Annotated in this window: 44 protein-coding genes; 26 read left to right on the plus strand and 18 right to left on the minus strand. The window is 65.4% G+C overall.

Features of this window, described 5'->3' with window-relative positions:
• Positions 1 to 121: 121 nt before the first annotated feature.
• Together OC450_RS04285 and OC450_RS04290 are read left to right on the plus strand one after the other, a co-directional pair.
• Positions 122 to 796, plus strand: coding sequence for an HAD family hydrolase (locus OC450_RS04285; RefSeq protein WP_211386980.1), 675 nt, complete (start codon positions 122 to 124; stop codon positions 794 to 796).
• A gap of 91 nt (positions 797 to 887) precedes the next feature.
• On the plus strand, positions 888 to 1,736 hold the full coding sequence (locus OC450_RS04290) for a DeoR/GlpR family DNA-binding transcription regulator (protein WP_211386979.1): 849 nt from the start codon (positions 888 to 890) through the stop codon (positions 1,734 to 1,736).
• Positions 1,737 to 1,738: 2 nt separating this feature from the next.
• Here the strand turns inward: OC450_RS04290 and OC450_RS04295 are convergent, their stop codons facing one another.
• Together OC450_RS04295 and OC450_RS04300 are read right to left on the minus strand one after the other, a co-directional pair.
• Complete coding sequence (locus OC450_RS04295; protein ID WP_256807887.1) at positions 1,739 to 2,164, minus strand: type II toxin-antitoxin system VapC family toxin; 426 nt, start codon at positions 2,162 to 2,164, stop codon at positions 1,739 to 1,741.
• Positions 2,161 to 2,442: a type II toxin-antitoxin system Phd/YefM family antitoxin gene (locus OC450_RS04300; protein WP_256807888.1), complete on the minus strand. Its 282-nt coding sequence runs from the start codon at positions 2,440 to 2,442 to the stop codon at positions 2,161 to 2,163. Before OC450_RS04300 ends, OC450_RS04295 begins: the two co-directional genes overlap by 4 nt.
• 232 nt (positions 2,443 to 2,674) lie before the next feature.
• Between OC450_RS04300 and glpD the strand changes: the two genes are divergently transcribed.
• From glpD to OC450_RS04335, 7 genes are all read left to right on the plus strand, one after another.
• Positions 2,675 to 4,225: a glycerol-3-phosphate dehydrogenase gene (gene glpD, locus OC450_RS04305; RefSeq protein WP_211386976.1), complete on the plus strand. Its 1,551-nt coding sequence runs from the start codon at positions 2,675 to 2,677 to the stop codon at positions 4,223 to 4,225.
• Positions 4,222 to 5,298, plus strand: coding sequence for an ABC transporter ATP-binding protein (locus tag OC450_RS04310; protein ID WP_211386975.1), 1,077 nt, complete (start codon positions 4,222 to 4,224; stop codon positions 5,296 to 5,298). The genes glpD and OC450_RS04310 overlap by 4 nt, the downstream gene beginning before the upstream one ends.
• A 12-nt stretch (positions 5,299 to 5,310) precedes the next feature.
• Entirely contained in the window at positions 5,311 to 6,396 is a 1,086-nt protein-coding gene (locus OC450_RS04315; RefSeq protein WP_211386974.1) for an ABC transporter ATP-binding protein, read from the plus strand.
• Positions 6,396 to 7,298, plus strand: a complete 903-nt coding sequence (locus OC450_RS04320; protein ID WP_211386973.1) for a carbohydrate ABC transporter permease — start codon at positions 6,396 to 6,398, stop codon at positions 7,296 to 7,298. Before OC450_RS04315 ends, OC450_RS04320 begins: the two co-directional genes overlap by 1 nt.
• Positions 7,298 to 8,104, plus strand: a complete 807-nt coding sequence (locus tag OC450_RS04325) for a carbohydrate ABC transporter permease (protein WP_007606994.1) — start codon at positions 7,298 to 7,300, stop codon at positions 8,102 to 8,104. The genes OC450_RS04320 and OC450_RS04325 overlap by 1 nt, the downstream gene beginning before the upstream one ends.
• Positions 8,105 to 8,113: 9 nt before the next feature.
• Positions 8,114 to 8,443 (plus strand): DUF2160 domain-containing protein, encoded by a 330-nt coding sequence (locus OC450_RS04330; RefSeq protein WP_211386972.1) that lies wholly within the window; start codon positions 8,114 to 8,116, stop codon positions 8,441 to 8,443.
• A gap of 129 nt (positions 8,444 to 8,572) precedes the next feature.
• Positions 8,573 to 10,315 (plus strand): ABC transporter substrate-binding protein, encoded by a 1,743-nt coding sequence (locus OC450_RS04335; protein WP_211387033.1) that lies wholly within the window; start codon positions 8,573 to 8,575, stop codon positions 10,313 to 10,315.
• A gap of 188 nt (positions 10,316 to 10,503) precedes the next feature.
• On the opposite strand, the gene OC450_RS04340 is transcribed toward OC450_RS04335, so the two are convergent.
• From OC450_RS04340 to OC450_RS04360, 5 genes are all read right to left on the minus strand, one after another.
• On the minus strand, positions 10,504 to 11,604 hold the full coding sequence (locus OC450_RS04340) for an alkene reductase (protein WP_256807889.1): 1,101 nt from the start codon (positions 11,602 to 11,604) through the stop codon (positions 10,504 to 10,506).
• A 175-nt stretch (positions 11,605 to 11,779) separates the two neighbouring features.
• Positions 11,780 to 12,283: a DUF1993 family protein gene (locus tag OC450_RS04345; RefSeq protein ID WP_211386970.1), complete on the minus strand. Its 504-nt coding sequence runs from the start codon at positions 12,281 to 12,283 to the stop codon at positions 11,780 to 11,782.
• A 109-nt stretch (positions 12,284 to 12,392) separates the two neighbouring features.
• Positions 12,393 to 13,694, minus strand: a complete 1,302-nt coding sequence (locus OC450_RS04350; protein WP_211386969.1) for a lytic murein transglycosylase — start codon at positions 13,692 to 13,694, stop codon at positions 12,393 to 12,395.
• A gap of 123 nt (positions 13,695 to 13,817) precedes the next feature.
• Positions 13,818 to 15,758 (minus strand): glycosyltransferase, encoded by a 1,941-nt coding sequence (locus OC450_RS04355; RefSeq protein ID WP_211386968.1) that lies wholly within the window; start codon positions 15,756 to 15,758, stop codon positions 13,818 to 13,820.
• A complete protein-coding gene (locus OC450_RS04360) occupies positions 15,755 to 16,912 on the minus strand; it encodes an HlyD family secretion protein (protein WP_249129634.1) in 1,158 nt (385 codons plus the stop codon). Before OC450_RS04360 ends, OC450_RS04355 begins: the two co-directional genes overlap by 4 nt.
• A 494-nt stretch (positions 16,913 to 17,406) precedes the next feature.
• Here OC450_RS04360 and htpX point away from each other — a divergent pair, with 494 nt between their 5' ends.
• The gene (htpX, locus tag OC450_RS04365) at positions 17,407 to 18,363 is read left to right on the plus strand and encodes a zinc metalloprotease HtpX (protein WP_211386966.1); all 957 of its coding nucleotides are present in this window, start codon (positions 17,407 to 17,409) and stop codon (positions 18,361 to 18,363) included.
• A gap of 135 nt (positions 18,364 to 18,498) precedes the next feature.
• On the plus strand, positions 18,499 to 19,140 hold the full coding sequence (locus tag OC450_RS04370) for a tetratricopeptide repeat protein (protein WP_211386965.1): 642 nt from the start codon (positions 18,499 to 18,501) through the stop codon (positions 19,138 to 19,140).
• 65 nt (positions 19,141 to 19,205) lie between these two features.
• On the opposite strand, the gene OC450_RS04375 is transcribed toward OC450_RS04370, so the two are convergent.
• Complete coding sequence (locus OC450_RS04375; RefSeq protein WP_256807893.1) at positions 19,206 to 19,553, minus strand: hypothetical protein; 348 nt, start codon at positions 19,551 to 19,553, stop codon at positions 19,206 to 19,208.
• A 163-nt stretch (positions 19,554 to 19,716) separates the two neighbouring features.
• Positions 19,717 to 20,523: a hypothetical protein gene (locus OC450_RS04380; protein ID WP_211386963.1), complete on the minus strand. Its 807-nt coding sequence runs from the start codon at positions 20,521 to 20,523 to the stop codon at positions 19,717 to 19,719.
• A gap of 229 nt (positions 20,524 to 20,752) precedes the next feature.
• On the opposite strand from OC450_RS04380, the gene OC450_RS04385 reads away from it, so the two are divergent.
• Positions 20,753 to 21,046, plus strand: a complete 294-nt coding sequence (locus OC450_RS04385; RefSeq protein ID WP_211386962.1) for an antibiotic biosynthesis monooxygenase — start codon at positions 20,753 to 20,755, stop codon at positions 21,044 to 21,046.
• 107 nt (positions 21,047 to 21,153) lie between these two features.
• Here the strand turns inward: OC450_RS04385 and OC450_RS04390 are convergent, their stop codons facing one another.
• Positions 21,154 to 22,599, minus strand: a complete 1,446-nt coding sequence (locus tag OC450_RS04390; protein ID WP_211386961.1) for a short-chain fatty acyl-CoA regulator family protein — start codon at positions 22,597 to 22,599, stop codon at positions 21,154 to 21,156.
• 234 nt (positions 22,600 to 22,833) lie between these two features.
• Between OC450_RS04390 and OC450_RS04395 the strand changes: the two genes are divergently transcribed.
• From OC450_RS04395 to OC450_RS04405, 3 genes are all read left to right on the plus strand, one after another.
• Positions 22,834 to 24,468, plus strand: coding sequence for an isocitrate lyase (locus OC450_RS04395; RefSeq protein WP_211386960.1), 1,635 nt, complete (start codon positions 22,834 to 22,836; stop codon positions 24,466 to 24,468).
• Between the two features lie 31 nt (positions 24,469 to 24,499).
• On the plus strand, positions 24,500 to 24,709 hold the full coding sequence (locus OC450_RS04400; RefSeq protein WP_008137787.1) for a hypothetical protein: 210 nt from the start codon (positions 24,500 to 24,502) through the stop codon (positions 24,707 to 24,709).
• Between the two features lie 195 nt (positions 24,710 to 24,904).
• On the plus strand, positions 24,905 to 25,459 hold the full coding sequence (locus OC450_RS04405; protein ID WP_211386959.1) for a hypothetical protein: 555 nt from the start codon (positions 24,905 to 24,907) through the stop codon (positions 25,457 to 25,459).
• Positions 25,460 to 25,484: 25 nt separating this feature from the next.
• Here OC450_RS04405 and OC450_RS04410 read toward each other — a convergent pair whose 3' ends face one another.
• On the minus strand, positions 25,485 to 26,366 hold the full coding sequence (locus OC450_RS04410; RefSeq protein WP_262047257.1) for a metallophosphoesterase family protein: 882 nt from the start codon (positions 26,364 to 26,366) through the stop codon (positions 25,485 to 25,487).
• A gap of 92 nt (positions 26,367 to 26,458) precedes the next feature.
• On the opposite strand from OC450_RS04410, the gene OC450_RS04415 reads away from it, so the two are divergent.
• The 5 genes from OC450_RS04415 to OC450_RS04435 all read left to right on the plus strand — a co-directional run bounded on the left by OC450_RS04415 (position 26,459) and on the right by OC450_RS04435 (position 30,790).
• Positions 26,459 to 26,950 carry an NUDIX domain-containing protein gene (locus OC450_RS04415; RefSeq protein ID WP_256807898.1) on the plus strand — a complete coding sequence of 164 codons (492 nt, stop codon included), beginning with the start codon at positions 26,459 to 26,461 and terminating at the stop codon, positions 26,948 to 26,950.
• Between the two features lie 48 nt (positions 26,951 to 26,998).
• Positions 26,999 to 28,150, plus strand: coding sequence for a hypothetical protein (locus tag OC450_RS04420; RefSeq protein WP_262047258.1), 1,152 nt, complete (start codon positions 26,999 to 27,001; stop codon positions 28,148 to 28,150).
• The gene (locus tag OC450_RS04425; protein WP_211386955.1) at positions 28,147 to 29,082 is read left to right on the plus strand and encodes a glycosyltransferase family 2 protein; all 936 of its coding nucleotides are present in this window, start codon (positions 28,147 to 28,149) and stop codon (positions 29,080 to 29,082) included. Before OC450_RS04420 ends, OC450_RS04425 begins: the two co-directional genes overlap by 4 nt.
• Positions 29,083 to 29,197: 115 nt before the next feature.
• A complete protein-coding gene (locus OC450_RS04430) occupies positions 29,198 to 29,713 on the plus strand; it encodes a GNAT family N-acetyltransferase (protein ID WP_211386954.1) in 516 nt (171 codons plus the stop codon).
• A 387-nt stretch (positions 29,714 to 30,100) separates the two neighbouring features.
• A complete protein-coding gene (locus OC450_RS04435) occupies positions 30,101 to 30,790 on the plus strand; it encodes an alpha/beta fold hydrolase (protein ID WP_262047259.1) in 690 nt (229 codons plus the stop codon).
• A gap of 59 nt (positions 30,791 to 30,849) precedes the next feature.
• On the opposite strand, the gene OC450_RS04440 is transcribed toward OC450_RS04435, so the two are convergent.
• The 6 genes from OC450_RS04440 to OC450_RS04465 form a co-directional block, all read right to left on the minus strand.
• Entirely contained in the window at positions 30,850 to 33,249 is a 2,400-nt protein-coding gene (locus OC450_RS04440) for a TonB-dependent receptor (protein ID WP_262047260.1), read from the minus strand.
• Between the two features lie 148 nt (positions 33,250 to 33,397).
• On the minus strand, positions 33,398 to 33,802 hold the full coding sequence (locus tag OC450_RS04445; protein WP_262047261.1) for a DUF2946 domain-containing protein: 405 nt from the start codon (positions 33,800 to 33,802) through the stop codon (positions 33,398 to 33,400).
• Positions 33,803 to 33,947: 145 nt separating this feature from the next.
• On the minus strand, positions 33,948 to 36,011 hold the full coding sequence (locus OC450_RS04450) for a hypothetical protein (RefSeq protein WP_262047262.1): 2,064 nt from the start codon (positions 36,009 to 36,011) through the stop codon (positions 33,948 to 33,950).
• Between the two features lie 94 nt (positions 36,012 to 36,105).
• The gene (locus OC450_RS04455) at positions 36,106 to 38,919 is read right to left on the minus strand and encodes a DUF4159 domain-containing protein (protein WP_211386949.1); all 2,814 of its coding nucleotides are present in this window, start codon (positions 38,917 to 38,919) and stop codon (positions 36,106 to 36,108) included.
• The gene (locus OC450_RS04460) at positions 38,916 to 39,860 is read right to left on the minus strand and encodes a DUF58 domain-containing protein (RefSeq protein ID WP_262047263.1); all 945 of its coding nucleotides are present in this window, start codon (positions 39,858 to 39,860) and stop codon (positions 38,916 to 38,918) included. Before OC450_RS04460 ends, OC450_RS04455 begins: the two co-directional genes overlap by 4 nt.
• Entirely contained in the window at positions 39,860 to 40,858 is a 999-nt protein-coding gene (locus tag OC450_RS04465) for an AAA family ATPase (RefSeq protein ID WP_211386947.1), read from the minus strand. Before OC450_RS04465 ends, OC450_RS04460 begins: the two co-directional genes overlap by 1 nt.
• A gap of 270 nt (positions 40,859 to 41,128) precedes the next feature.
• On the opposite strand from OC450_RS04465, the gene OC450_RS04470 reads away from it, so the two are divergent.
• The 5 genes from OC450_RS04470 to OC450_RS04490 are packed head-to-tail and all read left to right on the plus strand — an operon-like array spanning position 41,129 to position 44,699.
• Positions 41,129 to 41,740, plus strand: coding sequence for a DUF1285 domain-containing protein (locus tag OC450_RS04470; RefSeq protein ID WP_211386946.1), 612 nt, complete (start codon positions 41,129 to 41,131; stop codon positions 41,738 to 41,740).
• The gene (locus OC450_RS04475; protein ID WP_211386945.1) at positions 41,737 to 42,408 is read left to right on the plus strand and encodes a CoA pyrophosphatase; all 672 of its coding nucleotides are present in this window, start codon (positions 41,737 to 41,739) and stop codon (positions 42,406 to 42,408) included. Before OC450_RS04470 ends, OC450_RS04475 begins: the two co-directional genes overlap by 4 nt.
• Complete coding sequence (locus OC450_RS04480; RefSeq protein WP_211386944.1) at positions 42,405 to 42,668, plus strand: DUF6111 family protein; 264 nt, start codon at positions 42,405 to 42,407, stop codon at positions 42,666 to 42,668. The genes OC450_RS04475 and OC450_RS04480 overlap by 4 nt, the downstream gene beginning before the upstream one ends.
• Positions 42,669 to 42,678: 10 nt before the next feature.
• Positions 42,679 to 43,935 carry a CCA tRNA nucleotidyltransferase gene (locus OC450_RS04485; protein ID WP_211386943.1) on the plus strand — a complete coding sequence of 419 codons (1,257 nt, stop codon included), beginning with the start codon at positions 42,679 to 42,681 and terminating at the stop codon, positions 43,933 to 43,935.
• Positions 43,932 to 44,699, plus strand: coding sequence for a sulfite exporter TauE/SafE family protein (locus OC450_RS04490; protein WP_211386942.1), 768 nt, complete (start codon positions 43,932 to 43,934; stop codon positions 44,697 to 44,699). The genes OC450_RS04485 and OC450_RS04490 overlap by 4 nt, the downstream gene beginning before the upstream one ends.
• A gap of 45 nt (positions 44,700 to 44,744) precedes the next feature.
• Here OC450_RS04490 and OC450_RS04495 read toward each other — a convergent pair whose 3' ends face one another.
• Positions 44,745 to 45,089, minus strand: coding sequence for a nuclear transport factor 2 family protein (locus tag OC450_RS04495; protein ID WP_256807909.1), 345 nt, complete (start codon positions 45,087 to 45,089; stop codon positions 44,745 to 44,747).
• 138 nt (positions 45,090 to 45,227) lie between these two features.
• On the opposite strand from OC450_RS04495, the gene OC450_RS04500 reads away from it, so the two are divergent.
• On the plus strand, positions 45,228 to 47,800 hold a 2,573-nt coding region (locus OC450_RS04500), incomplete at its 3' end, for a response regulator transcription factor (protein ID WP_262047264.1).

A 47,800-nucleotide genomic window follows, 5' to 3' on the forward strand; every position in this document is an offset into this window, starting at 1 on the left:
GCAGCCGCGCGCGACTTTGTCGAGTGTCGCATCGTCGTCATGCGGATGCGTCATTGCGCGACAGAGGCCGTATTGATACGTCTTCCGCATCGATGCGCGGCGCATTTGGGAAAGTACGGACATGATCAACACGTTGGGCAGAGCGTTGCTGTTCGACATCGACGGCACGCTGGCCAACACCGACCCGCTGCACCTGAAGGCCTTCAATCAGGTGCTCGGTCCTCGCGGCCACGTGTTCGATCACGCGCGCTTCTCCAGGGAGCTGCAAGGCTTTGCCAATGCGGCGATCGGCGAGCGCTTTCTGCCCGACGAACCGGTGGAGCAGCGCGTCTTGATCCTCGCTGAAAAGGAGCAGGTTTTCCGCGAGCTCGTCGCCGGCCAGATCGAGCCGCTGCCGGGCCTGATGGCGCTGCTCGACCGAGCCGATATTGCCGGCATTCCCATGGTTGCCGTGACCAACGCCCCGCGGCTCAATGCGGAGCTGCTGTTGTCCGGCCTCGGCATCGCGCACCGCTTCAAGGCGCTCGTGATCGGCGACGAGCTGCCGCACGGCAAACCGCACCCGCTGCCCTATCAGGAAGGGCTGCGCTTTGTCGGCGCCGGCGCGGTCGCCTCGATCGCTTTTGAGGACTCCCGCACCGGCGTGCAATCGGCCACTGCGGCGGGGATACCGACCATCGGCATCCGGACGAGCCTCGGCCATGGCGACCTTGTCGCCGCCGGCGCGGTCGCGTCCGCGAGTGCCTTCGACGATCCGGATCTGCTGGCGCGCCTCGCCGCCGCGATGGCCTGGTGAGTAGCTTCGTCCGTTAACCGTGATCGGCGCGCGCATTGACCGGATGCGCGAACCGCCGCACCATGCAGCTTCCTGATTTGAGGCCATCGCCGTGACCGGACTGACCCATCGCCAAGCCGAAATCCTCAACATCGCGCGGGCCTCGGGCCGCGTCATGGTCGAGGAGCTGGCGCGCCGGTTCGAGGTTTCGGCGCAGACCATTCGCAAGGATCTCAACGATCTCTGCGAGCGCCGCTCGCTGACCCGTATCCATGGCGGCGCCATCATCGCCTCCGGCGTCGAGAATCTCGCCTATGAGGCGCGCCGCTTCGTCGCCGCCGACGAGAAGAAGGCGATCGGGGCCGCGGCGGCGTCGCTGATCCCGAACGGCTGCTCGCTGTTCATCAACATCGGCACCACGACGGAGGAGGTCGCAAGCGCCTTGACCTCGCACGAGGATCTCCTCGTCATCACCAACAACCTCAATGTCGCGATGCTGCTCTACCGCCATCCCCGCATCGAGGTGGTGGTCGCCGGCGGCACGGTGCGGCGCGCCGACGGCGCCGTGGTCGGCTCGACCGCGACGCAGCTGATCGGCCAGTTCAAGGTCGACTACGCCATCATCGGCGCGTCCGCGATCGACGAGGAGGGCGCGCTGCTCGACTTCGACTATCGCGAGGTGCAGGTGGCGCAGGCCATCATCGCCAACGCCCGCAGCGTCATGCTGGTTGCGGACTCGACGAAGCTTCGGCGCAGCGCGCCGGTGCGCATCGCCCATATCAGCCAGATCCAGACCTTCGTCACCGACCAGGAACTGCCCGAGCGCCTCGCCACCATCTGCCACAGCAAGGGCATCGAGGTGATGGCGGCGATGCCGAAGGCAGCGGGGGATATCGATGAGACTCAGGCCGATGCGCAGGATGCAGCACCCGAATCGGCGCCGGTGGTGCGGCTGAGGTAGGACTATGGGTCGTCCCACGGGTTGAGCAGCGTTACGCCGAATGCCGCAAAATCCTTCACATTGCGCGTGACGAGCGTGATGTTGTTTGCGAGCGCGGTGGCGGCGAAGAAGCCATCCATGACGGACAGCGCGATGCCGCTCCTGCGGCTCTGAGCCATCAGGTCTCCCCAGCGCTCGGCCACCGCGCGGTCGATCGGCAGGATGCGATCGGCAAAGCGCTCCGGCAGATCGAGGGCGAGCCAGGCGGCAAGTGCTGCGCGGCGACGGCCGTCCTCCAGCAACGCGATGCCGCGGCGCAGCTCTGCGATCGAAGCCACGCTGATGAACGCACGGTCCTCATCGATCGTATCGAGCCACGCCAAGACTTTAGGCGACGGCGCTGGCCGCTGAACCTCCGACAATACGTTGGTATCGAGCAGCAGGTTCACGGTATCTCGTCGCGCGGCGCGTCGTGCCCGCGTTCAAGTTCGAGGTCGGCGCCGCGCAGCGGCGAAGCCAGCAGGAATTCGGCGAGCGTGCCTTTGCGGGCGGACTTGCGTGCCCATTCCTCGGCGGAAACGATCACGGCATTGGGCTTGCCGTGACGGGTGATGATCTGGGGCCCGCTTTGGGCACGGTCGATCACCTCGGACAGCCGTGCCTTGGCGTTGGCCAGCGTCCAGGTGTCAGTCGGCGGTGCGTCGGGTGATGTGTTGTGGTCGGTCATGACAGATAGAACCAATATGACTATTATAACTATATTTGCCCTAAATGGCTATTCAAGAGTGATATTGCTTCTCGGATTGTGGTCGGACCCTGCTCATTTTTTGCGCCGAACTGCCCAATAAAAAGTTCCGCTTTCGCTTCCATTCGTCTCTCTTTCATCTTGCTTTCGTTTTGCGGTGTGATCTAATCAAAAACGAAAGTATCCACTCGACGGAACGAGTGGTCGCCGGGGGATGCGTCTGTTGGAGCGTATTTTCGACCTCGCCATCATCGGAGGCGGTGTTAACGGCTGCGGCATCGCGCGCGACGCGGTGGGCCGTGGCAACACGGTTTTCCTGTGCGAAATGAACGATCTGGCGAGCGGGACGTCGTCCTGGTCGACCAAGCTGGTGCATGGCGGCCTGCGCTATCTCGAATATTACGAGTTTCGCCTGGTCCGCGAGGCGCTGATCGAGCGCGAGATCCTCTGGGGCATCGCACCCCACATCATCCGCCCCCTGCGTTTCGTTTTGCCGCATCATGCCGGCCTCCGCCCGGCTTGGCTGCTCCGGCTCGGCCTCTTCCTCTATGACCACATCGGTGGCCGTCATCTGTTGCCTGCGACCCGTTCGGTGGATCTGCGGCGCGACGAGGTCGGCCGCCCGCTGATCCCGAATCGCTATACCCGCGCTTTCGAATATTCCGACTGCTTCGTCGATGACGCCCGCCTCGTCGTGCTCAATGCGCGCGATGCCGCCGACAAGGGCGCCGAGATCCGCACCCGCACCCGCGCGACGGATATCAAGCAATCCGACGGCGTCTGGACCGTCAGCATGGTCGACACGCTGACCGGCGCGCGTTCGCAGGTCCAGGCGCGCGCGCTCATCAATGCCGGTGGCCCCTGGGTCGAGGACGTGCTCGGCCGCGGCGCCGGCGTCAATGCGAAGGCCAAGGTGCGGCTGGTGCAGGGTTCGCACATCGTGGTCAAGAAGCTCTACGACCACGATCGCGCCTACATGTTCCAGAACGCCGACGGCCGCATCATCTTCGTGATCCCGTACCAGGACGATTTTACGCTGATCGGCACCACCGACCGCGACTATGACGGCGACCCCGCCAAGGTGAAGGCGACACCCGAGGAGATCCAGTATCTCTGCACGGCGGCGAGCGAATATCTGGCCAAGCCCGTCACCCCCGGCGACGTGGTCTGGACCTATTCCGGCGTGCGTCCGCTCTATGACGATGGCGCCAGCGAGGCCAAGGCCGCTACACGCGATTACGTGTTCGAGCTCGACATGCCCGGCGGCGTGCCGCTGCTCTCGATCTATGGCGGCAAGATCACGACCTATCGCCGCCTCGCCGAGGAAGCGCTGGAGCGGCTCGCGCCTCATCTTCGCAGTGCGAAAGCGCGCGAGGGCTGGACCGGCAAATGGCCGCTCCCCGGCGGCGACATGGGCGTGTCCGATGTCGACGGGCTGATCGCCGAGCTTCAGCGCGGCTATCCGTTCCTCAGCCACGAGCATGCGCGGCGCCTCGCCCGCGCCTACGGTACCCGCGCCGTGAAGCTGCTCGGGGACGCGAAATCCGCCGCCGATCTCGGCCAGGCCTTCGGCGCGACGCTGACCGAACGCGAGGTCCGCTATCTCATGGCCAACGAATGGGCCGTCACCGCCGAGGACGTCGTCTGGCGCCGTTCCAAGCTCGGCCTGCGACTATCTGCCGACGAGATCGCTGCATTGAACGACTGGATTGCATCCCACGCCGTGCCGCAAAGTCCCCTGCTGGAAGCGGGAGGACGCCCATGACCGTGACACTCGATCATGTGACCCGGACCGTCGAGGGGGTCCCGCACATCCGCGACGTCTCGCTGACGCTCGAGAGCGGGACGCTCAACGTGCTGCTCGGGCCGACGCTGTCGGGCAAGACCTCGATCATGCGGCTGCTCGCCGGGCTCGACAAGCCGACCACGGGCAAGCTGCTGGTCAACGGCAAGGACGTCACCGGTGTCGACGTGCGCCAGCGCTCGGTCGCGATGGTCTATCAGCAGTTCATCAATTACCCCTCCCTGAGCGTCTACGAGAACATCGCCTCGCCCTTGCGCGTGCAGGGCAAGCCGCGCGAGGAGATCGAGAAGCGCGTCGCCGAGGCCGCCCGGCTGCTCAGGCTCGAGCCGTTCCTCAAGCGCACGCCGCTTCAGCTTTCCGGCGGCCAGCAGCAGCGCACCGCGATGGCGCGCGCGCTGGTCAAGGGCGCCGATCTCGTGCTGCTCGACGAGCCGCTCGCCAATCTCGACTACAAGCTGCGCGAAGAGCTGCGCACCGAGCTGCCGCGCATCTTCGAGGCCTCGGGCGCGATCTTCGTCTATGCCACCACCGAGCCGACCGAAGCGCTGCTGCTCGGCGGCAACACGGTGTGCATGTGGGAGGGGCAGGCGCTCCAGATCGGCGAGACGCCGAGCGTCTACCGGCGTCCGCAGACCCTGCGTGTCGCGCAGGTGTTTTCCGATCCGCCGCTCAACCTCGTCGGCATCGAGAAGAAGAACGGCTCCGTGCAATATGCGGGAGGCATCGCCGCGCCGGCGTCCGGTCTCTATTCATCGCTGGCCGACGGCGCCTATCGCGTCGGCTTTCGCGCGCATCAGCTTGCGCTCGCCAATGGCGAGACTGACCGCCACGCCTTCCATGCCACGGTGACGGTGACCGAAATCACCGGTTCGGAGAGTTTCGTGCATCTGACCCGCGACGGATCGAACTGGGTTGCGGTGCTGCACGGCGTGCACGAGTTCGAGCCGGGCCAGACCATCGACGCCGTGCTCGATCCCAACGATGTTTTTGTGTTCGACGCGGCCGATCGCCTCGTCGCGGCACCTGGTTCTTGAGGGAGATGCGCCATGGCCCGCATTGACCTCGTCGATCTCGCCCATTCCTACGGCGGCAATGACGCGCCGCAGGAAAGCTTTGCGCTGAAGCCGGTGACCATGACCTGGCGGCAGGGCGGCGCCTATGCGCTGCTCGGGCCGTCCGGCTGCGGCAAGACCACGCTGCTCAACGTCATTTCCGGCATCATCACGCCGTCGCGGGGGAAAATCCTGTTCGACGGCGAGGACATCACACCGCTGTCAACCCAGAAGCGCAACATCGCCCAGGTGTTCCAGTTTCCGGTGATCTACGACACCATGACGGTGGGGCAGAACCTGGCGTTTCCGTTGAAGAACCGCGGCGTGCCGAAGGCCGAGATCGACAAGCGCGTCGCCGAGATCGGCCGGCTGCTCGACCTCGAGCCCTATCTGAATCGCAAGGCGACCCGGCTCACGGCGGATGCCAAGCAAAAGATCTCGCTCGGCCGCGGTCTCGTCCGCTCCGACGTCGCCGCCGTGCTGTTCGACGAGCCGCTGACTGTGATCGACCCCGAGCTGAAATGGCAGCTCCGCTCCAAGCTGAAGGCGCTGCATCGCGAGCTCGACCTCACGATGATCTACGTCACCCACGACCAGACCGAGGCGCTGACCTTCGCCGACACCGTCGTCGTCATGCATGACGGCCGCGTGGTGCAGAGCGGCACGCCGGCCGAGCTGTTCGACAAGCCGGCGCATACCTTCGTCGGCTATTTCATCGGCTCGCCCGGCATGAACATCATTCCGGCCGAGGTGAGGGGCCGCGAGGCCAGGATCGGCGGCCACGTCATCGCGCTGAACCGCAGTTATGACGCTCTACCGGCGGGCGCGAAGATCGAGATCGGCGTGCGCCCCGAATTCGTCGAGGTCGTCGCGCCTGCGCCGGGCCTGCTCACGGCGAAGATCGAGCGCATCGACGATCTCGGCCGCATCCGTTTTGCGCGCGCGCGCCTCGGTGACGCAAAGCTCGCCGCGCGTGCGCCGGCAGGCTTCACCAGCGCGGACGGCACCGCCGGGCTGAAGTTCGATCCGTCATACGTCCACGTCTATGCCGACAGCCTTCTGGTGGAGGGAGCCGCCTGATGGACAAGACCGTCAACCAAAAAGCCTGGTTCCTGGTGCTGCCGGTGTTCCTGGTCGTCGCGTTCTCGGCGGTGCTGCCGCTGATGACGGTCGTGAACTATTCGATGCAGGACACCTTCGGCAACAACCAGTTCTTCTGGAACGGCGTCGGCTGGTTCAAGGAGCTGCTCGATCCCTCGACCGATCTCGGCGGCCGCTTCCTCGCCTCGCTCGGCCGCAATCTGTTCTTCTCGCTGGTGATCCTCGCCATCGAGGTCCCGCTCGGCATCGTCATCGCACTATCGATGCCGCGGCAGGGATGGACGGTGGCGGCCTGTCTCGTGATCCTCGCGCTGCCGCTTTTGATTCCGTGGAACGTGGTCGGCACGATATGGCAGATCTTCGGCCGGCCCGACATCGGCCTGATGGGCTATGTCCTCAACCACATCGGCCTCGACTACAATTATGTCTCCAACGACATCGACGCCTGGGTTACCGTCATCGTGATGGACGTCTGGCACTGGACCAGTCTCGTCGCGCTGCTCTGCTATGCCGGCCTGAAGTCGATTCCCGAAGCCTATTACCAGGCCGCGCAGATCGACGGCGCCTCGCGCTGGGCCGTGTTCAAGGCGATCCAGCTGCCCAAGATGAACCGCGTGCTGCTGATCGCGGTGCTGCTGCGCTTCATGGACAGCTTCATGATCTATACCGAGCCGTTCGTCGTCACAGGCGGCGGCCCGGGCAATTCGACGACCTTCGTGTCGATCGAGCTGGTCAAGATCGCGCTCGGCCAGTTCGACCTCGGCAAGGCCGCCGCGCTGTCGCTGGTCTACAATCTGATCATCCTGATCGTCTGCTGGATCTTCTACACCGTCATGACCAATGCCGGCAGCGATCGGAAACCGCAGGAAGGAGCCGCGTGATGCACTCGATTCCCGGCCGTCGCCTCATCATGGCGCTGTTCCTGATCTTCCTGCTGTTGCCGATCTACTGGCTCGTCAACATGAGCTTCAAGACCAACGCCGAGATCGTCTCGACGATGACGCTGTGGCCGCACGCGCCGACGCTGCAGCACTACAAGCGCATCTTCACCGACGAGAGCTGGTATTCCGGCTACATCAACTCGCTGGAATACGTCGTCCTCAACACCATCATCTCGATCTCGGTGGCGCTGCCGGCGGCCTACGCTTTCTCGCGCTACCGCTTCCTCGGCGACAAGCATCTATTCTTCTGGCTGCTGTCGAACCGGATGGCGCCGGCCGCGGTCTACGCGCTGCCGTTCTTCAACCTCTATTCGGCGATCGGCTTGTTCGATACGCCCTGGGCGGTCGCGCTGGCGCACTGCATCTTCAACGTTCCGCTGGCGGTGTGGATCCTGGAAGGTTTCGTGTCCGGCGTACCGCGCGAGATCGACGAGACCGCCTTCCTCGACGGCTATTCCTTCCCGCGTTTCTTCATCAAGATCCTTGTGCCGCTGATCGCGAGCGGCATCGGCGTCGCCGCCTTCTTCTGCTTCATGTTCTCCTGGGTCGAGCTGCTGCTCGCGCGGACGCTGACGTCGGTGCAGGCCAAGCCGATCGCGGCGATCATGACGCGCACGGTGTCGGCGGCCGGCATGGATTGGGGCCTGCTGGCGGCTGCCGGCGTGCTCACCATCATTCCGGGCGCGCTCGTGATCTGGTTCGTCCGCAATTACATCGCGAGCGGTTTTGCGCTCGGCCGAGTTTAGGAGGCTGCTATGGAATCCATCGCATGGATGGCCTGGACGCTGCCGACCGCGATCTTCTTCGTGGCGCTCGCCAGCACCCTCGCGGTCATGACCTGGCTCGCCGCGGTCTATCCCGAAGCCGAGCGCGTCGGCGTGCTCAGTATTCCGACGACGCGGGGCGACCGCCTGTTCATCTCCCTGATCACGGCGGCCGTCATCCACCTCCTGTGGATCGCCTTCGCCGGCACCGACGCACTCGCCACGCTTCCGATCGGTGAGGAAGGTCTTGAAATTTCGAGCCTGTGGCTCGCAAGCGGAATTTCGCTGGTCACGGCCGTGCTCATTTTCCGCACGGTCTGAAGCTCGCGAAGGGACGGCCAGATCCGGGAGCAACCCGGGCCTGTAGAAAGTTTGTCGCTGCAACGGAGGAACAACATGCGGCAGTTTAGGAGAAGGGAACGTCCATTGACCAAGAGCAGTTTTCTGACGATGTCCAGCGTCGCCGCCATCGTCGCGGTGTCGTTCGCCGTCTCGGCGCCGGTTCGCGCCGCCGACGACGCCGCGATCCAGAAGTGGATCGCGGAATTCCAACCCTCGACGCTGTCGAAGGAGGACCAGAAGAAGGAGCTGGAGTGGTTCGTCAAGGCCGCCGAGCCCTTCAAGGGCATGGAGATCAACGTGGTCTCCGAGACCATTACCACCCACGAATACGAGTCGCAGACGCTGGCCAAGGCGTTCTCCGAGCTCACCGGCATCAAGCTCAAGCACGACATCATCCAGGAAGGTGACGTGGTCGAGAAGCTGCAGACCCAGATGCAGTCCGGCAAGAACGTGTACGACGGCTGGATCAACGATTCCGACCTGATCGGCACGCATTTCCGCTACGGCCAGACCATCGCGCTGTCGGACTACATGACCGGCGAGGGCAAGGACGTCACCGACCCCATGCTCGACGTCAACGACTTCATCGGCAAGTCGTTCGGCACCGCGCCGGACGGCAAGCTCTACCAGCTGCCCGACCAGCAGTTCGCCAACCTCTATTGGTTCCGCTACGACTGGTTCACCAACCCCGACTACAAGGCCAAGTTCAAGGCCAAGTACGGCTACGAGCTCGGCGTTCCCGTGAACTGGTCGGCCTACGAGGACATCGCCGAGTTCTTCACCAACGACATCAAGGAGATCAACGGCGTCAAGGTCTACGGCCATATGGACTATGGCAAGAAGGACCCGTCGCTCGGCTGGCGTTTCACCGACGCCTGGCTGTCGATGGCCGGCAACGGCGACAAGGGCATTCCGAACGGTCTGCCGGTCGACGAGTGGGGCATCCGCATGGAAGGCTGCCGTCCGGTCGGCTCTTCGGTCGAGCGTGGTGGCGACACCAACGGTCCGGCCGCGGTCTACTCGATCACCAAGTATCTGGAGTGGATGAAGAAGTATGCTCCGCCGCAGGCTCAGGGCATGACCTTCTCCGAGTCGGGTCCGGTGCCAGCGCAGGGCAACATCGCCCAGCAGATGTTCTGGTACACCGCCTTCACCGCTGACATGGTGAAGCCCGGCATCGCCGTGATGAACGCGGACGGTACGCCGAAATGGCGTATGGCTCCGTCGCCGCACGGTTCGTACTGGAAGGAAGGCATGAAGCTCGGCTACCAGGACGCCGGCTCGGTGACGCTGCTGAAGTCGACCCCGGCGGATCGCCGCAAGGCGGCCTGGCTCTATCTCCAGTTCATCATCTCCAAGACGGTGTCGCTGAAGAAGAGCCATGTCGGTCTCACGTTCATTCGTGAATCCGACATCTGGGACAAGTCGTTCACGGAGCGTGCGCCGAAGCTCGGCGGCCTGATCGAGTTCTACCGCTCGCCCGCGCGCGTGCAGTGGACCCCGACCGGCAACAACGTGCCCGACTATCCGAAGCTGGCGCAGTTGTGGTGGCAGAACATCGGCGATGCGTCGTCCGGTGCGAAGACGCCGCAAGCCGCGATGGACTCGCTCGCCGCGGCCCAGGACTCCGTGATGGAGCGCCTGGAGAAGTCGGGCGTGCAGGGCGCCTGCGGTCCGAAGCTGCACAAGAAGGAGACGGCCGAGTACTGGTTCGCCAAGGCCCAGAAGGACGGCACGATTGCTCCCCAGCGCAAGCTCGCCAACGAGAAGCCGAAGGGCGAGACGGTCGACTACGACACGCTGATCAAGTCGTGGCCGGCACAGCCCCCGAAGCGCGCCTCGCTGCAATAAGGCACATCACATAACGACGAAAGGCCGGGAGCGATCCCGGCCTTTTTCTTTTCATTGTCGTGGATTCTGCTTCCACAACGTCATTGCGAGCGAAGCGAAGCAATCCAGAATCTTTCCGCGGAGGAAGTCTGGATTGTTTCGTCGCTTCGCTCCTCGCAATGACGGAGGATGGAGCGGCGACGATAGCCTTACTCCGCCGCCTCAGCCGCGAGCGCCGGATAATCCGTGTATCCCTTCGCGCCGCCGCCGTAGAACGTGTTCTTGTCCCAGTCGTTGAGCGCCGCGCCCGTCTTCAACCGCTCGACCAGGTCGGGGTTGGAGATGAACGGCTTGCCGAAGGCGATGAGGTCGGCCGCGCCCGCGTCCAGCACCTTGGTCGCGAGTTCGAAATCGTAGCCGTTGTTGGCGACATAGGCACCGGCGAAGCGCTTGCGCAGGCCGGCATAGTCGAAAGGTGCGATGTCGCGCGGACCGCCCGTGGCGCCTTCGACGACATGGAGATAAGCGAGCTTCAGCGCGCTGAGGCCGTCGACGATATGGTCGTAGAGAGCCTGCGGATTCGAGTCCGAGATGTCGTTGGCCGGCGTCACCGGCGAGATGCGGATGCCGGTTCGCTCGGCACCGGCTTCGGCCACGACGGCCTTCGAGACCTCCAGCATCAGCCTCGCGCGGTTCTCGATCGAGCCGCCATAGGCGTCAGTGCGCTTGTTGGTGCCGTCCTTGGCGAATTGCTCAAGCAGATAGCCGTTGGCGCCGTGGATCTCGACGCCGTCGAAGCCGGCCTCGATTGCATTTGTCGTGGCACGCTTGAAGTCGTCGATGATCCCAGGAATTTCGGAGAGCTCGAGCGCGCGTGGCTCGGAGACATCGGCAAAGCCGCCGTTCACGAAGGTCTTGCCCTTGGCGCGGATCGCGCTCGGCGCCACCGGGGCTGCGCCATTGGCCTGGAGATCGACATGCGAGATGCGGCCGACATGCCAGAGCTGGATGAAGATCTTGCCGCCGCGCTCATGGACACGGTCGGTGACCTTGCGCCACCCGGCGACCTGGTCCTTGGAGTAAATGCCGGGGGTGTCCTGGTAGCCCTGGCCCTGCTGCGAGACCTGGCTCGCTTCGGTGATCAGAAGCCCTGCGGAGGCCCGCTGGGCGTAATAGTCGGCAGCGAGCGCACCGGGTACGAAGGTGCCGGGAACGGCGCGGTTGCGCGTCAATGGCGCCATCACGAAACGGTTGGCCAGCGTAATCGGGCCGAGCTTGTAGGTTTCAAACAATTTGGTCGGGCGGCTCATGGGAATGCTTCCAGGCGGTGAGAGGTCCGGAACACTTGTGCATCGCGGCAATCGGCGCAAGGGATGAGCCATACGGAAAGTGCAGACAAGCTACGCGGCAGGGGCCGCGTAGCATAATTCGTGTGCAATTGGGGGCCGGAGCAGCGGATTCCGACTGCGGCGGCCGCGCGATACGTCAGTTCGCGCCGAGGAAGTCGCGCTTGCCGATCTCGACGCCGTTGTGACGCAAGATGCCGTGCGCGGTGGTGGCGTGGAAATAGAAGTTCGGCAGCGAGAACGCGCTGAGGAATTGCTGCCCCTTCATCGTGATGGTCTTGTCGGGGCCGCCGGGGAAGCTGACGTCCTTGGTCTCGGCGCCCTCGAACTGCTCCGGCTTGAACGACTTCACATAGTCGATGGTCTTGGCCAGCCGCTGCTTCAACTCCGCAATCGTCGTCTCGGTGTCAGGCGTGGAGGGCACTTCGCTATGGGTCAGCCGCGCGCAGCCCTTGGCGGCGAAATCGCTGACCAGCTGGATCTGCTTCGAAAGCGGCAGCATGTCCGGAAAGAGGCGGGAGCCGAGCAGGACGGCGGGATCGACCTTCTTGGCCGCGCAATGCGCCTCGGCTTTCGTGAGCAAGCCGGTGAGGCTGTTCAGCATCTGCAGATAGGCGGGGACGACGGTGTCGTAAAAAGACATGTGATGCTCGCTCTCATGGTGGGAAATTTCAGGAGAAAACCTGAGCCACTCACATGGGGCCGTCATGGAAAAAAGCAATCGCAGGAGCGGCTTGTGCGGTGCGAAAATTCTACCGGATCGTCCCCGCCGGCTGCGCCTGCGCCGTGCCGCCGCGCATCCGGGCGAGCAGCTCCGCGGTCGGCCAGGAATCCGCCGGCAGGCCGTATTTGATCTGCATCGCCTTCACCGCGGCGCGGCTCTGCTGGCCCAGCACGCCGTCGATCTTGCCGACATTGAAGCCGGCGCGCGCCAGGAGCTGCTGCAAGGCCTTCAGTTCGTTGAACGGTAGTTGCGCGACCGGCCCCGCCGGCTTGCGCATCGGGGCCGCGCCCGCGATGCGGGTGGCGAGATAGCCCGCCGTCGTCGAATAGATCAGCGAGTTATTCCACTCGGTGTAGGCGGCGAAATTCGGGTACGCCATGAAGGCCGGACCGAAGCGTCCCATCGGCAGCAGCACGGACGCCGCGAGATTGTCGTTCGGCAGCGGCCGGCCGTCGGGATAGGTGACCCCCAGCTGCGCCCATTTCGAGCGCGGCTCTCGCACCGTGAGATCGGTCTGATCCCACGGCAGGTTCTGCGGCACCTTGATCTCCTCCAGCCACGGCTCGCCGCGCCGCCACTTCAAGCCGTTGGCGATGTAGTTCGCGGTCGAGCCGATCACGTCGTCCTCGCTGCGCAGGAGATCGCGTCGCCCGTCGCCGTCATAGTCGACGGCATAGTTGACGTAGTGCACGGGCAGGAACTGCGTCTGCCCGAGCTCGCCGGCCCAAGAGCCGACCATCTCGTCGGGATGCAGATCGCCGCGGTCGATGATCTTCAGCGCGGCGATGGTCTCGCCCACGAACATCTCCGAGCGTCGGCAGTCATAGGCGAGCGACACCAGCGATTTCAGCGTCGGCAGATTTCCCATGTTGACGCCGAAATCGCTCTCGAGGCCCCAGAACGCGGCGATCACCGCCGGCGGCACGCCGTATTCCTTTTCGGCGCGCGCGAATGCCGCGGCGTGGGTCTTGATGTGCTGCTGGCCGTTCTGCATGCGATAGGGCGCGGCCATGCGGCCGGCAAATTCAGTGAAGAGCTGGCCGAACACCCGCTGGCCGCGGTCGCGGTTGACGATGCCCTGGTCGTAGACGAGGTAGGGCGAAGCCTCCGCGATCGTCCGCTGCGACACGCCGGCGGCAACGGCTTGGCTCTTCACGTCCGCCAGGAAGCGATCGAAGCTCGCGCCGTTGTGGCACGACGCCGCGCGCGGCGACGGCGCGGTGGCCCTCGGCGCTGCGGGCTTGGCGGGAGGTGGGAGAGGCTGGGCGGAGGCGGTTGCGGAGAGCGCGAGAACAGTGACGGCCGCGATCGCAAATCGGGTCTGGAGCATAGGGGTTCCGGCGGGGAGGGCAGGCGTGGATTCGTCCGAAGTTTAGGTGAACTGATGGCCTCAGGCCATCCTTTCCATGCCATGTTAGCGCACCGAATGCGAGCGGGTGGATGTCGCGCCGGCCTAACCGAACAGCCGCAGCAGCAGCGCCTTGCCGACGGGAATGGCCCTGATCCCCCGGTAGGCGCGCACATATTCGCCGGCGTAGAAGGCCCTGATCGCATGGACGCGGATATCCATGCTTTCTTCAAAGCGCACTGCAAATCCATTCCTCGTCCGCCGCACCACGACGCCGGCGATCGAACGGCCATAGATCTGGCATTCAAGCTTGCTGCCGATCGCGGGTGGATCTGGGTCGATGAAGCGGGCGCCGCTGATGGATATATCGCCGAGCCGAGCCAGGTACGATTTGCCGCCCTGATGCAGCAGGATCGGCTCGTTGCGGTTGAAGCGCTCCGCCTTGCGCTTGCGCGGCTGCTCGATGCAGACGAAGCAGACGACGGTGAGGATAAGGGCGTTGTAGAGGCTCCATGCCAGCGCCAGGCCGCCATAGGCGATGTTCTCGCCGCGCAGATGCAGGATGAAGGCGTAGGCGATGGCCGCGAGCGTAATGATGAGCGCACTGCCATAAAGCCGGAGCAGCGGCCACTCCACGAATTTCCGGCCGCGCTCGCCGCCCTTGGCCGTGACCTGGAACTTGTGTCCTTTCGGCTTCAACAGGCCGGTCGCGACCGCCTTGAGGACCGCGGGCGCTGCAACGAGTTGCGACACATCCGTCATCATCGCAAGCGAACGGCCGCGCGACAGCCACGCCATGGTGAGTCCATGCCAGACGTAGAACGGCAGGAAGTACCGCAACAGCTCGGAGAGGTCGGCCTGCACCGCCTTGATGCCGAAAAGCAGGAACAGCCAGGGCACCACCAGCCCGAACATCCTGGTCCCGTAGACGGCCGTCCAGCTCATGAAGGCATCGACCAGCGACAGCCGGTCGATAAAAGAGAGGTTCGAATCACGCGACAGCGGTCCGCTACGGCCGCGCACGATTTGCATGAAGCCGAGGCACCAGCGCCCGCGCTGGGTGATGTATTCCTTGAGCCCCTCCGGCGCGAGACCGATGGTCAGTCGCTCGTTGAGATAGACGGTGTTGAAGCCGAGCTCTTTCAGCCGCAGCGTGACGAGATAATCCTCGGTGACCGAGTCTGTCGGAAAGCCGCCGATCCGCATCAGGGCGCCGTAGCGGATGAGGGACGACGTGCCGCAGCAGAAGGCGACGCCCCAGGCGTCCTTTGCCGGCATCAGGATGTCGAAAAAGAAGCGCTGCTCGTCGGGCCAGACGTCGGTGGCGCCCAGATTGCTCTGGATTGGATCGGAGTTGATGAAATGCTGGGGCGTCTGCACGACGCCCACGCCGGCGTCATCCATCAGGCTGATGGTCCGACTGAGGAAGTCGGGCCGCGGCACGAAATCGGCGTCGAGAATTGCGATGAAGTCCGGCGGCTCCGGCAATTCGCGGACATGTCCGAGCGCATGGTTGATGTTGCCCGCCTTGGCATGCCGGTTATCGGCGCGCGCGAGGTAGCGGCAGCCGAGCTCCTGGGCGAGGCGCCGCAGCCACAGGCGGCGTCCGTCGTCGAGCACCCAGACACGGTAGTTGCCGTACTGCATCCCGGTCGCGCCGATGATCGTCCGCTCCAGGATCGATTTGTCCTCGTTGTAGGTGCAGATGAACACGTCGATCAACGGAGCTGCGCGATCCCTGGCGCGGCTGTCGACCTTCGCGGCGCCCGAACGGTCGATGGTTCGGCTGAGGAACAGCATCGACAGCGCGACCGCAATCAGGGAGGCGGATTCCGCCAGCATGAAGGGAAGGCCGATCAGGAAATCTGCGGTCAGTCCGGGCGGCGGTACGGTCTCGGTGACGCGCCAATGGAAGTAGCGCAGCAGCAGGACGAACGACACGCCGGTCAGCAGCGAACGCGCCGGCGTGTTCTCGCGCCTGAGAAGCGGCACCACCACCATGAACGCACCGAGCGCAAGAAAGCCGGGCGCCAGCGCCGCCATCATGGTGCCGCCTCGCGCCGGGCGAAGATCACGCGGCCGGTCCGTCCCACCGTGCAGTCGTGCGCGGCGGCGTCGGCAGGCGCCACCGTCACGCGGTAAGGCTCCTTGCCTAGTGCATCGGGGTTGATGGCGAGATTGGCCGGGGCGCCCGCAGCCCCGGTCAGATTGACGACCGTGCCGGAAATCGGGGCACCGCCGTCATTCGGCTCGAAAGTGGTATGATCGCCAAGCTGCAGGCGGTTATATACGCTCTCGGTGACATTGGCCGTGATCACGCTACCGCTGCAATCCAGCACCTTGAGCAGAGGCTGGCCGATCTGCACGTCCTCGCCCGGCGATGTCATCATTTCCCAGACCCGGCCGGTGACCGGGGTTCTGATGCTGGCCTCGGACATGTCGGTGAAGCGGACCTCTTCGACGATGATCTCGTTGGCAAGCCAGGCGATCTCGGTGTCGGTGTGCACCAGATCGGCTTCCAGGTCCTTGGCGCGCAGGCGCATCTCCTCCTCGCGCTGCACGGAACTCGGTCGGTCGTTGTAGCTGTCGCCGAGGAACGAGCCGCTCCTTGCCGCACGCAGCTCGACCTGTGCGGCGTCCAGCCGCTTGCGCGCGCCGAGTTCGGTCTGCTGCGCTACCGACAGCTCGCGAGTCAGCCGCGACAACTCGACCGTGGATACGTTGCCGGATTTCGCGAGCGACGACGCCCGGTCAACCGCGGCGTTTGCTTCCTCTCGTCGCGCGGCGGCTGCCTCGATCGAGGTCTGGATTTCGGCGATGCGCGCTTCGAGCTGAAGGACGCGTCCGTCCCTGAACAATGCGGCCTGCCGGGCGAGGTCCTGCTGGGCGGCCCGGGCGGTCTCGAGCTTGGTTGCGAGACTCGGCCGCTCGTTCTCCAGTCGCGATTGCTGCCGCCGCAGGTCGTCGAGCCGCGAACGATCGCCGCGCGAATTCACGACACGCAGCACGACCATGCCGGCGTCGAGATGCGCCTGGTCCTTGATCGCGGCGGGGGCCGCGGCAACGCGTCCGCCGATCGGCGCGCGCAGGGTGACGAGGCGGGAGTTCAGCACGGCCTCGACGCTGGAATTCTGCCACATCGTGCGCAGCGGCAGCCAGCCGAATATGGCGATGACGGCAAGGCCTGCTGCGATCTTCAAGCTTCGCCGCAACAGGAGCCGGCCTCGCGGAGGCCCCGTGGGTTCGACCCGGGCAGCAGGCTGCCGTGGGTGCTTCTCATCGGCAAGCAGCTCCTCGCGCAGCGCTTGCTGCAGGCCCTTCGCGTCTGCGGAACCAGCCGCTTCGCCTAAGGAAGGAGGGGATGCATCGTGAACGGGAGCGGCCTGCGACCGGTCCATCATGGCAGTCACCTGGCTGAGGGGAGGCAATGCAACGGACCAATGCGGGAGCCGCGCTCCCGTGCCCGCGTCTCCGGAACTTAGTCCGGGCTACGCTTTCCAATGTCCTCGGTTCCGGCGTGTATTTTGATATGAATACGCGTCAAGATTTAGCTGTGCGTCGCCGCGACGCAGTCGCAGCCCTTGCAGCGCGGGGGGCCGACTTCATAACTCAAGCTTCTCTGCTGAATCCTTGGCTCAAATTGGTCAGCTTGGATTCGCTGCACTGGTTTATGCGTCAGCAACGGGATGTCGCCATGAACTATCTTCGTACCGCAATGCTCCTCGCAGGCCTCACCGCCCTGTTCATGGGCGTCGGCTATCTCATCGGCGGCGCCACAGGCGCCATGATCGCGCTCGTCATCGCGGCGGCAACCAATCTCTTCACCTATTGGAACTCCGATCGCATGGTGCTCTCGATGTACGGCGCCCATGAGGTCGATCGTTCGACCGCGCCGGAACTGGTCGGGCTCGTCGCCGAGCTTGCGGGCCGCGCCGGCCTGCCGATGCCGCGCGTGTTCCTGATGGACGAGCCGCAGCCCAATGCGTTCGCGACCGGGCGCAATCCCGAGAACGCCGCGGTTGCCGTCACCACCGGCCTGATGCACCAGCTCAGCCGGGAGGAGCTCGCCGGCGTGATCGCGCACGAGCTCGCCCATATCAAGCACCACGACACCCTGCTCATGACTATTACCGCGACCATTGCGGGTGCGATCTCGATGCTGGCGCAGTTCGGCATGTTCTTCGGCGGAAATCGTGACAATAGCGGTCCCGGCATCGTCGGCTCGATCCTGATGATGATCCTCGCCCCGATCGGCGCCATGCTGGTGCAGATGGCGATCAGCCGCACGCGCGAATACGCCGCGGACAATCTCGGCGCACGCATCGCCGGTCAGCCGATGTGGCTGGCCTCGGCGCTGGTGAAGATCGAGGGCGCGGCGCATCAGGTCCCGAATCTCGAGGCGGAGCGAAATCCTGCCACGGCGCACATGTTCATCATCAATCCGCTGTCCGGCCACGGCGTCGACAATCTCTTCGCCACCCATCCTTCGACGCAGAATCGCATCGCGGCGCTTCAGCAGCTCGCGGCAGAGCTCGGCGCGCAGGCGGCGCCGTCGGTCGGCGCCAACGAGAACTATCCGCCGCAGGGCCCCTGGGGCCGCTCGTCCTCGCGCGGGCCTTCTCGCGGGTCTACACGTGGTCCTTGGGGCTGATGGAATCGGCTGGAATCGCGCGCCTGGTTTGTGACCTGGCGCACACAGGAATATCCCGGCCGGTGTTAACACCCCGGCGAGACTATTCCTTCGAAAGGGGATGCGTGGCCGGCCCTCTGCCCGCCACCGTCGAGGATGACAAGAGCTGCGGTACCATTGCTGATCGTCCTGAGCGTGCTCATTGGCCTGTCCACGCACATGGTCGTCAATTGCGGGGACGAGGACGATCCGGACATTTGTTCGGCCGTGATCGGCTTCTCGCCGCTGCGCGGCTCGCTGATTGCCTTCGCCTATGAAGGGCGTGGGCGGATCGCGCTGCGCCATGGCGACTGGCGGCGAGCGATCGCGGATTTCGACGAGGCCATCCACCTCAATCCGAACCGCGCCTCGCTGTATCGCGACCGGGCGCGGGCGCGCCGGCAGAACGGCGACCTCGAGCTCGCGATCGAGGATTATGACGAAGCGATCGCGCACAATCCAAAGCTCGCCGCGCCCTATCACGAGCGTGGTCTCGCGCTTGCCGGCAGCGGCGATCTCGACCGCGCCATCCTGAGTTACAATACGGCGATCCGCCTCGACCCCTCGGATGCGCAGGCCCGCCTCGACCGCGGCCTTGCGTTCCTCGCCCGCGGTCAGGCCGAAGATGCCCGCGCCGATTTCGAGGCAGCGCTGGCGCTGCCGGCCGGCAAGGACGCCCGCACCCGCGACGCGGCGCGCGCCAGGCTCGCCGAACTCGCCAGCGCCGAGCCGGCCCAGATTTCAGCGCCGCGGCGGTGAAAATATAGAGCTGCGTTCGCCTATACCACCTTCTCCCACAACAAGGGGAGAAGGAAGAAGCCCGGCTACTTCGCCTTCTTGGCCTTCTTCGCCTTCGCCGCCTTCTTCACAGGCTTTTCCTTCGCCTTCTTCTCCACCTTCGCAGCGATCGGCGTGCTGGCGGCAAGCCGCATCGACCGCGCGTAGCTGTCGGCGACGTTGTCGGCGGACATCTGCAGGCGCTTGGCGGCGGCCGTGGCCTGCTCCATGGTGGCCTTGGCCATCATCTTGAAGCGGTCGCCGGTCTCCTTGCCCTTGGCCTTGGCCGCGAGGCCGTTGAAGCGATCCCGCCGCTCCTTGGCGCGGGTCATCAAGCCCGTATGCAGCTGTCTGGCCAGTTGCCGGATCACGACATCCAGGTCGGCGTCCGCCATGTTGTTCTATCCTCTTCGAAAACGGTATCGATGCGGCGGGACTATGCAGATCGAGCCCCGCCTTGGCAATTCCCGCCTGTACGTCATCCGCAGCTTCCGGTTACCAAAACGAAAAAGCCGCGCTGTTCGCGCGGCTCCTCGGCTCTGGAAGCGCCAGGCAGGCTTATTTCAACGAGGCAACCGGGCCGCTCGCCGGCGCCGGATCGGGGTCGAAGCCGAACACGCCGACCAGATATTTGTAATAGTCCGGCATCTTCTCCTTGAGCGCGTCCCGCGACTTCGGATCGTGGAATTCGCTCTTTCCGACCAGAAAGATGGTGCCGGTCACGGCGAAGAACTCCATCGGATTCTTCATCGCATAGGAGTCCTTGGGCAGCAGGTCCTTCGACTTGGCAAGGGCGAAGTAGCCGATCACGCCCTTGTTGGCATAGCCGTCCGGCAACAGCCGCGCGTGATAGGCGTGCAGGAGCTCGTGCAGCAGCACGGCCTCCTTCTCGTACCGCATCATGTCCGGCCGCAGCATGATCACGCCGAGCCCCGAATCGACCGCGAGGTCGACGACATTGGGATTGGTCCAGCGCTGGGTGGCATGGTCCCACACCGTCAGCGTCCGCGGCACGCTGCGCTCGACGTTCGGGGCGACCCGGCCGTAGCACGCGGTCGCGGCGCCTTCGTCGAGGCAGGCGAGCTCGCTCGCGATGATCGGAACGGTGCGGAAGAAGCGCAGCACGCGCGGCGAGAGGCCGGCCCCCTCGACGACGTCGATCTGGCTCTTTACATTGTCAGCGAGCTTGTCGACGTCCTTGCGGTCGGAATTCTCCGACAGGTCGAACATGTAGCCGCGGTAGCTCTGGAAGCCCGGCGGCAACGCCTGCGCTGCGCCGGCGGACGCATCGAGCGATCCGGCATTGGATGGATTGGCAAAGAGCGCGCCGACAATCGTCGCGGTCAGCAGCAACGCAATGCGCATGATGAACCCCCTGATGTCACTTCACGCGGCAGAATAAGCTGTCGTTGTTTGCGAAAAGTGAGTGGGGCGAGACTAAGGCACCGATGTTGAGGCGTGCTTAACCGTTGGTTGCAGATCGCGCAGGCGGGTTAGTGCCGGGTTAACCAAGCATGGATCGGCGGCGCGCTTCGGCGTAGCATCCCCTCCGGGCCGAAGGCCCGCAACTCCGGACAGCCGGAAGGAGGATGCCATGTATGCCGCCATCCGTCAGGCCAAGGCGAAAAGCGGAAGCGCCGAAGAGCTGGCGCGCCGCATCAAGGACGGCGCCGTTCCGATCATCAGCGATGTCGACGGTTTCCGCGCCTATTACGTCGTCTATGCCGGCGACGACACCGTCACGGCGATCTCGATCTTCGACAAGTTCGAGCAGGCGGAGGAGGCGAACAGGCGCGCGATCGCCTGGATCGAGAAGGATCTGGGCTCGCTGCTTGCAGGCGACGCCCGCGCCGCCGCGGGGCCGGTGATCGTGCATACGCTGGCGTGAGTTCTCGCCGTTGCGAGGAGCGAAGCGACGAAGCAATCCCGGCTGTCACTGCCGGGACAGTCTGGATTGCTGCGCGTCGCAATGACGTGGAGGCGGATGCGCGCCCCTCACAGCTCCCTTGCATTCGAGAACGCGAACGAGCTCACGCGCCGCGTCGTCTCGTCCAGGATCAGCGTGCGCGTGATCGGCGGCTCGGCGCGCTGGGCGCAGTTTTCGCGCTCGCACAGGCGGCAGTTGACGCCGATCGGCGTGCCTTCGGTCTTCTCGAGGTCCATGCCGGACGCATAAACGAGGCGTGAGGCGTGACGGATCTCGCAGCCGAGGCCGATGGCGAAGCGCGGCTGCGGCAGCGGGTGCGGCGCCACGGGACGGCGCACCATCTGCGCGATCGAGAAATAGCGCGTGCCGTCGGAGAGCTCGATCACCTGCTTGAGCAAGCGATCCGGCGTGTCGAAGGTCGAGTGCACGTTCCACAACGGGCACGTGCCGCCGAATTTCGAGAACGGGAACGTGCCGGAGGAGAACCGCTTCGAGACGTTGCCGGCATTGTCGACGCGCAGGAGGAAGAACGGAATGCCGCGCGCGTTCGGCCGCTGCAGCGTGGTGAGGCGATGGCAGACCTGCTCGAAACCGGAATTGAAGCGTTGCGCCAGCAAATGGATGTCGTAGCTCAAGGCCTCGGCCGCGGCCAGGAACGTCGGATAGGGCATCATCACGGCCGCCGCAAAATAGTTGGCGAGCGTGATGCGGAACAGCCGCCGCGGCGCGTCGTCGAGCGGGCCAGCGCGGCCGATGATGGTCTCCAGATGCTGCGCGCATTCACCGAGTCCCAGCTGGAAGGCCAGCTGGAAGGCGCGGCCGGGCGGATCGACCAGTTCCGAGATCAGCAGCTGGCGGCGGTGACGGTCGAAACGCCGCAGCGTTTCGCGCATCACGTCGACTGGCATGATCCGGGTCTGGATCGAATGCTTTTCGCGCAGCCGCGCGGCGAGCGCGGCATAGAGCCCCTCGGCCGGCACGTTCAGCTCGTCGCGCAAGGTTTCGGCGGCCTGTTCGAGCTCCGGAAAATAGTTGCGGTTGGCCTCGATCAATTCGCGCACGCGCTCGACCGGATTGGCCTCATAGCGCGTGCCGACGTCGCGGTCGGCCATCTGCGCTGCGGCCAGCGTCTCGCCCTGGCGGGCCTCGGTATAGGCCGCGTAGAGCCGCTGCAGTGCGTGGGTCACGCCCGGGCAGAGCTCGGCGAGGTCGCGCAGTTCCTGCTTGGGGACGTCGATCTGGCGGAACAGCGGATCGGAGAAGATCTCGTTCAGCTCCGCGAAGAAACGGTCCTCGTCGGCGGTGGCGAGGTCGCGTAGGTCGAGGTCGTAGGTCTCGGCCAGCCGCAGCAAGATCTGCGCAGTCACCGGACGCTGGTTGCGCTCGATCAGGTTGACGTAGCTCGGCGAGATCCCGAGCCCCTCGGCCATCTGGGTCTGCGACAGCCCCAATTGCTGCCGGATCCTCCGGAAGCGCGGGCCGACGAACAGCTTCTTCCCGGACTCGGCGGGCATTCTCGGGTCTCCCAGCGGCATATAGGGCAGTCTTGCTGTCCTATATTGTGACAATAATTACAAAATAACATCTATTACATGTTCTGATGTTACATGACATCACCATTCAAATACAAGCCCTCTATACGAACTTCCCTTTCTCGCGTTTAGCTCAAGACACGCATTTCGCAATGCACTGTCAAAAATGTCGATGACAACGCCAAGAACTTTGTCATCAGCGAAAGGATCGAGCAGATGAACTACCAGCCCCGTGGCATCAACGCCCTCCAGCGCCCGGCCTCGTATCAGAGCGAGATCGAGGCGGCTCAGGCGCTCCTTGAAACCAAGCCGACCTGGAACGGGGTGACGGCCGAGGCTGTCGCGCGCATGCGCCTGCAGAACCGCTTCAAGACCGGCCTCGACATCGCCCGCTACACCGCGGCGCTGATGCGCAGCGACATGGCGGCCTATGACGCCGATCCCACCAAGTACACCCAGTCGCTGGGCTGCTGGCACGGCTTCATCGCGCAGCAGAAGCTGATCTCGATCAAGAAGCACTTCGGCGGCAAGACCGATCGCCGTTACCTCTATCTCTCCGGCTGGATGATCGCCGCGCTGCGCTCCGAGTTCGGACCGCTGCCCGACCAGTCGATGCACGAGAAGACCTCGGTGCCGGCCCTGATCGAGGAGCTCTACACCTTCCTGCGTCAGGCCGACTCGCGCGAGCTCAACGACATCTTCCGCAACCTCGACAAGGCGCGCAAGGAAGGCGACAAGACCCGCGAGAAGGAGTTGATCGAGAAGATCGACAACTTCCAGACCCATGTCGTGCCCGTCATCGCCGACATCGACGCGGGCTTCGGCAACGCCGAGGCGACCTATCTGCTCGCCAAGAAGATGATCGAGGCGGGCGCCTGCGCGCTGCAGATCGAGAACCAGGTCTCGGACGAGAAGCAGTGCGGCCATCAGGACGGCAAGGTCACCGTGCCGCACGAGGTGTTCCTGGCGAAGATCCGGGCCTGCCGCCATGCGTTCCTTGAACTGGGCATCGAAGACGGCGTCGTCGTGACCCGCACCGACTCGCTCGGCGCCGGCCTCACGCAGCAGATCGCCGTCAGCCACAAGCCGGGCGATATCGGCGATCAGTACAACAGCTTCCTAGATTGCGAGGAAGTGACGCCGGAGAATGCCCGCAACGGCGACGTCATCATCAACCGCAACGGCAAGATGCTGCGTCCGAAGCGCCTGCCCAGCAATCTCTACCAGTTCCGCGCCGGAACGGGCGAAGATCGCTGCGTGCTCGACAGCATCACCTCGCTGCAGAACGGTGCCGACCTGCTCTGGATCGAGACCGAGAAGCCGCATATCGAGCAGATCGCCAAGATGGTCGATCGGATCCGCAAGGTGGTTCCGAACGCGAAGCTGGCCTACAACAACTCGCCGTCGTTCAACTGGACGCTCAACTTCCGTTGGCAGGTCTACGACGCAATGAAGGAAGCGGGCAAGGACGTTAGCAAGTACAACCGTGCCGAGCTGATGAAGCCGGAATACGACGATACGCCCCTGGCCATCGAAGCCGACGAGCGCATCCGTACCTTCCAGGCCGACTCGGCGAAGCGTGCCGGCATCTTCCACCATCTCATCACGTTGCCGACCTATCACACAGCGGCGCTGTCGACCGACAATCTGGCCCGGGAATATTTCGGCGAGCAGGGCATGCTGGGCTACGTCAAGAACGTCCAGCGCGCGGAAATCCGTCAGGGCATCGCCTGCGCCAAGCACCAGAACATGGCCGGCTCCGACATCGGCGACGACCACAAGGAATACTTCGCCGGCGAGGCTGCCCTGAAGGCGGGCGGCGCCCACAACACGATGAACCAGTTCGGCTAATACAGAACGGCTTCTTGAGAGGAGAGCGACAATGACCAAAGGCAGCAATTTCTGGGTGATCGGCGGCGAGTTCGGCTCGATGAACTTCCACAAGCTCGTCGAAGGCTCGGCCCAGGTGCAGGGTCCGTTCAAGACCCGCAAGGAGGCCGAGGACGCTTGGCGCTCGGTCTCGGAAGAGAACCGCCACAAGGCCGGCGTCCGCTTCTCGATCGTGGAAGAGCCGTCGCGGGTCTCGGCCTGACGGCGTTGCCGCGGGCCTGAATTAAGAAGACGTCCAAGGACGGATGGTCCCATCCGGCGCAAGCCGGGTGGGATCGTCTGTTTTTGGCACAGGTGAAGGGAGCTGTGGGCGCCGTAAGTGACTGGAATTGTGGACCCTTTGCGGAGGGATTGGTTGCTGATAGGTTAATGGAGGTAAGTGAGGACGAGGCCGACCATGTCAGAGCCCGAGACCAGCGGGACCCATCCCGGCCAGCCGCGCCCGGTGCGGCTGCGCGATGCGCTGTTGCGGGCGCGGATCGAGGCCGCGGACCGGACCGGCGTGGTCGTCGATTTGCGCGATGCCGAGGTGGCGCGGCTCGAGATCCTCAACGACGCGCTCGATCCGCTGTTCGCCCAGGTGCCGGATAAGATCGACCTGTTCGACCGCGGCGTCAGCCAGGGCGACACACCCAGGCTCTGGATCGACGTCGTCGCCCACATCGTGATGGGGCGCGACAAGCGGATGTACCGCTTCGTCCAGGATACCCGCTTCGGCCGCATCGTGCTCGCCGAATCCCACGACACTTCCGTCATCGTCGAGGCCGTGACCGATTATGTCGCGCGCCGCATGATCGAGCGCGAGCATGCGATGGTGGTCCCGCCCGAGCCGAAGCCCGCGGCCGTCGAGCCGCCGCGCCGCTCGCGCGTCTGGCCGTTCGTGCTGGGGTTCGTGCTCGGTGCCGCCGCGCTGTTCGGAGTTGCCGTAATGGCGGCGCTGCGAAGCTGGTGAATTTTGCGCTCGCAATGACGGCGAACTAGATCAACCGCGCATGCTTGATCTGCCCGATCTGAAATCCGGCCCCCAGGCCCCGCACCGTCTGCTCGCAGCGCCAGCCGGCATTGTCCTTCTCGATCGTGAACAGATTGTAGGCCGCCGCCGGGTAGTGCCCGTGCGCGAGCGCGGAGGCCGACGGCACGCCGAGCGCCGGAATGTTGCCGTTGTGACCTTCGAACCACATCGTCGAATGAATGTGGTCGTGACCGTGCAGGATCAACTCGACGCCGTGGCGCCTGATCAGCGCCAGCAATGCGGCAGCATCGGTCATCCGTTTGTGGCGCGCGCCGGACTTGAGCGGATGATGCACCAGCAGCACGCGGAAGACGTCCTCGGCCGCGAGCCGTTCGAGCATCTCTTCGAGGGACGCGAGCTGATCGCGCCCGAGTGTGCCCGTCGCCATCAATGGCAATGTCGGCACTGCCGTGGACAGGCTGATCAGCGCGAGCGGTCCGCGCCGGCGCAGGCTGGGGAAGCCGATGCGGCCGTCGTCGCCCGCAAGATAGGGCGCAAAGGTCTCGCCGAAGCGGTGAAAGGTAGTGCGGACATAGGCATCGTGATTGCCGGGAATCGTGGTGACGCGGTCGGGCGGGCCGACGCCGTCGAGCCAGGCGCGCGCCGGCGCGAACTCCGCCTCCAGCGCCAGGTTGACGAGATCGCCTGTGACCGCGATGTGGTCGGGCGCCTGCGCCTGCATGTCGGCGACGAGGGCGTCGAGCACCTCGCGGCGCTGGTACTTGTGGCGGTTGCGCGTCCAGTTGACATAGCCGAGCACGCGCTTGCCCGCGAGCTCGATCAGCCGCGGCTGCGGCAGCGGCGGCAAATGCGGGTCGGACAGATGGGCGAGCGTGAAGGGGGCCATGGCGCGCGATTGCCTCGCTATTCGACCGCTGTAATGGCAAGGTCGCAGGCTCCGTGCAAGCGGGGCCCGGGCAGGGGCCTCTTGGGAGCCTGATGGGGGAACGTCTGAATCACGTCCGACGGACATTCGAGCCGCTGCTGCGGCGAATCTTCCACGCCTATTTCCTGCTCGTCCGCGGCATGACGCTCGGCGTCCGCGCCGTGGTGCTGGATGCCGACGGCAGGGTCTTCCTGGTCAGGCACAGCTACATTCCCGGCTGGTACCTGCCCGGCGGCGGCGTCGATCTCGGCGAGACCATGGAGCAGGCGATGCGGCGCGAGCTCAAGGAGGAGGGGGATATCGATCTCACCGGCGAGGCGGTGCTGCACGGCATTTTCCTCAACAACCACGTCTCCCGCCGCGACCACGTCGCGGTCTACGTCGTCAGGCAGTTCAGGCAGGATCGCAAGCCCGCGCCCAACCACGAGATCGTCGAATGCGGATTCTTCGCGGTCACCGCGCTGCCCGAGGGGACCACGCCCGGCACGCGGCTGCGGATCGCGGAAGTGCTCGACGGAAAGCCCCTGATTGCGACGTGGCGCTGAGGACGGCCTGTGCTAGTAAATCGCCGCACGGCGCGCCACGGAAACCGGATGAAGATCGCCAAACTCGCCTTCGGCCTGATCTGCCTCGCGATCCTCGCCAGCAACATCGTCACGATGTCACGCTGGAGCGAGGCGCGCGGAGTCTATGACGACATCTGCTATCTCCGGCAGGCGCATCTGTTCCAGCGCTTCGGCGCCGACGGGCTGAACACGGACGCAGCCCGGGACGACGATCGCTATTTCGAAGGCAAGATGAGGGAGATCGGTTTCCCCGAATGGCGCGACCCGATCCGCTGGCCCTGTCACAATCCGATGCCGAACGGCAAGATCGTGATCCAATATCCGCCGGGCACCGGATGGCTGCTGGCGCTGTTTCCGGAAGGGCACCAGGTGGTGCCGCTCTGCATTGCCGCCAGCCTGATCGTCTGCGGCCTTGCGCTGCTCGGCATCTTGATGGCGCGAACGTCGCTCTCGATCGTGGGGGCGGGTGTGTTCGGCGCCCTTGCCGTGTATCTCATGATCAATCCGGCGAAGGCGAGCTATTCGATTCCGCCGACCATGGCGATCTGCGCCATCGCGGGATTCCTGACGGCGCTATGGCTGATCAGGAGCAGGTATAGCGTACCGTCGATCGTCCTGGTTGGCCTCCTGCTCGGCGCGTCCGTCAATTTCAGAGTGCCGAATGCGCTGCTCGCGGCCGGCTATTTCATTTTCCTCGGGATTCGCTTTCTGTGGTCGCGCACGCCGGCCAATTTCGTGCAAGGCCTCGGCTTCGGTGCAGGCGTGCTGGTCGGCATGGCGCCGACATTGATCGCCCAGGCCGTCAACGCCGGCAGTCCGCTTGCGACCACCTACGGCAGCGCCGACGTGGTCGCCCCGGGCCTCGACCTGGCCGTGCTCGGCCAATATCTGCGCGACATGCAGTTCGTGCTGATCGCGCTGGCGATCGGTTTGACGGCGTGGCTGTTGCGGGCGGGCGAGGCAAGCGCGCGGCAGGTCGCCCTTGTTGCCGCCGGCAATCTTCTCGTCAACCTCGTCTTCTTCCTGAGCCACCCGATCTTCACGCCCTATTACATCCTGCCGATCGCGATGCTGTCGCTGTGGAGCCTGTCGTTTGCCTGGCTGATGCAGCCGGCGGATGCGTACGAGGCCGCGTCTTTCCGGCGTGAGCCGGCCAATCTGGGAGCGCTGCCGCGATGACACCGGCGCAACCTCGCATCGCCGTGCTGGTGCCATGCTACAATGAAGAGGCGGCGGTCGCGAGCGTCGTCGCCGGCTTCCGGACGGCGCTGCCCTCGGCCGAGATTTACGTCTACGACAACAATTCGCGCGACCGCACGGCCTCCGTCGCGCGCGAGGCCGGCGCGATCGTGCGCAGCGAGCGGCGGCAGGGCAAGGGCAACGTCGTGCGCCGCATGTTCGCCGATGTCGAGGCCGACATCTACGTGCTGGTCGACGGTGATGCGACCTACGACGCCCCGAGCGCGCCGCGCATGATCGACAGGCTGCTCGACGAGCATCTGGACATGGTGGTCGGGCTTCGCATCGACCAGTCACAGGCCGCCTATCGTCTCGGTCACCGCACCGGCAACCGCATGCTGACCGGCTTCCTGGCGTGGACGTTTGGCCGGGACTTCCAGGACATCCTGTCCGGCTACCGCGTGTTCTCGCGCCGCTTCGTCAAATCCTTCCCTGTGCTGTCGGACGGCTTCGAGATCGAAACCGAGCTCGCGGTCTATGCGCTGGAATTGTCGCTGCCGGTCGCCGAGGTCGAGACGCCCTATTACGCGCGGCCCGAGGGCTCGTTCTCCAAACTCAACACCTGGCGCGATGGCTCCCGCATCCTCGGCACCATGCTGAAGCTCTATCGCGCCGAGAAGCCGCTGCGCTTCTTTGGCGCCATTGGAATCCTGCTGGCCGCGATATCGATCGTGCTCTCGATCCCGATCGTGATCACCTTCGTCGAGACCGGGCTGGTGCCGCGATTCCCGACCGCCATCCTGTCGATGGGCCTGATGATCATGGCCATGCTGTCGGTCTCGTCCGGGCTCGTGCTCGATACCGTGACGCGGGGGCGGCGCGAGATGAAGATGCTGGCCTATTTGTCCCAGCCCGCGCCGAAAAGGAGTTGAACTTGGGGACCGCGCCCATGGACCTCCACAATCGCAGATGCTACTCCGCTTCCTGCATTGACGCGTTTTCTTAACGCGAACCGGGATCCACTTCGCTCGAAGACGCTATGCTGACATGACCGATCTCTCGCTCACCATCCTTCCCGAAGCCGCCGGAGACGCCCAGGCGATCGAGCGGCTGCACGAACGCACCTTCGGCCCTGGCCGTTTCGTGCTCAGCGCCTACCGGATTCGCGAGCACGTCGACCATCTGCTCGACCTGTCCTTCACCGCCCGCATCGGCACCCTCCTGGTCGGCTCGGTCCGGCAGCTGCCGATCCTGATCGGTGAGACGCCGGCGCTGCTGCTCGGACCGCTCACCGTCGAGCCGCCGTTCCGCAGGCACGGGGTCGGCCGTCTGTTGATGGAGCGCGCGCTGAAGGACGCCAGGGCAAAGGGCCATGCCATCGTGCTGCTGGTCGGGGACGAGCCCTATTACAGCCGCGTCGGCTTCAAGCGGGTAGAAAAGGGCCGCGTCACCATGCCGGGCCCGGTCGACGCCGCGCGCGTCCTGGTGTTCGAACTCGTCGACGGCGCGTTCGAGGGGGTGTCGGGGCAGGTTGGTCCCGACTGGAGCAAGGCGCGGGGCTAGCCGTGGCGCGCATAGCCCCGTGAATTGGAAGTCCCGCGGCTGCGCCACATCCTCCGTCACCGCGAGCGCAGCGAAGCAATCCGGGATCGGTCCGTACGAGCAGTCTCGATTGCTTCGTCGCAAGGACTTCTCGCAATGACGGTGCGCAGGCAGCCATCCGGCTGCGACGCGCCCCCTTCCTTCCGCCTCCCTTTGTCTGTTCGCACGGAAAAGGCTTCGCGCTCTGCTTGCGCGGCTTCACCAATAAATCCCAAGCGGTATTGTCGCGCAGGCCACGCATGTTGCTGCACTCACCGGGACGACGACAGCGCGAAAATCCGACGCTGTGCGCGGCCGCAAAAAGACGCGAGTCCGGCTCGTCCAATTTGAAAGAAAGAGAGACACACCATGGCAATCGGGACCGTCGTGCTGGTGCACGGAGCTTTCGCGGATGGCTCTTGCTGGGCCAAGGTCATTCCTCTTCTCACCAAACGGGGGCTGAGGGCACTCGCCGTTCAGAATCCCCTGAGCTCGCTTGCCGATGACGTCGTTGCGGCCCACCGCGTCGTGGACATGCAGGACGGGCCGGTGCTCATGGTCGGACATTCCTGGGGCGGGGCCGTGATCACCGAGGCGGGCAATCATCCCAAGGTCAAAGGTCTCGTTTATGTCGCCGCGGGTGCGCCGGACAGCGGTCAGTCGTTCGACGCGTGGTGGAAGCCCTACAAGCCGGCGCCCGGCGCGGCCGAGATCAGGCCTTATGGCGAAGGCTATGTGGCGCTGACGCAGCAGGGCGTCCGCAAGCACTTCGTCCAGGATGTCCCGGCGGACGAAGCCGACATCGTCTACGCAACGCAGGGACCGCTCGCGGTCAGATGCTTCGGCGACACGATCTCCAAGGCGGCCTGGCGCTCGAAGCCGTCATGGTACATCGTCGCGGCACAGGACGAGACCATTCCGCCGGAGGTGCAGCGGGACTCGGCCAGTCGCATGACCGGAGAGACGCTCGTGCTCCAGAGCTCGCATGTGCCGATGCTGTCCCAGCCCGAGGCCGTCGCGGAATTCATCGCAAAGGCCGCCGCGTCTATCGAAGGATAGGGCCGCGCGCCCCGGTTGGCGAATGCAGTCGGGGCCGTTTGGCCCCGACTGCAGCAAGGCTAGAACTTGAAGTTGGCAAATGCCCTGACGCCGATGCCGGGCATCAAGACCTCGTCCTTGGTGTAGGACACCGAGTTGCGGATGTTCTCGTTGAGCAGATTGTTGCCGACGACGCCGGCAATCATCTCGCGCGCACCGAACCAGTTGCGGTCGAGCCTGGTCTTGTAGCTGACCTCGGCCTTCAGCAAATTGTAGCCCGCCGTCGGCGTCTCCGCGATCACGGCGACGTTGTTCTGCGCGAAGGCGTGCAACAGATTGACGCGCATCAGCCAGTTGTCGTCGCGCCAGAACAGGCCGCCACCCATCCGCAAGGGCGGAATCCGCGGCACGTTGGTGCCGTCGGTGAAGGTCGCGCGGACCAGGTCGAACTGGTTCTCGATGCCCCAGATGCCGCCCTGGAATGCGCCGACGTCGAGCTGCGACTGGAACTCGCCGCCGCGGAAGTTCGCGTCCCGCTGCGAATAGACCGCCTGGTTCACCTCGGCGCCGGGCGTGCCGCACGAGGCAAAGTCGTCGCCGCACATCACGCCGGTGAGACGGCGATAGATGAAGTTGTTGAAGTGCGTGTAGTAGAGGGTCGCCTCGAACCGGAACGGCCCTGTCGCCTTGCGCACGCCGAGCTCGACGGATTTTGCCGTCTCGATGGTCAGGTTCGGATTGCCGATGTCGAACGTCGCTGTCGCATCATGCGCGCCGCGCGAGAACAGTTCCGCCGCCTTCGGCGCGCGCTCGACATATTGCGCGGTGATGCTGCCGACCATGCCGCCCGGCAGGTCCTGCAGCAGGCCGATGCTGCCGCTCTTCGGCGTGTAGGACGGATTGCGCGCGATGCCGGCCTGCGGCGTGCCGTCGGGCAGGAAGTCGGCGGGAAAATCCGGCGTCGTGCCGTGCAGCTCGACATGCTCGATGCGGCCGGCGATCTGCGCCCGCGTCGCCTCCGTGAACTTGAACTCGTTGAAGGCGTAGCCAGCGACGCGCGTGCTGTTGTTGGGGTCCCACAGCCCGTTGAACAGCGTTCCGGGATTGTCCGGGCTCGGCGCGCTCAGTTCCTGATGACCGACCTGGAAGCCGAGCGCCGTCGTCACCTCGGCGAAGCGCGCGTTGAATGGCATCAGCTGCACCTCGGTGCGGATCTCCTGCTCCTTGTTGGTGAAGGTCTGCCGCACGCCGTCGGTGTTGGGGTCCGCGGGATCGGCAAGCCCGATCTCGTTGTGCCGGTAGTCGGTCGCGCCGGCCCAGAAGCGGATGGCATCGATCGCGGCCGCGTCGGGGTGGTACTCGCCCTTGACGTTGATCTTGGTCTGGTGGCCGTCGATCCGCGTGTTGTGGTCGGCGCCGTCGATGCCGGGGATGTGGTAGAGCGAGTCGTTCTGGGTGATGGCCGCACCGATATAGCCGCCCTGGAAGAAGTAGGAGCCGCCGATCGATGCGCCGTCCGAGCGCGTTGCCGAGTTGGGCTGGCGCCCGTTGGCGACCGACCGGGTCTGGTCGGCGAGATACGGATAGCTCGGGATGCTGTAATCGGTGGTGTTTCGCCCGTAGACGTCGGTATGGAAGGCAAAATTGCCGCCGCCGGTGTCGAGCAGCACCCCGCTTTCGATACCGCGATCGACCGAGCTGAACGCGCTGCGCGTCTCGGCCGTGACGCAAGGCGATGTTGCTGCGGCCGCAAGCGGCGCCTTGGTCGGCATGCCGTAAGCCTGGAACGATGGAGCGCAGGAAGGCAGCGCATCCGGAATCCGGTTGTTGGTGGCGCTGACGACGCCGCCGATCGAGGTCGAGCCGTAGCGGAGCGCAGCAGGCCCGCGCACCACCTCGACCTGGTTGGTCGCGAGCGGATCGATCGGAACGAAGTGATCCTCGCCGAGGTCGGAGGCGCCGCCGGCATTGGTGCCGTTCTCGACGATGCCGACCCGGTTGACGTCGAGGCCGCGAATGATCGGCCGGCTGGAGGCGCCGGGCGCGAAGCTCGAGCCGGTGATGCCGGGTTTCGAGAACAGCAGGTCGCCGAGCTGGCCGCCGCCCTCGCGGCGGATCTCCTCGTTCGGCACCACGGTGACGGTGGCGAACTGGTTGGTCACGACCGGCAGCACGCCTTGCTGAGGCGCGGCGGGCGTGGACGTTCCCGGCGTCGCATCCGCCGTGCGTTCGTGGCTGCGTGCCCGGCCGGTGCGCGCGACGCGGACCGGGCTGCGGGTCGGCACCACTCTACGCACGATGGGACTCGGGGCCGTCACGGTGACGGCCGGGATCTCGGTCGACGACTTGTCCTGCGCGGGTTTGTCTTGGGCCAGCTTGTCCTGCGCCACCTCTTGGGCGAACGCCGATGTGGCGGCGGCGCCGAGCAGGAGCAGGCTTGCTCCGGCGAGATGCTGCACGCGTCGCAATTCAAATGACATGGTCCTGATTCCAGTCAGGCGCCGTCCGCATGTGTGATTGTTGATCGGAGGCGGCCTGCCGTCGCTGCGCGACGGAATTCGACTTCAACTGCTCCCGGGCAGCCGCCGACATGCGGCGAGCCCGGGCGTGATCAAGCGATGTTGAAAGTCAGGACGCGGGAGGGGCGCGGGGCTGGAACGCCGTGCCGGCCGATTTCAGGTGGATGAATTCGGCATCGGTGGTGCGGTAGAGCAGTTCGATCGCCTGCGGCAGCTCCAGGAGAGGCGGCGTCGAGAACAGAACGGTGCCTGCCATCGCGACCAGTGCGCAGATCGCGCAATTGTCGTCGCCCGGATGCTCCCGGTCGTGGCTCCCTGGCGATTGCTTCTGGACCGCGGCGCGGTCGATCGCAGCCGAACCCTTGGCGCTGTCGGTCTGCTGGAGCGATGCCCGGGCGAGGGGAGCGGCCTGGGCGAACCAATGGCTGTGGCCGAACGTCAGCGCGAACTGCACCAGCAGCGCGAACAACGCGAGCCGGGCACCGTGCCTGATATTCGACCGGAACCACTTCATCTGGAAACGCCACTCCACATCGCCAGGCGCCAAGCCTCTCGGCTTCCTGCGATGTTATAATGTAACATCGCAGGAACGATCGGCTCATGTCAACGGAAGTCAGACGATCTCGCGTGGGTGGCCGCGCGATGTGTCGTTCGGGCAACTAGCGCCCTTCGCGGACCCAGGTCGCCGCAAACGCGCCGAGCAGCAGCAAGAGGCCGATCAGGCCGGCGAAGATCGGCAGTACGCCGACGCCCTTGACGACGCTGGCGTCGCGCATCCGCACGCCCATCCAGCCGTCACCATGAAAGACGCTCGCCGAGCGTACCGGCAGGATGCGCGGCAGCTCGACACTGGTGCCGTCGACCACGCGCACGGCGTTGCCGCCGGTCGCCTGTGTCAGCGGCTTCAAGGTCTCGATGGTGGAGGTGACTTCCGAAAACTCCTTCGGATTGGTCGGGCCGACATTGATCAGCGCCTTCAGCGTGCCGTCGGTGGCCTGCCACAGGCCGAGCTCGCTCGCCGGCAGGCTGGCGCGCCACTCGCCGGGATCGCCCGGGTTCAGCGTCAGATCGCGCGACACGCCCGACGGCGAGGTCACGCTGACCGGCTGGACGCTGTCCGCCATGGTCTGGCGCACCACGACGAGATCCTTGCCCTGCACCTGGAGGCGCAGCGCCTCTTCATCGAGATCCGGCTGCTTCATCAGCCAATGCGACATCCGCCGCAGCAGATCCAGATGCGGCCCGCCGCCCTCATAGCCGCGCGCCCACAGCCAGATGTGATCGGAGAGCAAGAGCGCGACGCGGCCTTCGCCGAAGCGCGACAGGAACAGCAGCGGCTTGCCGTCGACGCCCGTCATGACGGGCGGGTTGACGGCATTGCGCGTATCGACGGTGCGGAAGAACCGGCTCCAGCGCGGCGGCTCGCTGGCGGAGCCTTCGAGGCCGCGCGTGACCGGATGGCGTTTGCCGACGTCGGACAGGTGAGCATAGAACGGCTTTTCTGTCACGCCGACGGGTTCTGCCGGCAGTACCGAATCCAGCGGCGTGCGCCAGATGCTGGTATTCGACGCATAGTCGGGGCCTGCGGAGACCAGCACCGCGCCGCCGGAGCGGACGTAGCGCGCGATGTTGTCGAAATAGGCAATCGGCAGCACGCCCTGGCGCGCGTAGCGGTCGAAGATGATCAGCTGGAATTCGTTGATCTTCTGCTGGAACAGCTCGCGGGTCGGAAACGCGATCAGCGACAATTCGTTGATCGGCGTGCCGTCCTGCTTCTCCGGCGGACGCAGAATGGTGAAATGCACGAGGTCGACGCTGGCGTCGGACTTCAAGAGGTTGCGCCAGGTGCGCTCGCCGGAATGCGGCTCGCCCGAGACCAGCAGCACGCGCAGCTTGTCACGCACGCCGTCGATGGCGACGACGGCGCGGTTGTTCACCGGCGTCAGCTCCCTTTCGAGCGGGGAAGCCTCGATCTCGACGATGTTCGGGCCGGCATGCTTGATGTCGACGTCGACGCTGGCGGCCTGGCCGCTCGAGAGCGTGCGCTCGTTGATCACTTCGCCGTCCCTGCGCACCGTGACCTTGGCGCGCTCGCCGCTGACGCCCTGGTCGTCGAGGCGATAGCTGATGGTCTGACTCTGGCCGACGATGCCGAAACGCGGCGCGGCCGTGATCGCAATGCGGCGATCGCGCTCGTCCCTCTGCCCGGTGATCAGCGCGTGCACCGGCGCCTGGAAGCCGAGCGCCGCGGCGTTCGCCGGGATGTCGTGGACGCGGCCGTCGGTGATCAGGAAAGCGCCGGCGACGCGGTCGACCGGCACGTCCGACAGCGCCGAGGCCAGCGCGCCGAACAGCTTCGTGCCGTCGGTCTCGCCGTCGGCCTGTCCGGCGTCGACGACGCGGACCTCGAGCCCCTTGATCTTCTTCAGGCTGTCGACCAGCGCTTCCTGCGCAGCTGCGGCCTCGCGGGTGCGATTGCCGAAATTCTGGCTCGGGCTCTTGTCGACGACGACGGCGGCGACCGAGGTGAGGGGATCGCGGTCCTCGCGGGTGAAGGAGGGATTGGCGAGCGCCAGCAGGAACAGCACCAGCGCGGCGACGCGCACGGCAGCGCCGCGGGCACGCGCAAGCAGCAGCACGAGCGCGATGACGACGATCGCGGCCAGTGCGAGCCACAGGACGATCGCTGGAACGAGCGGCGTGAACGCGATGCCGTAATTCATATTGTGCTTCTACTAGCTGTGAGCGCGATCTCCGCGCAAACGCGTTCCGCGTTTGTCGCGAGGGAAAACCGGCTTCCACTTTTCCGGATCATGCTCATTGCCCCAGACGTTCGATCAGGGCCGGCGCGTGCACCTGGTCGGCCTTGTAGTTGCCGGTCAGCGTGTACATCACGATGTTGGCGCCGGCACGGTAGGCGAATTCGCGCTGGCGGGGGTCGCCGCCGGTCACCGGCAGCATGGCCTGGCCATCGGGCCGCACGGCCCAGGCCCCGGCAAGATCGTTCGAGGTGATGATGATGGGCGAGACGCCGTCGCCGCCGCGCGCCGGCCGCTGTGCGCTGTCATCGTCCTCTTCGCGCGGCAAGGTCTCGACCCAGGTCTGCCCGGTGGTGAAGCGGCCGGGGAAGTCGCGGAGCAGATAGAAGGTCTTGGTCAGCACGTGCTCGCGCGGCACCGGCTCGAGCTCGGGGACGTCGAGCGAGGACAGGATCTCGCGCAGCGTCTGCATGGCCGGGGTCTGCGCGGCGCCGTTCGCGCCGGGCGGGGCCTCGATCGCGTCGCGGGTGTCGAACAGCACGGTGCCGCCCTGCTTCATGTAGGCATCGATCTTGTTGATGGCATCCTGCGGCGGCTTGGGCGCGCCGGGCACGATCGGCCAATAGATCAGCGGGAAGAAGGCGAGCTCGTCGCGCGCGGGATCGATGCCGACGGGATCGCCGGCTTCGAGCGCGGTGCGCTGCGCCAGGAACAGCGTCAGTCCGGACAGGCCGGCCTTGACGATGGAATCGACGTCGGCATTGCCGGTCACGACATAGGCGAGGCGGGTCTGCGACGTCGCCTTCATCGCGAAATCGTCCGCGGCGCTGTCGGCGCGCGACGGCGTCGGCGCGAACGACAACAGGCCGGCGAGCACCATGGACAGAACGATCGTTGCGGGCGCGGCGCGGCGGCGCAGCAGCGCTGCGAGGCCGCCGCCGAGCACTGCGACGATGATGGCGTCGACCAGGAACAGCGCAAGCGCCGTCGACAGCAGCCAGCCGCGCAGGTCGCGCGGCTCGGCATTGGTGTAGGTGGCGTGCCGGGCGTTCAGGCTCGCGGTGTTCAAGGCTGCGATGCGGTCGGCGGCGGCAAGCGTGTTCACGGCGAGCGGTCCTTCTGCAGGACCATAGAAGCCCGGCGGATGATCGGGGGTGGCGCGGTCGCGATAATCCGCGGGCAGCGGCTTTGCGGTGGCCGGCGGCGGGCCGAAGGCGCCGAAGCCGTCGAGGATGTGCAGCGGCGCCACCGTCTCGGCGGTCGCTTCGCTCGCGACACCAGCGCCGGGCTTCGCGGTGTAACCGGACATGTCGACGACACGTCGCAGCATTTCGACGAAGGTGCCTGACATCGGCAGATCCGACCAGCGCATGTCGGCGCTGACGTGGAATAGGCTGACCACGCCCTTGCCGCGATGCTCGCCGGTCACCAACGGCGTGCCGTCCTCGAGCGAGGCCCAGCTCTTGGTGGCGAGCACGGCGTCGGGCTCGGCCAGCACCTGGCGGCTTACGGCGACGTCCTTGGGGACCGCGATGCCGGCAAACGGACCGTCGGCCGCGAAGGCGGCGAGATGTTGCGGCTTCTCCCAGGTCAGGCTGCCGCCGAGCGTCCGGCCGCCCTTGCGCAGCTTGACCGGAACGAGATCGTCCTCGGCCTGCGCCAGGCGCGGCCCGGCGAACCGCACCAGCACGCCGCCCTGGTCGATCCAGGCATTGAGACGCTCGCGCAGCTCGGGCGCGATGGTGCCGACATCGGCGAGGATGATCATCGGCAGCTTCTGGTCGAGGAACTGCGTGATGCCCTGCTGCGGCGAGCCCTTGTCGGCGAGCCGCACGTCGGCGAACGGCGACAGCGCGCGGGTCAGGTAAAAGGTCGGCGCCAGCAGCGGCTGCGCGGTCTCGCTGGTCGAGCCCGAGACGATGCCGATGGCGCGGCGGCGCCAGCGCTTGTCGAGCAGCTGCACCGCGCCGGCAGAGCGCTCGCCCGCAATCTCCAGCCGGGTGATGTCGTTGCGCAGCTCGACCGGCAGGTCGAACGCGGCTTCAGTTTCCTTGTCCTGCGGGCCGAACGAGAAGCGCGCCTCGCCGATCGGCGAGGCCTTCTGGTCCAGCGCGCGCACGGTGCCGACGGCGATGCCGCTGTCGGTGCGCAGCACCTTCACCGTCATCATGGCGGCGGCGTTCTCGGCCGCGACGAGGGCCAGCGGCGAAGAGGTCCCGCCCTCGAACACGGTCAGGCTGCGATCGCCGATGGTCTTGCCGAGGCCGGCGACGAATTCCTCGCCACGGCCGGTGTCGACGCCATCCGAGAGCCAGGCGATCTCGCAGTCGCCGGTCGCCTTCAGGAAGCGATCGATCGCGGTCAGGGTCTCGACGCGGTCGATCGAATAGGGTTTTGGCGTGAGCTGCCGCAGCGCGACGCGCGCGGCCCCCGCCGGCATCAAGGTGATGTCGCGGGCCGGCTCGGACAGCGGCACCAGCGCGATCGCGCGGCGGTCGTTGTCGGCATTGGCGATCAGCTCGTCGGCGGCCCTGATCCTGACGTCCCAGCTCGCGGCCGCGCTCCAGCCGTCGTCGAACATGATCATCAGCGGCGCCTTGCTGGAGGCGATGCCCGTTTGCGGATTCCAGATCGGACCGGCGGCGGCGAAAATGACGAGCGCCGCAGCCAGGAGACGCAACGCGGTCAGCCACCACGGCGTCCGCGAGGGCGTCTCTTCGCGCGGCGCGATGTCGAACAACAGGCGCGTGGGTGGAAACTCGATGCGGCGCGGCCGCGGCGGCATCACGCGCAGCAGCCACCACAGCACGGGCAGGCTGACGAGGCCGATCAGCAGCAGCGGTTCGGTGAAGGCGAGCGGGAATCCCATCATGCGGCGGGCCCTGCCTTGATCGTCGCGGTGCGCCCGCCCGACTTGCTCACCTGCATGCCGGCATGCAGGAACAGCAGCAGTTCGGCGGCGGAACGGTCGGTCGAATGCGTCGTGAAAAGCCAGTCGAGCTTCGAGGTCTCGGCGCGGATCTGGTCGCGGTGCAGCGCCAGCCGTGCGGTGTAATCCTGCGCCCAGCTTTCGGCGCGGCCGGCGGTGATCACGCCGAACCCTTCGGGCTCGACGAACTCGACGCGTCCGGAATAGGGGAACGACTCCTCGGCGGGATCGACGACCTGCACCAGCGTGCCGTGCGCGCCGGACGCGGAAAGCCCGGCGAGCGTCGTTCTGATCTCGTCGATCGGCGACCAGAAATCCGACAGCACGATCGTCTCGGCGAGCGCCGAGGGCACGAAGGACGGCGGCAGACTCGGCCGCTCGGCATCGTCATGCAGCATCGCCTGCGCCATCTTGTCGATCACGCTGCGGCTCGCGGTCGGCGCCATCAGCCCGGGAATGCCGACGCGCTCGCCGCCCGAGACCAGCAGCTCGGCCAGCGCGAAGGCGACGATCAGGGTGCGCTCCAGCTTGGACTCGCGCGCCATCTTCGAGGCGAACGCCATCGAGGGCGAGCGGTCGGGCCAGATCCAGACCGTGTGCGAGGCTTCCCATTCAAGCTCGCGGACATAGAGATGGTCGTCACGGGCCGAGCGCCGCCAGTCGACGTTCTGCGACGGCTCGCCGGAGACGAAGCGGCGGTATTGCCAGAAATTTTCGCCGGAGCCGGCGCGGCGCCGGCCGTGCAGGCCGTGGATGACGTTGGCGGCAACACGGCGGGCCTCGAGCACCAGGCGCGGCAGCGAAGCGGCGAGCGTGCGGCTTTCGCCATCGGCACGTCGGATCGCGATGATCTCCTTCGCTGCGTGCCCGTTCTCTGCGGCCATCAACCGATCCGTGTTTTCAATTGCCGGATCACGTCCGGAATCGTGCGGCCTTCGGCGCGCGCCTGGAAGGTCAGCGCCATGCGGTGCTTCAGCACGGGCTCGGCGAGATCGAGCACGTCGTCGATCGACGGCGCGAGGCGTCCGTCGATCAGCGCGCGTGCGCGCACCGCGAGCATCAGCGATTGGCTGGCGCGTGGGCCGGGACCCCAGGCGATGAACTTGCCGGTTTCGCCGCTCTCCGCTCCCGGACGGGCCGAACGGACCAGCGACAGGATCGCCTCCACCACGGAATCGCCGACCGGCAGGCGGCGGATCAGGCGCTGTGCCGTGATCAGCGCATCCGCGCTCATCGATCCCCGCGCCAGCGTCTCGTCCGCGCCGGTGGTCTCGAACAGGATGCGGCGTTCGGCGTCGCGATCGGGATAATCGACGTCGATCTCCATGAGGAAGCGGTCGAGCTGGGCTTCGGGCAGCGGATAGGTGCCTTCCTGCTCCAGCGGGTTCTGCGTGGCTAGCACGTGGAACGGCTTCGGCAGATCGTGACGCACGCCGGCGACGGTGATGTGCTGCTCCTGCATCGCCTGGAGCAGCGCCGACTGCGTGCGCGGGCTGGCACGGTTGATCTCGTCGGCCATCAGGAGCTGCGCGAACACGGGGCCGGAGATGAAGCGGAAGGCGCGCTTGCCGGTGGTGCTCTCGTCGAGCACTTCGGCGCCGAGAATGTCTGACGGCATCAGATCGGGCGTGAACTGGATGCGCTTGGCGTCGAGACCGAGCGTGACGCCGAGCGTCTCGACCAGCTTGGTCTTGGCGAGGCCCGGCACGCCGATCAGCAGCGCATGGCCGCCGGAGAGGATGGTGACGAGCGTGTTCTCGATCACACGATCCTGACCGAAGATGACGGATGCGATCGCTTCCTTTGCCGCGCGAATCTGGCTCGACACCTGCTCGGCCGAACGGACGATTCCGTCTTCGAGCTTCTCGACACTCTCCGCCATCCGTTAGCTCCTTCAGCCTGCCATGCGGCTCGCTTGCATCGTCATGTCGTCACAAGTCATCACATGGGCCTTATGCTAGACTTGCACGAAGGCCATGTATTCGTTGAATTAACCTATCCCCACCTTATCGGCTTGGGGTTATGTAGGGCATCACGAAGTGGCGACCTCCACACCGGACTAATGCGGGGTGGAACCGTGCACCCGGCTACAACGTAAACCTGCACCAATCGTGCCAAATGACCAATCGTGCCAAATGACAAAGGGCAAACCATGGCGAACCAAGGGCAGAGCGCCGATCGCGGTCTCGAAGGGCTGACTGCCGCGGCCAAAAGCGCTGCCGATGCCGACGGTGCCAAAAAGGGCCTGCCGCCGGTGCATCTGTGGAATCCGCCGTTTTGCGGCGATCTCGATATCCGAATCGCCTCGGATGGTACTTGGTTCTATTTGGGGACGCCAATCGGCCGCCCTGCGCTGGTTCGCCTGTTCTCGACGGTGCTGAAGCGCGAAGGCGACAAGCATTTCCTCGTCACGCCCGTGGAGAAGGTCGGCATTCGCGTCGACGATGCGCCGTTCATGGCGGTCGAGATGCAGAAGGAGGGCGAGGACAACCATCGCGTGCTCCGCTTCCGCACCAATGTCGACGACTGGGTCACCTGCGACGCCGCGCACCGGCTGCGCTTCGAGCAGGCCAAAGACGGCGGACTGACGCCATACCTGCATGTTCGCGCCGAGCTCTGGGCCAAGGTCACCCGCGCGCTCTACTACGATCTGGTTGACATGGGCGAGGAGCGGATGGTCGATGGCCAGCCGATGTTCGGCGTCGAATCGGCCGGCGAATTCTTCGCCATGGCCGACGCAGAGCAGGTGAGGGCCGCGCTTTGAACAAGCCTATCCTGAAGAACGAGCCCGTCGCGATCGGCGCCGCGGATTTCTTCGCGCGCACCACGGCGCGATTGGGCTTCGACGTTCCACCCGGCCTGTACGATCCGAACATCATTCCGGCTTCGGGCGATCCCGGCACCGACAAGATGCTCGAGATCATCGCGCGCGAGCAGCCGGTGCGGCCGGCGGCGGTCCTGATCGCGGTGGTCGACCATCCCGAGCCGACCATCCTGTTGACGCAGCGGTCGGCGCATCTGAACGACCATGCCGGCCAGATCGCCTTTCCCGGCGGCAAGATCGACGCGACCGATTCCTCGCCGCTCGATGCGGCGCTGCGCGAGGCGGAGGAGGAGGTCGGGCTGTCGCGCGACTTCGTCGAGCCGATCGGCTATCTCGATCTCTACGGCACCGGCTTCGGCTTCCGCATCCTGCCGACGGTCGCAAGGGTCCGGCCCGGCTTCGAGCTCACCATCAACCATTCCGAGGTTGATGATGCGTTCGAGGTGCCGCTATCCTTCCTGATGAACCCGGCCAACCACCAGGTGCACAGCAAGGAATTCCGCGGCATGGAGCGGTCCTACTATGCGATGCCATTCGCGGAACGCTACATCTGGGGTGCGACGGCCGGAATGCTGCGCGTGCTTTATGAGCGGATCTACTCGTCATGATCCGGCCGATCCTGACCGAGATCGGAATTTTCCTCGTTCCCTTTGCCGTCTATGCGCTGTTCCTGGCCGCGACCCGTTCCGGCCTGTTCGTGCAATCCTCCTGGCCGATCACCATCGTCGCGCGCCTCATGCTGGCGGCGCTCGTGCTGGTGATCGCGGGACTGATCGGCTTTGCGCATTTCTCCGGCGCGGCGCCGGACTCGACTTACATTCCAGCCCATATCGAGAACGGCAAGCTGGTGCCGGGCAGGGAAAAATAAGGGCCTGACGATGAGCGCGGAGCCGTTACTCGCCGATGCGCCCTGGCTGATCTCAGGCGGGACCGCGCGTGTCCTGCAATTGCTCAATGCGGATGGCGAGGAGGCGCGGGTGGTCGGCGGCGCCGTGCGCAACGCGCTGCTCGGTCTGGTGCCCGGTGACATCGACATCGCGACCACGGCGCTGCCGGACGAGGTGATGCGGCGCGCCAGGGCTGCCGGCATCAAGAGCGTGCCGACCGGCATCGACCACGGCACGATCACGCTGGTCATCGACGGCAAGCCCTTTGAGGTCACGACGCTGCGCGAGGATACCGAAACCTTCGGCCGCAAGGCCAAGGTCGCGTTCGGCCGCGACTGGGTGAAGGACGCCGAGCGGCGCGACTTCACCATGAACGGCCTGTCGGCCGGCGCAACGGGTATCGTGTACGACCATGTCGGCGGCATCGCCGATGCCGCCGCGCGGCGCGTGCGCTTCATCGGCGACCCCGATCGGCGCATCGCCGAGGACTATCTTCGCATCCTGCGCTTCTTCCGCATCCACGCCGCGTTTGGCGCCGGCGATCCAGACCGCGACGGCTATCTCGCCTGCATCCGCGGCCGCGCCGGCCTGGCCAGCCTGTCGGCCGAGCGGCTCCGCATGGAGATGCTGAAGCTGCTGGTCGCTCACGGTGCGTCCGACGCCGCGCTCGCCATGGCGGATGGCGGATTGCTGCAGGCGCTGACCGGCGGCGTCGCCTATACCGGGCCGCTGGCGGCGATGATCGCGATCGAGCGCGAGCTCGGCCTGCCCGCAAGCAGCACGCGGCGGCTCGCCGCGCTGACGGTCGCCGTGACCGAAGATGCCAAGCGCGTCGCCACGCGCCTGAGGCTCTCCAATGCGGAAACCAAGGCGCTGGATTCGATGGGACATCGCTGGTGGCGTTTCGCCGCCAAGGACGAGGCCAATGCGCGGCGGTTGCTCTACCGGCTTGGCCCCGAGCGCTATCACGATCGTGTGTTGCTGAGCTGGGCGAGAGGCGGCGCCGACGTCGGCTCGCCGCGATGGCGTGCGCTCGCCGAGCTGCCGCAGCGCTGGACCGCGCCGAAATTTCCGCTCCGCGCCGCCGACTTCATCGCGCGCGGCCTGGCGGAAGGACCCGCGCTCGGGCATGTGTTGACGCTGGCCGAGGACGCTTGGCTTGCGGCGGATTTTCCCCTAGAGGAAGCCGCACTCGCTTCCATCGCCGATCAAGCAGCGGCCCGCATCGGCCGCGATGAGAGAACGTGACCATCGTCTCGGGCTTCGCCGACATCTCGATTTTCCAGCTCCTGCTGGTCGCGTTGATGGCGTTGTTTGCGTCCGTTATCGGTGGTCTCGCCGGCTACGGCACCGGGGCGCTGATGCCGCTGGTGCTGGTGCCGCTGGTCGGCGCCGAACCGGTGGTGCCGATCATCGCGATCTCCGCCATCTTCACCAATGCGAGCCGCGCGGTCGCCTATCTGCGCCATGCCGATCGCCGCCGGGCGCTGATCGTGCTCGCCTGCGCGGCGCTGACGACGGCGCTCGGCGCCTACGGCTATACGCGCCTCACCAATGCCGGCGCCGCGCTTGTGATCGGCACCATGCTGATCCTGAGCGTGCCGCTGCGCCGCGTGCTGCGCCGTCGCCAGGTCAGGATCGGAGACGCCGGTCTTGCCGCAGGCTCGGTCGGCTACGGCGTGCTGGTCGGCGGCACGTCGGGCTCCGGCGTGATCCTGCTCTCGCTGCTGATGGCCGCGGGCCTCGAAGGCGCCGCCGTGATCGCGACCGACGCGATGATCTCGCTCGGCACCGGCCTCATCAAGATCTCGGTGTTCGGTCTTGCCGGCGTGGTGACGGCACAGGTGCTCGCCTTTGCGCTGCTGATCGGCGGGATTGCGATCCCCGGCGCGTTCCTGGCAAAAGCCTTCGTCGAGCGGATGCCGGTGCACATCCACACCGCGATCCTCGATGTTGCCGTCGTCACCGGCGGGCTGGTGATGATCTCGGCGGCTGCGAGGCAGGTCGTGTAGTCAACCTGCGCGTGTCCCGCTGCCGGTTTGGATCACGCCGCGGGTCTAGTGGGGTGGACTGCAGTCCAGCTCCTTGATCCTGCCCACCTCGTCAAACGCAAAAAGCGCGCTCATGACGCCAGCACTCGTGACGTAAGAGAGAATGGTCCCGTCGTTGTGCCAGGGATTGAGATCGTCCAGCGAGCTCGCCGGATACTCCCGGAGGCGATCGACCCAATAGGCGCGAAGTGCCTCGCGGCCGGTAATGGTTTTGCCGCCGCCGCAGCCGCAGTGAACCACGGCATCGTCGGCGTGCATGTCCAAGATCGCTTCGATATCGCCCGCGCGGTAGGCATCGAGCCAGTCAACAGCGACGCCCATCGGGTCAAAGGAGACAATTCCTACCTGCATACCGTCAAATCCTGCAATTTTAGGTCGGGTTAACCCCGCTAAGCCTCTTTCTCCAAACGATTAATTGTAATTTAATACCCTGACCCGGCCCCCGGCCATATGCCGAAGGACATAGATCGCCGGGCCGAGGCAAAGTCCATGTTAGACGTGACTGCGAAGCAGGGGATAACCGCACGCATCCGGCTTGTGATCGTGGATCGACAACCGATCGTCCTGCAGGGGCTGAAGTCGGTATTCGGGGCACAGCAGGACTTCGACGTCGTCGCCTCGTCCAGCGACGGGACGGGCTGCCTCGAGGCAATTCGGAATTTGATACCCGACGTCGCGCTTCTTGCTGACACCCTGCCGGATCTGACGGTATCCGAGCTCCTCGCGATCGTGAAAGCCGAGAAGCTTCCCACGCGCCTGGTGTTCTTTACCGAGTCCGACACCGACCACGATCTGACTGCAGCCATTGCTGCCGGCGCCTGCAGCGTAATTTCGAAGTACGCCTCGCCCGACACCATGCTGCAATCACTGCGGCTGATGACGAAGCGCGGTGTGTCGCTGGAGCGGTCCGATCTCTGGCCAATCGGCAAGGACGCTGACGGCGGCGGCAAAATTGAAAAGATGCTGGAGCTATTGACGGGCCGGGAACGTCAAATAGCACGACTGGTGTCGGAAGGAATGTCGAACAAGGAGATCGCGCGCCAGCTCAACGTTTCCCAAGGGACAGTCAAAGTCCACCTGTACAATATCTTTCAGAAGCTTGAGATCACCAACAGGACGGTGCTCGCGACCATCGCATTGTTGCAGCGCACCTCCGCCTTCAGCACGCTCTCGCTGGCCCTTTTGGCGCTCGTAGTTGCGGACGAACTCAAGGCCTCGGAAGCGAACGCAATGCTTCCGAATGACAACAGCTTCGGCCACGCGGGCGAGCACGCCGGTTATGAGCCCTGGAAAAAAGCCATTCTCCGGCACCTCATCGTCTCGGAATCCGGCGAGACGCCTCCGCCCACACTGAGAGACTTCTTTGCCAAGATGGGTCAAGTCGCGAACCCGGCGGCGGCAATGGAAGCGTTGCGCGCGGCCGAGCAATCCGCAGGTCCGAAACCGTGGAAAGACTACGGTCCTGTTGGATCGAGCACGCCCAATCTTCCCTCGCTTTTCCTGCGAGGAACCAGCGACCCACAGATCGGAGGTGACCCGATCCCGGAACATCAACTCCCGCGGCTTGCTTCCAATCCGATATCGGTTCACGGAGGGTATGGCACCTTCGCCACTGTCGCCGGTGCGTTGATCTACGCACTGCACGACCCCCATATCGCCGCACAGGCGCATGAGGCGGGTAAAGCGCCGATCGACAGTCTCCTGGCCGTCACTGGAGAGAATGCGGCCACAAAACTGGCCGCGATCGCCAATGCTGACGCTCATCATGTCGACAGCTCAGCCCCGGGTTTCCTTGCGCACGATGCCGGCCTGGCTTCCGCGCTTGTGACCACTGGAAACCAAAGCGTCGCTGAAGAAGGCGCTCGGAGCCAGATGAGCCACGGCACTGTGGATGGCGCCGCGGGTGACAACCTCCAAAAAACCCCCGGCTTGGTGGACCCTGGACACGACGCCAGTATTGCCGGAGATGGCAGCGATCAACTGGCGGGCGGCAACGTTGATGAAAACGTTGTTCATCGTTCCTCGATCGATTCCGTTTCGACCTCTTCCCAGTCTGGCTTCGATTTCGCATCCGGGGCGAGCAGGATCAATCTTGCGGCTTTCGGAGTGCTTGCCTGGCTGCAAATGACGGCAGCAATCAAGTCCATACCGCCACATACCCTTGCCTGGATCTACAACGCCGCAAGCAATGAGACGATCGTCTACGTGAATCCGACCGATCATGTTCTCGATATCGGGGATCGCGGCCTGCTGGAAGTCCATCTGCAGGGGATTGTATCCATTGCGGAGTCGGATGCCGCCTCCCAGCCGGAAGCCGCGGCTGTCGCGATCACCCTGGAGCAACTCGAAGAAGCGCTGAAATCGGCGACCGCACTCGATGAGACTGCTCTGAGCACGGACAAAGTCCATGCCATGGGCGCGGCGAGCGAGAGCACACTGGGGACGGCTGGAGTTTGGAGCGTTCTGTCCGACGACGGCTTCGGGTTCCAATTCGGGCAGACTCGGACCGGCTTAGGGGCGTCGACGAGGGGCAGAACTTCCACGGACGATTCGGCGAATGCCACAGACGAGAGCGACGGCGCCTCTGGCGTGTCGGCTCACGTATCGTCGATCGAACTTGCTCATAGCGCGACGGCCACGGCTGTTGAAAATCTCACGCCGAAGAGTGAGCCGGTCAATGCGGCCACCGGCGTTTCGCCGACTGGGCTGAACGATATCGTCCAACCGGGCGTCATAACGGCCGACAACGCGGGCCCCGGCAACTCGGAGCACGCTTCGGAGCCAGGGTCTGCAAATGCGGCAGCCACGGAGTCGGCCGAAGCCGACTCCGCACCGGGCAACGGCGCCGGAAATGGGGCCGAGCATCGCGCTGAGGCCGCGGACGATTCGCCAGGGTTAGCGAAGAAGGCAGAAGCGGGCGGCGTGGAGCACGGCAACTCCGCGCACGCGGCAAACGCATCGGAAGCAGCCGAGAGCGTCGCAGCGGCCGACAGCGCGAGCCACGGTAACTCGGAGCACGCTTCGGAGCCAGGGTCTGCAAAGGCTGCAGCCACGGAGTCGAC

Source organism: Bradyrhizobium sp. Bra78 (genome assembly GCF_024519855.1).
In the GTDB taxonomy this organism is placed as follows: Bacteria; Pseudomonadota; Alphaproteobacteria; order Rhizobiales; family Xanthobacteraceae; genus Bradyrhizobium; species Bradyrhizobium japonicum_G.

What these genes read in the sequence shown, in the direction of transcription:
- OC450_RS04285 (WP_211386980.1), top strand. Translation starts at nt 122, where the DNA reads ATGATCAACACGTTGGGCAGAGCGTTGCTGTTCGACATCGACGGCACG.
- OC450_RS04300 (WP_256807888.1), bottom strand. Translation starts at nt 2,442, where the DNA reads ATGACCGACCACAACACATCACCCGACGCACCGCCGACTGACACCTGG.
- glpD (WP_211386976.1), top strand. Translation starts at nt 2,675, where the DNA reads ATGCGTCTGTTGGAGCGTATTTTCGACCTCGCCATCATCGGAGGCGGT.
- OC450_RS04310 (WP_211386975.1), top strand. Translation starts at nt 4,222, where the DNA reads ATGACCGTGACACTCGATCATGTGACCCGGACCGTCGAGGGGGTCCCG.
- OC450_RS04315 (WP_211386974.1), top strand. Translation starts at nt 5,311, where the DNA reads ATGGCCCGCATTGACCTCGTCGATCTCGCCCATTCCTACGGCGGCAAT.
- OC450_RS04320 (WP_211386973.1), top strand. Translation starts at nt 6,396, where the DNA reads ATGGACAAGACCGTCAACCAAAAAGCCTGGTTCCTGGTGCTGCCGGTG.
- OC450_RS04325 (WP_007606994.1), top strand. Translation starts at nt 7,298, where the DNA reads ATGCACTCGATTCCCGGCCGTCGCCTCATCATGGCGCTGTTCCTGATC.
- OC450_RS04330 (WP_211386972.1), top strand. Translation starts at nt 8,114, where the DNA reads ATGGAATCCATCGCATGGATGGCCTGGACGCTGCCGACCGCGATCTTC.
- OC450_RS04335 (WP_211387033.1), top strand. Translation starts at nt 8,573, where the DNA reads ATGTCCAGCGTCGCCGCCATCGTCGCGGTGTCGTTCGCCGTCTCGGCG.
- OC450_RS04340 (WP_256807889.1), bottom strand. Translation starts at nt 11,604, where the DNA reads ATGAGCCGCCCGACCAAATTGTTTGAAACCTACAAGCTCGGCCCGATT.
- OC450_RS04345 (WP_211386970.1), bottom strand. Translation starts at nt 12,283, where the DNA reads ATGTCTTTTTACGACACCGTCGTCCCCGCCTATCTGCAGATGCTGAAC.
- OC450_RS04350 (WP_211386969.1), bottom strand. Translation starts at nt 13,694, where the DNA reads ATGCTCCAGACCCGATTTGCGATCGCGGCCGTCACTGTTCTCGCGCTC.
- OC450_RS04355 (WP_211386968.1), bottom strand. Translation starts at nt 15,758, where the DNA reads ATGATGGCGGCGCTGGCGCCCGGCTTTCTTGCGCTCGGTGCGTTCATG.
- htpX (WP_211386966.1), top strand. Translation starts at nt 17,407, where the DNA reads ATGAACTATCTTCGTACCGCAATGCTCCTCGCAGGCCTCACCGCCCTG.
- OC450_RS04370 (WP_211386965.1), top strand. Translation starts at nt 18,499, where the DNA reads ATGACAAGAGCTGCGGTACCATTGCTGATCGTCCTGAGCGTGCTCATT.
- OC450_RS04375 (WP_256807893.1), bottom strand. Translation starts at nt 19,553, where the DNA reads ATGGCGGACGCCGACCTGGATGTCGTGATCCGGCAACTGGCCAGACAG.
- OC450_RS04380 (WP_211386963.1), bottom strand. Translation starts at nt 20,523, where the DNA reads ATGCGCATTGCGTTGCTGCTGACCGCGACGATTGTCGGCGCGCTCTTT.
- OC450_RS04385 (WP_211386962.1), top strand. Translation starts at nt 20,753, where the DNA reads ATGTATGCCGCCATCCGTCAGGCCAAGGCGAAAAGCGGAAGCGCCGAA.
- OC450_RS04390 (WP_211386961.1), bottom strand. Translation starts at nt 22,599, where the DNA reads ATGCCCGCCGAGTCCGGGAAGAAGCTGTTCGTCGGCCCGCGCTTCCGG.
- OC450_RS04395 (WP_211386960.1), top strand. Translation starts at nt 22,834, where the DNA reads ATGAACTACCAGCCCCGTGGCATCAACGCCCTCCAGCGCCCGGCCTCG.
- OC450_RS04400 (WP_008137787.1), top strand. Translation starts at nt 24,500, where the DNA reads ATGACCAAAGGCAGCAATTTCTGGGTGATCGGCGGCGAGTTCGGCTCG.
- OC450_RS04405 (WP_211386959.1), top strand. Translation starts at nt 24,905, where the DNA reads ATGTCAGAGCCCGAGACCAGCGGGACCCATCCCGGCCAGCCGCGCCCG.
- OC450_RS04410 (WP_262047257.1), bottom strand. Translation starts at nt 26,366, where the DNA reads ATGGCCCCCTTCACGCTCGCCCATCTGTCCGACCCGCATTTGCCGCCG.
- OC450_RS04415 (WP_256807898.1), top strand. Translation starts at nt 26,459, where the DNA reads ATGGGGGAACGTCTGAATCACGTCCGACGGACATTCGAGCCGCTGCTG.
- OC450_RS04420 (WP_262047258.1), top strand. Translation starts at nt 26,999, where the DNA reads ATGAAGATCGCCAAACTCGCCTTCGGCCTGATCTGCCTCGCGATCCTC.
- OC450_RS04425 (WP_211386955.1), top strand. Translation starts at nt 28,147, where the DNA reads ATGACACCGGCGCAACCTCGCATCGCCGTGCTGGTGCCATGCTACAAT.
- OC450_RS04430 (WP_211386954.1), top strand. Translation starts at nt 29,198, where the DNA reads ATGACCGATCTCTCGCTCACCATCCTTCCCGAAGCCGCCGGAGACGCC.
- OC450_RS04435 (WP_262047259.1), top strand. Translation starts at nt 30,101, where the DNA reads ATGGCAATCGGGACCGTCGTGCTGGTGCACGGAGCTTTCGCGGATGGC.
- OC450_RS04440 (WP_262047260.1), bottom strand. Translation starts at nt 33,249, where the DNA reads ATGTCATTTGAATTGCGACGCGTGCAGCATCTCGCCGGAGCAAGCCTG.
- OC450_RS04445 (WP_262047261.1), bottom strand. Translation starts at nt 33,802, where the DNA reads ATGAAGTGGTTCCGGTCGAATATCAGGCACGGTGCCCGGCTCGCGTTG.
- OC450_RS04450 (WP_262047262.1), bottom strand. Translation starts at nt 36,011, where the DNA reads ATGAATTACGGCATCGCGTTCACGCCGCTCGTTCCAGCGATCGTCCTG.
- OC450_RS04455 (WP_211386949.1), bottom strand. Translation starts at nt 38,919, where the DNA reads ATGATGGGATTCCCGCTCGCCTTCACCGAACCGCTGCTGCTGATCGGC.
- OC450_RS04460 (WP_262047263.1), bottom strand. Translation starts at nt 39,860, where the DNA reads ATGGCCGCAGAGAACGGGCACGCAGCGAAGGAGATCATCGCGATCCGA.
- OC450_RS04465 (WP_211386947.1), bottom strand. Translation starts at nt 40,858, where the DNA reads ATGGCGGAGAGTGTCGAGAAGCTCGAAGACGGAATCGTCCGTTCGGCC.
- OC450_RS04470 (WP_211386946.1), top strand. Translation starts at nt 41,129, where the DNA reads ATGGCGAACCAAGGGCAGAGCGCCGATCGCGGTCTCGAAGGGCTGACT.
- OC450_RS04480 (WP_211386944.1), top strand. Translation starts at nt 42,405, where the DNA reads ATGATCCGGCCGATCCTGACCGAGATCGGAATTTTCCTCGTTCCCTTT.
- OC450_RS04485 (WP_211386943.1), top strand. Translation starts at nt 42,679, where the DNA reads ATGAGCGCGGAGCCGTTACTCGCCGATGCGCCCTGGCTGATCTCAGGC.
- OC450_RS04495 (WP_256807909.1), bottom strand. Translation starts at nt 45,089, where the DNA reads ATGCAGGTAGGAATTGTCTCCTTTGACCCGATGGGCGTCGCTGTTGAC.